This window comes from Pseudarthrobacter sp. NPDC058362, from assembly GCF_042723515.1.
Lineage (GTDB): Bacteria > Actinomycetota > Actinomycetes > Actinomycetales > Micrococcaceae > Arthrobacter.
Genome location: NZ_JBHXIW010000001.1, coordinates 341,262 through 396,356 on the forward strand (window position 1 = coordinate 341,262; position 55,095 = coordinate 396,356).

Consider the following 55,095-nt stretch of genomic DNA (forward strand, 5'->3'; position numbering starts at 1 on the left):
TGGATCCCACAGAAGTCCAACTGGGCGGCGGACGCGAACGTCACCGTGTTGATGGAGTTGTACAGACCCTCCAGCACTGACAGCGGCCGGTACCACTGCGGTTCGGCGTTCTGCAGGTCTTCCGCGGCGCCGAGGGCGGTCTCGTTGTCGTTGTAGGCGCCGGCCACCTGGCCGCAGGAGTTCCGCCACGGGAAGTCCAGAGGATAACGGCGCTTGGAACCGTCCACGACAGTCTTCATGGACTTGCCCTCGTTCAGCCATTCAGCGAAGGTAAACGGCTTCATGGTGGAGCCCGGCTGCGCACCGCCCATGCCGTTGAGGTCCGCGCCGTTCTTGTCCAGCTTGTCCACGTTGAAGTTCACCTGCGAGTCGAACCCGCCCTTGACCGGAAGGAACGTGGTGTTCTGTGCCATCGAGATGATCTTGCCGGAGTTGGGCTGCACCGAAACCATGGCCGCGCCCCACTTGTCGGGGTTCTTGCCGGCAGAGGCGTTGACCTGCTCCTGCGCCACCGCCTGGGCCTTGGGGTCCAGGGTGGTGGTGATGGTGAGGCCGCCGCCGTAGATCAGGCGCTTGCGGTCCTGGGGGTCTGCTCCGTATGCCGGGTTGTTTTCCAGCAGGTGCAGCACGTAATCACAGAAGTAGGGCGCCTTAGAGGCGTAGGCGCAGCCCTGGCGTGCGGGGGTGACCTTCGGCGCGACGGGTGTGGCCACCGCGGCGTCGTACTCAGCCTGGGTGATCTTCTTCTGATCAAGCATCAGGCCCAGCACCAGGTCGCGGCGGGCCTTCGAGTTCTCCGGGTTGGAGATCGGGTCGAACGCAGAGGGACTGTTGACCAGGCCGGCCAGCAGTGCGGCCTGCGGAAGCGTCAGGTCCTTCGCGGACGTGCTGAAGAAGAAGCGGGAGGCGGCCTCGATGCCGTACGCGTCCCGGTTGAAGAAGACGATGTTCAGGTAGCCCTCAAGGATCTCGTCCTTGCTGAATTCCTTCTCCAGGGCGATGGCCAGCTTCATCTCGCGAAGCTTGTCGCCCACGCCCTTGTTTACGCCGTTGAGCTTGATCTGGTCCTCGTTGCCTTCGGCCGCAAGGTTCGCGTTCAGGACGTTGTTGACGTACTGCTGCGTAATGGTGGAGGCGCCCTGCTTGTTGCCGCGCGCGGTGCTGACCAGCGCGCGGAGAATGCCGGTGGTGTCCACGCCGCCGTGTTCGTAGAAGCGGCTGTCCTCGACGGCGATGACGGCGTCCTTCATGAAGGGCGAAATGTTGTCCAGGGAAACCTTCGTGCGGTTCTCCATGAAGACGCTGGCGATCTCGCTGCCGTCCGCGGCCAGGATCCTGGTTGTCTGGCTGGGCGGGTCAACCTTCAGCTCGGCCGGGAGCTGCTCGAAGAACTCGATGGACCCACTTGCAGCGCTGCCGGAGACGGCCGCGGCAGGCACCAGGAGTCCCGCGACCAGGACACCACAAATCCCACTCACGCCAAGGAAAAGAAGGATCTTACCCAGTGTGGTGGCAGTGTCGAATAGAGGGTTCTTGCGAGTCGCCATGTTTTCCACTTTACCGGCAAGGACTAGTCTTTCTCTCATGACCAAATGGGAGTACGCGACGATTCCGCTCATTATTCACGCCACCAAACAGATTCTGGACCAGTGGGGAGAGGACGGCTGGGAGCTTGTCCAGGTTGTCCCCGGACCCGACGGAAACGGCCTGGTTGCCTACCTCAAGAGGGAGAAGCAGTAGCATGTCAACCCCCGCAGAATCCACGGCCGGCACGGCAACGGCGCCCGTCTCCGCCGTCGAACAGCGCCTCGCCGAACTCGGGCTGAAGCTCCCTGAGGTTGCCGCCCCCGTTGCCGCCTACGTTCCGGCCGTCATTTCCGGCAACCACGTTTACACCTCCGGCCAGCTGCCTTTTATTAATGGCAAACTCCCAGCTACGGGCAAGGTTTCCACCGGCACGGAGGGCCACGCAGACGAGCCCACGGTATCGCCGGAAGACGCGCAGCAGCTCGCTGCCGTCTGTGCCGTCAACGCCCTCGCTGCCGTCAAGAGCGTCATCGGCGACCTGGATCGGATCACCCGCATCGTCAAGGTGGTGGGCTTCGTGTCCTCCGACCCGTCGTTCACCGGCCAGCCGGGCGTCATCAACGGCGCCTCCGAACTCCTGGGACGCGTCCTGGGCGACGCGGGGCAGCACGCCCGTTCCGCCGTCGGCGTTGCCGTCCTTCCGCTGGATGCTCCGGTAGAGGTCGAACTGATCGCCGAATTCAGCTAGGACAGTTTTGCCGCATTTAGCCAGACGCCTGTTCGCTCTGCCACCGGATCTTGAAGGGGCCGCGCAAAGCTGGCTCGAACACGGCGAACGCACCCCCCGCGCTGCGCGGTTCGCGTCGTCCGTGGTTCTCCTGCGGGATTCCCCCACCGGCCTGGAAACCTGGCTGGCCTACCGGCCAGGGTCCTCGCCGCTGGGGGTCCTCGCATTCCCGGGCGGTTCCATCGATGCGGCCGACGACGACCCCGTCGGCTGGCTGGGCCCCTCACCCAATCAATGGGCTGAGCAAATGGGAACGGACGACGTCGGGCTGGCGCGGCGTCACGTGGTGGGCGCCATTCGGGAACTGTTCGAGGAGACCGGAGTCCTGCTCGCCGGGCCGGACATGTCCAGCGTGGTGGAGGCGACCTCAACCCCGGAATGGATGCGCGCGCGCCAGGCCGTGGCGGAGCAGGAGAAAACGCTCGGGCAGATACTCGAGAAGCGCGGCCTGTCGCTCCGGACGGACCTCCTGAAATCCCTGGTTAACTGGCGGAGCCCGGACTTTGCGCACCGCCGCTTCGATACCCGCTACTTTGCCACCACCGTCCCCGTGAACCAGCAGCCGGTGATGCTGGAGGGCAAAGGCGTGTGGGGCCGCTGGGTCAATGCGGCCCAGGTGATTGCGGAGCGCCACACCACGGCACTCGGTGATGAAGCGGGTCAAGAGAACACTGTGGGCCGCACCCTCAGTGAGCTGCTGGTGCCGGGCTCGGAGATCATGCTGGAGAAGATGGCGGCCGCCAATGGGTGCATCGCGTACCTTAGCTACAAGCGCAAGGCGCATGTCTACCAGCCGGTCCTCGTCGAAGAGGACGGCAAGCTGATGCTGGAAGTCGAAGCGGCCAAGACCACCCCCGACGATCCCCAGCGCGACCGCTGAACCCCCTCCCGACGCTCTCTCACTTATCGCCGATTAAACGGAAACGCTCGCTCACTCTCAAGAGAAAGTGAGCGAGCGTTCGACGTCTTAGCGGGAGCGCTGGCGGAGGCGCTGCATGTCGAGGATGACCACGGCGCGGGCCTCGAGGCGGAGCCAGCCGCGCTGAACAAACTCGGCAAGGGCCTTGTTGACCGTCTCACGGGAAGCGCCCACCAGCTGGGCCAGTTCTTCCTGGGTGAGCTCGTGCGCCACCAGGACGCCGTCGGTGGCCGGGCGGCCGAAGCGGTCGGCCAGGTCCAGCAGTGCCTTGGCCACGCGGCCGGGGACGTCGGAGAAGACCAGGTCGGACAGGGAGTCGTTGGTGCGGCGCAGGCGGCGGGCCAGAGCCTGCAGGAGCTGGGCCGACACTTCCGGGCGCGTGCGCAGGAGGTTGTTCAGGCTTTCGTTCTTGAGGCCGGCGAGGCGGGTCTCGGAAACAGCAGTGGCCGTGGCGGTGCGGGGGCTGGGGTCGAACAGGGCCATCTCGCCGAACAGCTCGCCCGGGCCGAGGATGGCCAGCAGGGACTCGCGGCCGTCCGGGGACGTGCGGCCGAGCTTCACCTTGCCGGAGACGATGAAGTAGAGCTGGTCGCCCTGGTCGCCTTCACGGAACACCGATGCTCCGCGGGAAAGGTCCACCTCGGTGAGCTCGTCCGTCAGCAGACGGAATGCGTCGTCGTCGAGCGTGGCGAAAAGGGGTGCTCGGCGCAGTACCTCGATGTCCATAAAATCTCCTGAGTAAAAGTATCGGCTGTGGCGCTTGTGCCATTGTTTCAGAATTTTCAAGGTTCTGTGACGAACTTGGCAGGCGAAACGCACCGTGGCAGGAGCCGGGCATCACATTCGCGTCCCCGGCGATTGTCAGCCGGCACCACTAGAATAGGGTTTCACCTGTTGATTAAGGAGCCTGCGTGCCCGGCCTGACTGTCCTCGACCTGGTCCTGGTCCTGGTCCTGTTGTCCTATCTTGTTTACGGGCTCCGCAACGGCTTCCTGGTCACCGCCGGCGGGATCGCCGGCTTCGCGGCCGGCGCCGTGGCCGCCGTCGTCGCCGTTCCGCTGGTCAGCGGCTTTGTCCCCGACCCGCAATGGAGGCTGACCGCCACCATTGCCGCCGCCGTCGTGCTCGTGGTCATGGGGCATGGGCTGGGCACCATGGCGGGCCGCGCCATCCGGGGCGCCGTGCGGATCAGCCCCCTGCGCGCCGTGGACCGGCTGGTGGGCGGCGCCGTTAATGTGGTGGTCTCGGCCTTGGTGATGTCCATGCTGGCGTTCAGCGTCAGCTCGCTGGGTGTGCCGTTTATTTCACAGCAGCTGGCCGACTCGAAGGTGATCCGTTTCATCGACGGGCTGACACCCACGCCCGTGAAAGCCACCCTGGCGCAGCTGCGGTCCACCGTGATCGGCAACGGGATTCCCACGCTCATCCAGGGCCTGGAGAACGGCAAGACCGTTCCGGTGCCCAACGCCAGCACGGACACGCCCGCGCTCAACCGTGCTGCGGCCTCCGTGCTGAAGATCGCCGGTACTGCCTATGAATGCGGACAGAACCAGACCGGCACCGGTTTCGTGGTTTCCGCGGACCGGGTGGTCACCAACGCGCACGTCGTGGCGGGAGTGTCGCAGCCGGTGGTGGAGATGCCCGACGGCGGCGCTTACCCCGGGCGGGTCGTCTACTTCGATACCCGGCACGACCTCGCGGTGCTCGCCGTTGACGGCCTGCCCGCCCAGCCGCTTCCGCTTAGCGCCGACCTGCCGGACGGCAGCCCGGCCGCGTTCGCCGGGTATCCGCACGGCGGTCCGTTCCAGTCGAAGCCCGCTACCGTGCAGGACATTGCGACCGTGCTGGTTCCGGACATCTACGGGTCGGACCCTGCGCCGGAGGAGATCTACCGGCTGGCGGGGGACGTGCAGCCGGGCAACTCCGGCGGGCCGCTGCTCACTACCGAGGGCCAGGTGGCCGGTGTGATTTTCGCGAAGGCAACCGCGGACACTGCCATGGGCTTTGCCATCACCATGGACGACCTGAACCCGGTGGCATCCCAGGCGCCAGCGATGTCATCGCCCGTTTCCTCCGGGCAGTGCATCCAGAAGTAAGGCCTCGCTAGAGAACCTCGGCCAGGTAGTCGATGGCCAGCCGGTAACCGGTGACGCCGGCGCCCACGATCACCGCTGAGCACACGGGTGACAGGTATGAGTGGTGCCGGAATTCCTCGCGCTGGTGCACGTTGGTGATGTGCACCTCGACGGCCGGAAGCTGCACGGCGGCGAGGGCGTCGCGAAGCGCCACGGATGTGTGCGTGAAGGCGCCGGCGTTGATGACGATGCCCGCCACTGCGCCTCTCGCTGCGTGAATGGTGTCAAGCAGCACGCCCTCGTGGTTGGACTGCACGAACTCCACTTCGAAACCGTGGCCCTTGCCAGCGTCCGCGGCCAGCTGCTCGACGTCCGCCAGGGTGGATGTCCCGTACTTCTCCGGCTCGCGGGTGCCCAGCAGGTTGAGGTTGGGTCCATTGATCACCAGGATGGTGCCGCGGCCGGCGGCGGTAGCTTCAGTCATGCGAGCCAATCTATCGCCCGCCGGGGACGGGACGTGCATTCTTACGTCCAATGAGGGCCATTCCTAGCCCTTGTAGCCGTTGGGGTTGTTTTTCTGCCAGCGCCAGTGGTCCTGGCACATTTGGTCCACGGTTTTGGTGGTTGCCCAGCCGAGGTCGGCCAGGGCTGAGGATGCGTCTGCCCAGAAGGCGGGGAGGTCGCCGGCGCGGCGGTCGGTGATTTCGTAGGGGATGGGCCGGCCGACTGCTTTTTCGAAGGAGCTGAGGACTTCCAGGACGGAGGAGCCTTTGCCGGAGCCGAGGTTCCAGCGGAAGACGCCGGTGCGTTCTGCGATGTGGTTCAGGGCTGCGACGTGCCCGTCGGCGAGGTCCACGACGTGGATGTAGTCCCGCTGGCAGGTCCCGTCCGGGGTGTCGTAGTCGCCGCCGAAGACCATGAGTTTTTCGCGGCGGCCGACGGCGACCTGGGCGATGAACGGGACGAGGTTGTTGGGGATGCCCTGGGGGTCTTCGCCGATCCGTCCGGAGGGGTGGGCGCCGACGGGGTTGAAGTAGCGCAGCAGGGCGATGTGCCAGCGGCTGTCCGCTGCCCCGAGGTCGGAGAGGATGTCCTCGATCTGTTCTTTGGTGCGGCCGTAGGGGTTGTTGGCGCCGATTTCCATTTTTTCGACGTAGGGGATGGGGTTGTGTTCGCCGTAGACGGTAGCGGAGGAGCTGAAGACGATGGAGCGGACCTCGTGCCGGTCCATGACGCGGATCAGGTTCAGGGTGCTGACCAGGTTGTTGTGGTAGTACTTCAGTGGTTCCTGGACTGATTCCCCGACGGCTTTGAGTCCGGCGAAGTGGATGACGGCGTCGATCCCGGCACCGGCGAAGACCTTATCCACTGCTGCTTCGTCGACCAGGTCGACGTGGTGGAACTCCGCAGCCTTGCCGCTGAGTTCGGCCACGCGGCGCAGGGACTCCTCGCTCGAGTTGGCCAGGTTGTCGATGACCACCACCTCGTGGCCGGCTTCCTGCAGGGAAAGAACAGTGTGGGAACCGATATAACCGGTGCCCCCGGTAACCAGAATCTTCATGGACTTCCTTTGGTTGAACGGAGACTCCCCGCCGGTCCCATGATTAGTGGTACGGACCGGCGGGGCAGCCGCGGAGGATGCGGAGGCTAGAGTGCCGTGAACTTCAGCAGCAGCGCGTGTTCCGGGTTGAGGATGGGCATGGGGAGTCCTACCTCGGCCAGGAACTTACCGCCGGCGGTTGCGCCCTCGGCAAGCCAGGCCGGCGGCTGGGTCTGCGTGAAGGTGTGGCTGTAGTCGGTGTCGCCAGCGGTGGGGAAGACGGCCTCCACCCGGTAGTGCCGGTCCGGTTCCAGGCCGGGAATGCCAATCCGCCCCGGTTCCTCGGCTGCCGACGTGCGCGTGCTCACCAGGGCGAACAGCGCCGCCGTCGTCCCGGCCGCGGCAGGGGCGCCGGCCACCACGCCGTGCAGCAGCAGCGAGTCGTCGGACACGTCCGCGTGCACCCGGCGGCCGCTGTGGATGAGGTCCCGGTGCTCCTTGTACAGGGCCACCAGGCGCCGGAGTTCCTCGCGGTCCCTGCCCTGCACCTTCCGGACGTCCCATTCCATGCCGAAGTGACCGAACATCGCTGTGATGCCGCGGAAGGACAGGTCGTGGGTGCGGGCGGTGGTGTGGGAGGTGGTGGGCCCGATGTGGCTGCCCACGAGCTCGGGCGGTACCACGGCACCGGTCCAACGCTGGATGGTCTGCCGTTCCAGGGCGTCGTTGCAGTCCGACCCCCAGATCCGGTCCGTCCGTTCCAGGATGCCCAGGTCCACGCGTGCCCCGCCGGAGGAGCAGCTCTCAATTTCGACGCCGGGATGCGCCTTGCGGAGCTCGTCGAACAGCCGGTAGGCGGCCAGGGTCTGCTCATGCACGGAGGACCGGCCCCCGTGGCCGTGCTCCAGCAGGTCGCGGTTCTGGTCCCATTTCAGGTAGCTGATGTTGTTGCCGGCCAGGAGCGCGTCGACGCGGTCGTAGATGTACTGCCAGGCTTCAGGGTTCACCAGGTCGATGACGTGCTGGTTGCGCCACTCCAGGGGCAGCCGGCCGCCGTCTTTGTGCGCCACGGCGGACGGGCCCACAATCCATTCAGGATGCGCCCGGGCGATGTCCGAATCCAGGTTGACCATCTCCGGTTCCACCCACAGGCCAAACTCCATCCCGCGGGACGTGACGGCTTCGATGAGTGGGGTCAAACCGCCGGGCCACAGGGCCTCGTCCACGTACCAGTCGCCCAGGCCGGCATTGTCGCTCCGGCGGCCGCGGAACCAGCCGTCGTCGAGCACGAAGCGCTCCACGCCCAGGTCAGCCGCGGAATCAGCCAGCTCGATCAGGGTGTCCAGGTTGTGGTCGAAATACACGGCCTCCCAGGTGTTGAGCACCACTGGACGCGCCTTGCCGGCGGGCAGGCCGGTGGCGGTGGCAGGCAGCACATGGTGCGGCCTGGACCGGAACCAGCTGTAGAACGCTTCGGTGATGCCGTCCAGGCCGCGGTCCGAGTAAGCCGCGAACAGGGCGGGGGTGGTGTAGCTGCAGCCGGGCGCGAGGATGACCTCTGCGGGACCCAGGAGCTCGGAGCCGCCGATCATGGTGCGGCCGTCGCCGAGGGTGTCGGCGAACTGTTCGTGGTTGCCGCTCCAGGCCAGGTGCGTGGCCCAGACCCTGCCGTGCCGGTTGCCAAAACCGGCGGTTCCGGCGGCAAACAGGAGGGAGGAATCGTGTCCGGTCCGGCCGTGCCGGCCGGTACGGACCCAGGTGCCCTGCTGGATGGGCCGTCGCTGCGGATGGCGTTCCCGGCACCAGCGGCCGGTCAGGTCCAGGAGTTCGACGGCGTCCGGCGCCACCGGCAGGACGGTTGCCAGTTCGTCCACCTGGAAGGGGGCAGTGCCGTCGTTGGTGATGGTGTGGCGCAGTTCCAGCAGGCCGCCGTCGTGAAGCGTCAGCGAGGATTCGACGCTGATGCCGGTGTCGCCGTCGGCCTGGACGATCGTGGCGGTGGTGCCGTCAGCCGTCACGGACGTGGTGCGGAGGCGGGAGGAGAAGTCGAGCCCGGCGGCACCGTCGGTGATCCGGTGGCCGCGCAGCCCCGGCCGGCCGCGCCAGGAGGAGGAAGCCTGCGGCAGCAGGCCGGCGGGGACGCGGGCGTCGATGGCCGAGTGCGGGACGGGTGCGGTGAGGATGGCCAGGTCCGGCAGCGTGGCGCCCAGGTCCGCGCCCCAGTGGATGACCTCAGCCTCCCCGCTGTCGAAGCTGATCACCAGGCTGGTGCCGGCGGAACGGAGGTGCAGGGGATCCATAGCTACTCCTACGAGGATGCCGAATGTGACGGCGGTTTTACCGGAAACAAGGTCACCATCCCCGCACCCGGCGGGGACGGTGACCTTTTTGGTGAGGGAGATAATCCCTTGTGGAGGTTCCCTTTAGTTATTCCTTGACGGGGATCGACTGCGACTTGAGGGAGTCGATGGTCTTCTTTTCACCGTTCTTGAGGGCGTCCAGGAGTGTGCCCTCGCCTCCGGAGGCCTTGCCGAATCCGTCCGAAACATCGGTGTAGGTCTGCGTCATGGTGGGACCCCAGGTGAAGTGCGGGTCGACGTTGGCTGATGCTTCGGCGAATACCTCATAGATCTTCTGGCCGCCGAAGTAGTCAACCCCGCCGGTGAATGCCTCAAGTTCCGTGGCCGACTTGGCTGCCGGGTAAAGCCCGCCCAACTTGTTGGCCAGAGCCAGGGCCTCAGGATCGGTATTCAGCCACAGCGCGAACTTCGCGGCTTCATAGGGGTGCTTGGACCCCTTCAGCACTGCAGTGGAAGAACCACCCCAGTTGCCTGCCGTCTTGCCGCCGTCTTCCCACTGCGGCATGGGTGCCACGGCCCATTTTCCGGCGGTGTCGGGAGCGCCGCTGGCCAGGGTGGAAGCACCCCACACCGCGGAGACCCAGGTCCACTGCTGGCCCTTGTTGAAGGAAGCGTTCCATTCATCGGAGAAGGAAGGCAGCGTCGAGACCTGCTTCTTGTCCAGAAGGTCCTGCCAGTAATTGGCCACCTTTTCGGACTCCCCGCCTGCGAGATTCACTTCCCATTGATCGTTCTCGCTTGAGAACCACTGCCCGCCCGCCTGCCAGACGTTGCCGGCGAACCAGTTGACATCGCTGCGCGGGAAGTTCGTGATGTAGGAACCGCGGGCCTTGATCTGCTCTGCGGCTGCGGCGTATTCATCCCAGGTGGTGGGGACTTTGATGCCTGCTTCCTTGAAGAGGTCCGCGCGGTAGAACATTGCCATGGGTCCGCTGTCCTGGGGAATGGCGTAAACGGCGTCTTCCTCCCCAAAGGTGACCTGGCCCCAGGTCCAGTCAACGAACTTATCCTTGCCGTCAGCCACGCCTTCGCAGGCGGCGATGTTTTCGAGGCCGTCCTGTACCCGGAAGTTGGGGAGCGCGTCGTACTCGATCTGTCCGAGGTCCGGGGCATTGCCGGCCTGCAACTGGTTAAAGAAGTTCTGGTAGGTGCCCGAGTTACCGTTGGGGCCTGTCTGAACCTTCACCTGGATGTTTTCGTTTTCCTTATTCCAGAGATCCACTACCTTGTCCATGCCCGGAACCCAGGTGGTGAAGGTCAGCTCGACCGGACCGGAGGACGGTTCACAGGTTGAGGTGGCTTCTGCTTCTGCGGTTCCGCCTCCGCTTGAGCATCCCGCGAGGGCCAGCGCTGAAGCGATGGCAAAGGCTGCAGTGGCTTTTCCGTAATGCGCGCGCATTTCTGTTCCTATCAAATGGGGTGGTGTCCCGGGCGGGTGCCGCGGAACGGTGAGTGAGGCAGCGGAAGAGGCTATTTGACGCTTCCGGCGCCCAACCCGCTGCTCCAGAAGCGCTGAAGTGCCAGGAACGTTCCGATGAGCGGGAGGATTGAGACGAGCGCTCCGACAATCACCAGGATGCGGAGTTCGGGGATTTGGCTGATCTGGCTGTTCCAGGCATACAGCCCGAGGGTTACGGGGAAGAGCACCTGATCGCGAAGCATGATGAGGGGCAGGAAGAAGTTGTTCCAGATCGCCACAAACTGGAACAGGAAGATTGTCACGAGCGCAGGTGCCATGAGCCGGGTGGAAACAGTAAAGAACGTCCGGACTTCCGAGGAACCGTCGAGCCGGGCGGCCTCCAGCAGTTCCGTCGGCACGCTTGCCGCAGCGTAAATACGTGCCAGATAGACGCCGAAGGGGCTGACCAGGCTGGGCAGGAAGACGGCCCATAGTGTGTTGGTCAGCTTAACTTCGCTGAAAATCAGGAACAGGGGGAGGGCAAGGGCTGTAGCGGGGACCAGTACGCCGCTCAGCACGACATTGAAGATTGCTTCCCGGCCGCGGAACTCGTACTTGGCCAAGGCGTAGCCGCACATGGCTGCTATGACGGTACCCAGCAGGGCGCCGAGCCCGGCGTAGAGCGCACTGTTCGCCAGCCATCGTCCAAAGACGCCATCGTTGTAGGTGAAGAGGTTTCCCAGGTTGGCGAAGAACGTGGAGACGGACTCCGCTGTGAACCACAGCGGGGCCGTGCCTGTGATCTGTCCGCCGGTCTTGGTGGAGGACACCAGGAGCCACCAGATGGGGGTGAGGAAGTACAGCGTAAAGACACCCATGACGAGCATGGCAGCTCCGCGGGACATGATGCTGTGCCGGGGTCCGCGGGAAGTGGCCTGTTCGAAACTCTGTGTCTTTGAAGTAGTCATTGCCGTGCTCATTGGGTGACCTTCCGCTGGGTTGCCTTGAGGAAGACAAAGGACAGGACGAACGTTGCCAGCGCCAGCACCACGGAGAACGCAGCGGCAAGGTTGTAGTTGGGGACAGACGCGGTGGTGTACACCGCCAGATTGGGCGTAAACGTGCTGCTGATGGCGGAGCTGAAGCTGCGCAGGGTCTGCGGTTCAGCCAGGAGCTGGAGCGTTCCGATAATCGAAAACACGCCGGTGAGGATGATGGCAGGAGTGACGAGTGGAATCTTGATGCGCCACGCGATCTGGAAGTTGCTGGCCCCGTCCAACCGGGCCGCTTCATAGATTTCAGTGGGGATCGCCAGGAGGGATGAATAGATGATCAGCATGTTGTAGCCCACGTAGACCCAAGTGACGATGTTGGCCACAGCCCAGAGGACCAGTTCTGCCGAGAGGAAGTTGACTCCTGAGGTGACGGCCTCAAACGGGGAGAGCGTCGGCGAGTACAGGAACCCCCACATGATCGCGGCGATGACGCCGGGCACGGCATAGGGGGCGAAGAATGCGAGCCTGAAAAATTTCTTGCCTTTCAGCAGCGGGGAATCGAGCAGAAGGGCGAAGAGGAGGGCGAGGCCCAGCATGATGGGGACCTGGACCACACCGAAGAGGAGGACGCGGCCCACGGATTCCCAGAATTCTGTGTTCTGGAATACCTGTTGGTACTGCGCCAGCCCGCCGAAGACCTGCTGCGGGCGCCCGAAAGTTCCCTTGCGTTCCACGGTCAGCAGCGACTGCACCACGGCGAAGATGATGGGGACTGCATAGAAAGCCAGGAAGAGAATGGCGAAAGGCGCGATAAAAAGGAAAACCGAGCGGCGCTGCGCGCCGGTTGTCTTCGGTTTCCGGCTTCGGGGCAACCCCGGCGCCGGGGCCGGAGCAATGGTTGGTTTAGTCACTTTCATCATCCTTTTGACCGGTGCGAAGGCCATGGGTTGGGGATTCGGGATTGGCAGTGCGGACAACCCGTACGGCGCCCGCAGGGATGGCGACGACGTGGGAGACGTCCTCGCCCGTAATGAGCTCGTGGCCGTGCACCGCGTACTTGTGCTCCTCATCAGAATGGTTGATGAGGAAGACATAGCCCTCGTCCGTGCTGGAGCGGACAACAACCTCGAGCCCTTGCGGAGAGTCCAATACTGAGATTCCCGACTCACCCACGGCCTCGGCGACAACCTCGCGCATGCCGGCCGGGTCGAGGGCGGTACCGATGTACCAGGCGGTTCCGGCACCATAGCGGTTGCGGGTAACAGCCGGCGTCCCTGCCAGGTGGCCCTCGCGGAACGACGCCCTGGCTTCCGCGCCCTCGAGGCGGGTGGCTTCTGTCCAAAGGGATGCGGTGGATCCGTTGTCCAGGGCCAGCGTCTGGCCTGGTGGCAGCGGATAGAACTCATCGGACCGGATGCCCAGCAGGTTCCGGAACGCGCCCGGATATCCGCCAGTAAGGACCTTCTCGTTCTCGTCCACGATGCCGCTGAAGTACGTGACGACGGCGTGCCCGCCACCCCGCACGTACATCTCCAGCGCTGAAGCCTCGTCCTCGCGGACAAGATAGAGGCCCGGGACGACTGCGAGCTTGTATCCGGAGAGATCAGCACCGGGAGCGACGATGTCGACGGTGACCCCGGTCTCCCAGAGGGCCTTGTACAGGGCATGGACCTGGTCCAGATAGCGCACGTCCGAGGACGGGTGTGATTCCTGGTCGTAGGCCCACCATGCCTCCCAGCTGAAGATCAGGGCGGCCTCTGATTGCACTTTGGTGCCAGCGACTTCCTTGAGCTTCGCCAGGATGCTGCCCAGTTCCAAGACCTCCCGCCAGATCCTTGAATCGGTTCCGGTGTGGGGCAACATGGCCGAGTGGAACTTTTCGCTGCCCTGGACGGAAGCGCGCCATTGGAAGAAACAGAGCCCGTCGGCCCCGCGGGCAAGGTGTGCAAGGGAGTTCCGGAGCATCTCGCCCGGGACTTTGGCGATGTTGCGGGGCTGCCAGTTCACGGCCGAGGTGGAATGTTCCATCAGCAGCCACGGCTGGCCCTGGGCAAGTCCGCGGGTGGCATCGGCGGCGAAGGCCAGCTCCACTATGGGGGAGTCGAGACGGTGGTCAAGGTAGTGATCGTTGGCAATGACATCCATGTGGGGCGCCCAGGACCAGTAGTCCAGGTTGCGGATGTGCGCCGTCACCATGAAGTTCGTGGTGACCGGAACCGTGCTGTGCTCTCTCAGGATCTCCGCCTCAGACCGGTAGTAGCCAAGGAGCTCATCAGAACTAAACCGGTGAAAGTCGAGCACCTGCGTGGGGTTGTTGGTGGAGACCGTGGTTCTCGGAGGCAGGATCTGGTCCCAGGCGGAGTAGCGCTGGGACCAGAACGCTGTGCCCCAAGCACTGTTGAGTGCATCCAGGGTGCCGTAACGGGCGGCCAGCCAGTCGCGGAAAGCAGCGGCGGAGACGTCGCAGTAGCAGAGGGCGTTGTGGCATCCCAATTCGTTTGAAACATGCCATAGCCGCACTGCAGGATGCGAGCCATACCGCCGTACTATTTCGCCCACCAGCCGGAGGGCGTGTTCCCGGTACCGCGGTGAGCTGGGGCACCACGCCTGGCGCCCGCCGGGCCATGCCCGTACCCCTGCGGCCGACTCCGGGAGGATTTCCGGATGAAGGGTAGTCAGCCACGCAGGGGTGGACGAGGTGCCGGTGCCAAGGTTGACGCCGATTCCGTGTGCGTGGAGCAAATCCAGTACCTGGTCAAGACGCTCAAAGGAGTAGGTCCCGGGTGAGGACTCCAGTTCGGCCCAACCAAAAATGTTTACCGCAACGAGGTTAACTCCTGCCTCTTTCATGAGGCGGACGTCCTCCTGCCACACGGCGGGATCCCACTGTTCAGGGTTGTAGTCGCAGCCGTAAACGAGCTGCCCGTTCCCGGAAAGCTCGGCAACTGACGTGTTGGTGGGGTTCAACCCTGCTCCTTCGGCTTGCGACAGACGCGCAAGACGGGGAAGCCCTGGTCTTGGACGCTGTTGTCTCAACGAACTCTGTGAACGTTCCCAGACCGAGGCTGAAGTTGTGATGTGCATCATCTGGGAACGTTCCCAGAGTACGGGGCGACCTGCGACCGTGTCAATGCCTGCGGGCGGACATTCACCGTCCGGACTCCGCTACAGTACAAATATGTCGCTGACACGCACCCGTGCCCGCCGCGCCACCATCAACGATGTCGCGGACGCCGCCGGTCTTTCCAGGGGGACCGTTTCACGGGTCATGAACGGGGAGAAGTACGTCTCCGATGAAGCCAAGCAGGCCGTGGAAGAAGCTATTGCCCGGGTTGGATATGTCCGCAATAGCGCCGCACGCAATCTGGTTACCCAGGAGTCCCGGGCCATTGGGCTGATTATTCACGAACCCCACTTGCTGCTGTTCGAAGACCCCAACATCGGCTCCATCCTGCTGGGCGCCAATGAGGTGCTGTCGAAGGCTGATTACCAGCTGGTTTCGCTCATTATTGATTCCGACCGGGACAGCCGGAGGGTGGCGGATTACCTGCGGGGCGGCCTGGTTGACGGTGCAGTCATCATCTCGGCGCGCGCTTCAGATCCCATTGCGGCAGCCATAGCGGAGATTGGTTTGCCCGCGGCATTTGTCGGCCACCCGGAGGGAACTCCCGCGCTGCCATACGCAGCCATTGACAACGTTGAGGCCGCCCGCAGCATCACCAACAGGCTGCTGGAAACAGGGCGGGAGCAGGTGGGCATGATCGCCAGTGCCTTGGACCGTGACTCGGGAAAGGACCGTCTTGCCGGCTTCCGGGTGGCGATGGGCGACCGCTTTGACCCGAACCTGGTGGTGGAATACCCCTTATACACCTATGCCGCCGGTCTGGAAGGAATGCAGGAGCTGCTGAGGCGGGCCCCCCGCCTCGATGGGGTTTTCGCGGCGTCAGATGCCGTAGCGGCCGGCGCCATGACGGCATTACAGGAGGCGGGGCGGCGGGTTCCGGAGGATATAGGAATTGTGGGTTTCGACGACAGCAGTTGGGCCCTTCGCTGCAGGCCTCAGCTGTCCACCGTCCGCCAGCCGGCTGACCTCCTGGGGAGTACTGCCGCTGAACTGGTCCTGGCGCAGCTTCATGGGTTGCCGGGGACGCCCCGCGTCCTGGAAACGACCATCATGTGGCGGGGATCAGCATAACCGCGCCTAAGCGGCCACCACACGCAGCTTCGCCCGTTCGCCAACGACGCGCCGGGCTTCGGCGGTGAGCCCGGCATCGCTGATCACCTCGTCCACGTCGTCCAGGGCCGCGATGGTGCTGATCCCCAGCATGCCCCACTTGGTGTGGTCGGCCAGGACCACGGTCCGCCGGGCAGCGGCCATGAAGGCGCGGTCCGTCTCCGCCTCGAGCAGGTTGGGCGTGGTGAAGCCGGCACCGGCATCCATGCCGTGGACACCCAGGAACAACAGGTCAAGGTGGAGCTGCCTTAGCGCACCCGTCGCGATGGGACCAACCAGGGCGTCCGACGGCGTGCGTTCGCCACCTATCAGGATCACGGCAGATCCGCCGGGCTGGAAGAGATCGGCGATCCTCATCGAGTTGGTGACCACCGTGATGCGCGGCCCGCCCACCAGTTCCCGGGCCAGCGCCCACGTAGTGGTGCCCGCGCTCAGGCCGACGGCCATCCCTTCCTGCACAAGGGCGGCTGCGGCCACCGCAATAGCCCGCTTTTCGGCGGTCAACCGGGTGGATTTCAGCTCAAACCCGGGCTCGTGCGCGCTGGCGTCCCCGGGAAGTTTCGCACCGCCGTGGATGCGCTCAAGCTTCCCGTCCTCTTCCAGCTGCTCAATGTCGCGCCGCACCGTCATCAGCGACACGCCCAGCTGGGCAGCCAGATCCGAGATCCGCACCACCCGCTCCCGCTGGACAGCATCCACAATGGCCTGATGTCGGGCTGCTGCAAGCATGTGACCGGGTTCCTTAGGGCAGAGGCAGGGGCTGGTCCCAGTCTAGGGTCATCCAAACGCGAAGGAGTGGCAGTTATCCGGAAGCGTGCGTCAAAGGCGAGGAACGAGCCAGCACGCGTAGGATGACTGCCACTCCGCAGCCCCTACTTCCGCAGGGACGCCGCTATCTGGGACATGATGGTCGGGTCCGAGAGGGTGGTGGCGTCGCCGGGGTCGCGGCCTTCGGCGACGTCCTTGAGGAGGCGGCGCATGATCTTGCCGGAGCGGGTCTTGGGAAGTTCCGGCACCACCAGGATGTTCTTGGGCTTGGCGATGGGGCCGATTTCCTTGCCGACGTGGTTGCGCAGTTCCTGGACGGTGGCGTCGCCGTTGTTGACGGCGTCACCGCGGAGGATAACGAACGCGACGACGGCCTGGCCGGTGGTTTCGTCCGCGGCACCGACCACGGCTGCCTCGGCCACGGACGGGTGCGAGACCAGCGCGGACTCGATTTCTGTGGTGGAGAGCCGGTGGCCGGAGACGTTCATGACGTCGTCCACCCGGCCGAGCAGCCAGATGTCGCCGTCTTCGTCCTTCTTGGCGCCGTCGCCGGCGAAGTACATGTTCTCGAACCGGGACCAGTAGGTGTCCTTGAACCGTTCCGGGTCGCCCCAGATGCCGCGGAGCATGGCCGGCCACGGTTCGCGGATCACCAGGAACCCGCCATGGCCGTTAGGTACGGACTCGCCGGTCTCGTCCACCACGTCCACGGCGATGCCGGGCAGCGGAACCTGCGCGGAGCCGGGCTTGGTGGCGGTGACACCGGGGAGCGGGGCGACCATCTGCGCACCGGTTTCGGTCTGCCACCAGGTGTCCACGATAGGGGTCCGGTCTGCGCCGATGACCTTGCGGTACCACATCCAGGCCTCGGGGTTGATGGATTCACCCACGGAGCCCAGGACGCGCAGGGAAGAGAGGTCGTACTTGTCCGGAATCTCCCGGCCCCACTTCATGAAGGTCCGGATGGCGGTGGGGGCGGTGTAGAGAATGGAGACCTTGTACTTCTCCACGATCTCCCACCAGCGGCCCTGGTGCGGGGAATCGGGGGTGCCCTCGTACATGACCTGGGTGGCGCCGTTGATGAGCGGCGCGTAGGCAACGTAGGAGTGGCCGGTGACCCAGCCGACGTCGGCCGTGCACCAGTAGACGTCCGTTTCGGGGTGGAGGTCGAAGACTGCCCTGTGGGTGTAGGCGCCCTGGGTGAGGTACCCGCCGGTGGTGTGCAGGATGCCCTTGGGCTTGCCGGTGGTGCCGGAGGTGTAAAGGATGAACAGCGGGTGCTCGGAGTCATGGCCAACGGCGGTGTGCTCGGTGGAGGCGGCCTCGACGGTGTCCGCCCACCAGTGGTCCCGGCCCTCGGTCCAGTCCACGTCCTGGCCGTTGCGCTTGACCACCACCACGTTCTGCACGGTGTGGCCGGCGGCGGCGAGGGCCTCGTCTACGGCCGGCTTCAGGGCGCTGGGCTTGCCGCGGCGGTAGGTGCCGTCCGCGGTGACCACGAGCTTCGCCTCGGCGTCGTCGATCCGGGAACGCAGGGCATCCGCGGAGAAGCCCCCGAACACCACGGAGTGCACGGCACCGATCCGGGCACAGGCCAGGAGCGTGATGACGGCCTCGGGGATCATGGGCAGGTAGACGGCCACGCGGTCGCCCTTGGCCACGCCAAGGGATTCGAAGGCGTTGGCTGCCTTCTTGACCTCTTCGGTGAGCTGCGCGTAGGTGTAGGTGCGGGTGTCGCCGGGCTCACCCTCGAAGTAGATGGCAACCCGGTCACCGCGGCCGTTTTCCACGTGCCGGTCCAGGGCGTTGTATGCGGCGTTGACCTCGCCGCCGACGAACCATTTGGCGAACGGCGGGTTGGACCAGTCCAGGGTCTGGTCGAAGTCCTTGCTCCAGGTCAGCAGCTCGCGGGCCTTCTTCGCCCAGAACGCGGGACGGTCCGCCGCCGCTTCCTCGTAGTCTGCGGCGGTGACGACGGCGTTCGCGGCGAACTCGGGGGACGGCGCAAAAGCCCTGGTCTCGTGCAGCAGGTTTTCGAAGGCGTCACCTTCCTGGCTGGACTGCGCCTGGACGGGAGCGGTAGCCGCGGAGCTGGTTGCGTGCTGGGACATGTGAACCTCATCATTCATCGATCTTTGCTGCGCGGACCTCCGCCATGGGCCGGGCTCCGCCGCTTGCATGGCAGGGGCCCGCCCGGCGGAATTTCCGCAAAGAGCTGTTCCGGGTTCAAGGGTAATGGCTGCAGCGGCCTGCGTGTGTGCCGTGTCACAAGGCAGCCCGTGAGCGGCGTTTATTAAGCGGTGAATGGTCCGCCGGGGGCTTCGGCGCAGCTTTCGGCCAGAGCAGCCGGGCGCCCGTTCAGCTAGTGATCATGCAGGCTGTTGGCTAGGGTGAAATGGAATTGTGACTTTACTTCGGACCGGCTGGGCCAGGAACCACGAATTCCTGGGACGGCCGGATCCGCTGTACGACGGCACAGTTTGACGGGGCCAAACGGCCCCGGTGCCGCCACGCTAAGGAGAGCAGAATGGACCAGCAGAGCCACGGCCGGACAACGGCCCCGGATACGGACGCAGTGTCTGATCCCGCAGCGTCGGATCCCGCCGCGTCGATCCCCGCAAAGTCCGGAGAGCCCGGAACGGCGACCCAGGGCGCGGCAGGCGCGCGCGGCAACAACTCCACAGCGGACGGTGTGCAGCAGGCTGTCGTCGGTCCCTTCACCGTCCGGGACCTGGCGGTTTTCGCCGCGACCCTCATCCTGTTCGCCGCCTCCCTGCTGCCCCTCTTCGGTGGCCGGTACAACCTGTGGAACCTTAACAACCAGTTCTTCCTGGGCCTCGGCATCATCCTGCCGCTGACGGTCTCCGCGCTGTTCGCGGCGCGCAGGCTGGCGCCGCAGACGAAGATCCGGATCGGTTCACTCTCAATCGACCAGTTCGCTTCCGTGACCGCATCGTTTGGGCTCGCCTTCTTCTTCCTGGCCACCGCAGCCGCGTTCAGCGCCAGCTTCCTGGTGGGCCTGATCGGTGCCGTGGTCCTCTTCGGCGCCACCGTCCTGGGCCGCTTCCTGCCCTACCTTTCCGCCGACTTCCAGGGCCGCGCCGAGGTGCCGGCCCATGTGGTGGCACGCGAAGCGGCGGTTCCGTTGCGTAAGCCGCGTGCTCCGAAGGCACCCCGGCCCGCCACAGCGGGTGCCGGTGCTGGCGCCGGGAAATCGCCGCTGGGCGGCCGGCTCCTGGGTGGTCATACCGCAGGGTCGTCTGCGGTGAAGCCGGGTGCCCCTGCCGCCGGAGGTGCCGCGACCGGAAGTGCTGCCGCAGGCGCGTCCGCAGCACCCGTCTCCACCGCGCCCGAAGTTTCCGAGTGGACCGCCCAAGGGGCGCAGCTCCCGGCAACCCAGGCCACCGCCGTCGTACGTCCTGCCAACGCACCGGCCGAGGAACAGACCCAACTGGGCGACGCCGTCGCCCCCGCCGCGGCACCCGAAGCAGCGCACGACGGCGGCGCGCAGCAGGGTGCCCCCGCCGCCCAGGCTGCCCCGCGCGCGGCGGAGCCTCCGACGGCCACTGCCGTCCATCCTCAGGTCAGGACAGAGCAGCAGATCGGCGCCACCGTGGACCCTGCCAGCCGCCCGGACGACTCCGGCGAGCAGCCCGTCCCCGAGGCGTTCTGGTTCGCCGTGGCGCAGCACCGCACCGCCGTCGACCCGGAGACCGGTGCCCCGGCGTTCGTGATCGAGCCAGGCGGCTGGGTCCTGGCGCTTGAGGACCGTGGCCACGAATTCCTGGTCCAGCACACCGACGGACGGCTTGGAGTCCTGCGGGACCTCAGCAACATCGAACGCGGCTAGCCTGCCATGGTGGCGGTGAGTTCGGAGTCGGCCCTTGCGCTGAAGCGGCGGGCGCGGCGCATCAACCGGATCCTGGCGGAGAAGTACCCGTACGCACATGCGGAGCTGGACTTCACCAACCCGTACGAGCTGCTGGTTGCCACCGTTCTGTCCGCGCAGACCACGGACGTCACGGTCAATCTGATCTCACCGCTGCTCTTCCGCACCTACCCTGACCCGCGCGCGCTGGCAGAGGCCGAGCCCGCGCGGCTTGAGGAAATCATCAAGCCCACCGGCTTCTTCCGCGCCAAGGCCCGGAATCTCATCGCCCTCGCCACGCGCCTCGTGGATGAGTACGACGGCGTGGTCCCCGGACGGCTGGAGGACCTCGTCACGCTCCCGGGAGTGGGACGAAAAACGGCGAACGTGGTGCTGGGCAACGCTTTCGGCGTGCCTGGCATCACCGTGGACACCCACTTCGGCCGGCTGGCCCGGCGTTTCGGCTGGACCCTGTCCGAGGACCCCGTGCAGATTGAGTCCGATGTGGCCGAGCTGTTCGAACCGCGCGACTGGACCATGCTTTCCCACCGGGTGGTTTTCCACGGCCGGAGGGTGTGCCATTCACGGAAGCCGGCCTGCGGGGCGTGCCCGGTGGCCAACCTCTGCCCGAGCTATGGCCTGGGCGAGACGGACCCGGCCAAGGCGGCCAAACTGCTCAAGTACGAGCTCGCGCCCGGCAGCGAGGAACTGCTGGCCCGGCTGCTGGCGGAGACGCACCGGGCCGCGGAAATCAGGATGGAATCCCGGCGGGCTGCCCCGTGAGCGCGCGGGGTGACCTGCAGGAGTTGGTCCGCAGGAACCAGGAGGGGATGGCGGGCGAGCCTGATCCGCTGTGGGCCGCACTTACCGTGGATGCCGCCACCGCCCGCAAGGCTGCAGTGTTGATGCTGTTCGGGGCGCTGGACCATGTTCCAGCGGCGTCGGAGAAGCCGCTCGCACCTGCTGACCTGGACGTGCTGCTGCTGGAGCGGGCGCATACGCTCGGCTCGCATCCGGGCCAGGTGGCGTTTCCGGGCGGACGGATCGACCCCGGCGAAACCGCGGTGGAGGCGGCGCTACGGGAGGCCGAGGAGGAGACCGGGCTGGATGCCGGTGGAGTGGAGGTGCTGGGCACGCTCCAGGAACTCGGGTTGGCCCACAGCAATTTCCTGGTGACGCCGGTGCTGGGATGGTGGCAGTCGCCGTCGCCCGTCCGGGTGGTGGACTACGGGGAATCCGCGCAGGTCTTCCGGGTGCCCGTGCGGGACCTGCTGGATCCGGACAACCGGGTCATGGCCACGGTGCGGCGCGTAGGGCGCACTTTCGACAGTCCCGCGTTCACCGTAAACGGCGTGCTGGTGTGGGGTTTTACCGGGATCGTGCTGAACGGGCTGTTCGAGCAGCTCGGCTGGGCCGTCCCCTGGGACCGGACCCGGAAACATAAAGTGGGGGTGTAGGGCCTGGTTTATCAGGCCGGCCCTGTCAGGCCTGCTGTTGACGCAGGTCCACCACGATCCCCGTGGCGGCGTTTTCGCGCACTGCCTTCACGCCTTCGCGCAGCGTGTGCAGGGACTTGAATCTCGGTGAGACGGCCACCGTGTTGCCGTCGGAGTCGGTGAGGCGGAGCCGATAGTCCTCGTCCCCCACCCGGTGAATCTCAAATCTGCCCGCCATACGGACCTCCCCTGAAATGCGTCGTTGCATCAAGTCATTATGGACCGGTCTGCATCAGTCGCAGTTATGACTGTAACGGCCATCACAGAAGCCCGTCGAGCTACCGTCGGGTAGGTTACTTTCCTTGAAGTAGCAGGCTTATTTGGCGTTGTCGTAGGAATCCACGACGGCGACGCTCACCGGGAACTCCACCGGAATCGGGCCGAACAGGAGCTCCTTCGCCGCATTGGCTGCCTCTTCAATGGCGCTGACGCAGGCGCCCACGGCATCGGCCGGGGCATGGACCATCACTTCGTCGTGGAGGAAGAAGACCAGCTCGGCAGGGGTGCCTGCGGCACGCAGGGTGCGGAGCCGCCGTCGTAATTCCGCCAGCCAGCACGCTGCCCAGTCCGCCGCGGAACCCTGCACCACGAAGTTCCGCGTAAAGCGCCCCCGCGCGCGTGCGATGGATTCGGCGCGGCGCTGTTCCTCAGCAGTCGCCGAGCGCTGACTCTGGTACCACCGGTCCGACGGCGGCGGGCTGCTGCGGCCCAGCCTGGTGGTGACTGTTCCGCCCTTCTCCCCGGCCCGCGCCGCCTGCTCCACGAAGTCCACCGCGCGGGGGTAGGTGCGTGCCAGCTGGGGCATCAGCCGCCCGGCCTCCCCGGAGGTGGCTCCATACATCGCTCCGAGGAGGGCCATCTTCGCCTTGGCGCGGTCGCCGCCGAACCCCTTCGCCGCGATGCCCGCGTACAGGTCCTGGTCCCGGGCTGCCTCGGCCATGACGGTGTCCTGCGCCAGGGCCACCAGGACCCGGGGTTCGAGCTGCGACGCGTCCGCCACAATGAGTTTGTTGCCCGGAACCGCGTGCACAGCCCCGCGGACCTGCCGGGGAATCTGCAGCGCGCCGCCGCCCCGAGAGGCCCAGCGCCCGGACACCACGCCGCCCACCACGTATTCCGGCCGGAACCGGCCGCCGGCCACCCAGGCATCCAGCCAGGCCCAGCCGTTCGCGGTATGCAGCCGGGAGAGCCTTTTGTACTCCAGCAGGGGCACAATGGCCGGGTGACTGGATTCCCGCAGCTCCCACTTGCGGGTGCTTTTGACTTCGATGCCGTTCCGGTGGAGGGCGCGCATGAGTTCCTGGGGCGAGTCCGGATTCAGCCCTGGGGTATTCAGGAGGAGGCGCAGTTCGGCGGCCAGCGCCTCGAGTTTTTCGGGGCGCCGGCCGGCCGGAGGGCGGGGACCGAGGTGGTCGGCAAGGATCCGTTGGTGCAGGTCTTCGCGCCATGGGACGCCGGTGTGCTGCATCTCCGCCGCGACCATGGCGGCCGCCGACTCGGCCGCCAGCAGTAGCTGCAGGCGGCCGCGCCGGTTCCCGCCGGGCTCCACCGCGGCCAGCGCAGCCTGTTGCGCGGCGAACTCGGCGCGGAGCTCCTCGGGTGTGAACCGCGGCGCGGGCCCGGAGGCATCAAACAGGGCCGCTTGCTCCGCCGGGGGAGCAGGCGGAAGGAGCGCCTTGGGAGGCAGGAGGTCTTCGTCGCTGGCCGTGACCACGGCGCTTTTGGCGTAGTCCGTTTGGGCCGAGAACTGTGAGTTCGCCAGGATGGTGCCGCACAGCGAGAGGTCATAGCAGCGTTCCAGCTCCACCCCCGCTGCCAGCAGGTCCGGGTACCAGTCGCGGGTGCGGTGCCAGATCCAGCGCGGCGCCTGGCCTTCGGTGCGGCCGGCTTCCAAGCGGCGCACGACGGCGGGAAGTTCCGCTGCGCTGGCCAGCCGCGGTTCCGGGTTTTCGGGGAAGGGCTGGCCCGACTGGGTCAGCTGCTGCAACACCGCACCGTCAGGGTGGGCGGCCAGCAGCAGGTACATGGTTCAATTGTGCCTTCTTTCCACAGCCGGACTTTTCCACATAGGGAAGGCCGCCCCTTACCGGCGGTCACTGCCGCCGCAAGAGTTGGGCCATGAGCAGGCATGAGCTGACCCCGTCCCCGCCGACCGGCACGGCACCTCCGGCGAGGGAGGGCGGGGCATGGCTGCCGGACATGACACCTCCGGGTGCGCCGGCTTCCGGTGCATCACCTCGCGGTGCGCCGCGGGGCGAAGGGGGTGCCGGCGACGTGCTGCTGGTGACCGCCTCGACGGTCCTGCGCGGTGAGGTGGAACGGATCGTCGCTGCTGCAGGAGCCGGTCTTGTGGTAGCGGGCGACGCCGGAACAGCGGCCGGCTACTGGGACGAAGCCGCCGCGGTGCTCGTGGGCAGTGATGTGCGGGAGCTGCCGCCGCGCCGTCGGGCGCCCGCCGTGGTGGTGGGGCTGGACGGGGAGGGCGACAGTCTCTGGCATCTGGCCGCCGTTCTGGGAGCTGAACGGGTGGCCGTGCTGCCTGATGCGGCCGCGTGGCTGGCCGACCATCTAAGCCGCTCGCGGTCGCCCGACCCGGGGGGACTCGTCCTTGGTGTCACCGGCGGCTGCGGGGGAGCGGGTGCCACCACCGCGGCCGTGTGGATCGCCCAGGCGGCGGCCGGCCTCGGCGTACGGGTGCTGCTGGTGGACGGCGATCCATGGGGCGGCGGGCTGGAATTGGCGCTCGCCGCCGAGGAGGATCCCGGACTGCGGTGGCCGGACCTGTCCGGGGCAAGCGGCAGCGTCGACCCCCTGCAGCTGGCTGACTCCCTGCCTGTGGCCGGCGGTTTCTCCTTCCTGTCCTGGCCGGCCAGCCGTGACCAGCCCGTCTCCGTCCCCGCGGTGGCCACGGCGGCAGTGCTGGATGCTGCCCGACGCGGTTATGAGCTGGTGGTGGTGGATATCGGCAGGAGCGCCGAACAGCTGGCCACCCTCGGCTGGGACTGCGACCGGGTCCTGGTGGTTGTCCCTGCTCAGCTGAAGGCGGCCGTGGCCGCGGCCCGGCTCCTGAAGGAATTCCCGCCCGTGGAAGCGGGGCTCCTGGTGCGAGGAGGGACCGGAGCCGCCCTGGACGGGCCGCTGATCGCGGAAGCGGTCGGACTTCCCATAGAGGGACGAATGCCGGAACTGCGGAGCGTGGCAGCAGCCATGGAGGCCGGGCGCCTCCTGGAGCTTGGCAAGCGGCGGGCCGTGCGGCATTTCGCGGCGTCGGTACTGGATGCGTTGGGTGACGTGATGGCCGGCGGAGAGGTCGCATGAGCGGGGCGGGCGGACGCATGAGCGGGCCGGGCGGTTGGACGGCTGGATGGCAGGGCCGGACCGCCGAAGGCGTACCCGGCGCGGATGACGCAGATGGCGGCGCTCTCAAGCGCCGGGATCTGCGTGCGGGGCAGCCAACCATGCCGCGTGGTGGCGGACAGCGAAGGACCGGGGCGCGCGGCGCCATGGACGCTGGACTCCTCGAATCAGTGCGCGAATCGGTGCTGGCGGACGCAGGAAAGGTGACGCCGTCCAGGGTTGCGGCAGCCGTCCAGGCGACCGGCAGGCTGCTGGGGACCGCCGGCTCACTTGCCGCCGTGGAGCGGATCAGCGCAGAACTGAACGGGCTTGGTCCGCTTCAGGAACTGACCAAGGACCCGGCCGTGACGGACATCTTCGTCAATGCCCCGGGCTCGGTGTGGCTGGACCGCGGGCGGGGGATCGAGCCCGCCCCAGTGGAGTTCGACGACGAACCCCAGCTCCGTTCCCTTGCCTGCCGGTTGATCGCCGCTGGCGGGCGGCGGCTGGACGATGGATCACCCTGCGTGGACGTCCGGCTTCCCGGCGGTTACCGGGTTCACGCGGTGCTGCCGCCGGTGTCCACCGCCGGGACGCTGCTGAGCATCAGAATCCGGCGCGAGGGCGTGTTCACGATGTCCGAGCTGGAAGAGAGCGGAATGTTCGGGCCCGACATCCGGCAGGTCCTGGAGCGGCTGATGGCGGGACGCCTGAGTTTCCTGGTCAGCGGCGCAACCGGCTCGGGAAAGACCACTTTGCTGTCCACGCTGCTGGGTCTTTGTGCCGAACAGGAGCGGCTGGTCCTCATCGAGGATGCGTCCGAACTCAACCCGGTCCATCCGCACATCGTGTCGCTCGAGTCGCGGCACGGAAACCTTGAAGGCGGCGGGGCGGTGGACCTCGGCGAGCTCGTGCGGCAGGCGCTGCGCATGCGGCCGGACCGGCTGGTGGTGGGCGAGTGCCGCGGCGCTGAGGTGCGGGAACTGTTGACAGCGCTGAACACCGGACACAGCGGCGGTGGCGGCACCATCCACGCCAACACCGCGGCCGCAGTTCCCGCCCGCCTTGCCGCCCTGGGTGCCCTTGCGGGAATGGGGCCGGAAGCCATCAGGCTGCAGGCCGCCAGCGCCCTCGACGCCGTCGTCCACGTTGAACGCACTCCCCACGGGCGACGGGTCACCTGTATTGGCACGATGGTAGACGCCGGGCATGGGCTCGCGGTGCGCCCGGCAATCGAATCCGGTCCGGCCGGCGTGCTCCGGCGCGGACCCGGTTGGGCGGCTCTGGCCGGTCGGCTCGGGCTGGAAACGGGCAGCACAGGATGACCGCCTTGACTGCTTTCCTCCTAGGCTTGGCCGCAGTCCTGGCTTTCGGCCATGCCCCGGGTGCCGCGGCGAGGCTCCGCAGGGCCGGTTTCAGGGCGGCAGCTGCTGCCGGACGGCCCCAGCAGAACGGGCCGCCCGGACCGTTTCCACGCCGCGGTGCGGGAGCTGCCGGTCTGGTGCGTTCCGGCCTGTCATGGACAAAGAGGGCGGGCCGGGACGGGAACGAAGGTGTCTCCCTCACCCTCGTGGCGCAGCAGCTGGCGGCACTTTTGAAGGGTGGTCGTTCCCCCGGGCGGCTGTGGGAGGAGTTGTGGCTCCTGTACGGCAGGCCTGTCGTCGGACACGGAGCAGAGCCGGTCGCGGGGAGCCTCCACCCGGCGTCCGTGGAGGTTCTCGCCGCCGCCCGGGCTGCGGCCGCCAACGGCATTCCCGTGTCGGCTGCGATCCGAAGGGTACTGTCCGGCGGGGGAGCAGGCAGGGCTTCGTGGCGGCACCGCGACTCGCGGGTCTGGGCCGACCTTGCGGCGTGTTTCGATATCGCAGAGGCCAGCGGCTGCCCGCTCGCAGACGTTCTCACCCGCTTCGCCGCCCAGCTCGAAGTCGAAGACGACGCCGACGCCGCCCGACAGACAGCGCTCGCGGGCCCCAAAGCCACAGTTGCGCTGCTCACCTGGCTCCCGGTCCTGGGGCTGGGCCTCGGGGCTGTCCTTGGCGTTGACCCCCTCGCTGTCCTGCTCGGAACGCCGCTGGGCCTGGCCGCGCTCGCCGCAGGGGCCGGACTCACGGTGGCAGGGCGCATCTGGTCCGCGAAGCTCGTGGCAGCGGCGGCCGCCGCCGGCATGCCATGACGGAAGTATGGCCAAGTCCGGCCGTGGTGTCCGCGGTGCTGCTGTTTGCCCTGCTTGCTGCGGCCGTGGTTCTCGCCCTGGCCGGCCTCTCCAACTCTGCCAAGAGACTCCGGTCCCTGGTACGGCAGGCGCCCGGAAACGAACAGAAGACTTCGGACCCTGCCGGGGTCGCCCCGGGACTGCGGGACACCGCCATGATGCTCGAACTGGTGGCAGCCATGCTGAACGCCGGCGCGGGAATCGGCCGTTCCCTTGAACTGGTGGCGGCCGCTTCCTCGCCGCGGTACCGGGATACCCTGACGCCAGTGGTTTCGGCCTTAGCCATGGGTGCCGACTGGGAAACTGCCTGGCGCAGCTCGGCCGTGCGGCATCCCGGGATCCTGGAACTGCGCGACGCGCTGGCTTTCGCTGCGCTGACGGGCGCCCCCTCGTCCGCGATTCTCTACGCCCAGGCTGCCCGGCTCCGCCGGGAGCGGTTCAGGGCGGCGGAGAAGAGGGCAGCATCGCTGGGTGTGAAGCTTGTGGTGCCCTTGGGTCTTTGCTCGCTTCCCGCCTTCATTTGCCTGGGCGTAGTGCCCGTCCTGCTGGCACTGGTACCGGGGTAAGCCTGGACAGTGCCTTCCGGGACAGCTGGACACGTCATGTCGCGGCGTCCGGGCAGCTGTCTTGTCCTCCACAGCTGCCCGGTCTGGGTGGGTTGTCCACTTACACGCACAGCTGGCTTACCGCTGGGTGTTCTGGCCGGAAGAGTCAAGTCAGCCGGCAATCCAGGCCGGTCCAACGAAAGGAACCAGCACATGTACGCCCGTCATTACAGCCACCGCATTAGGGGCGCCGGAGCGCCGGCCGCCCCTCCGCATGCGGCCCGCACACAGGGTGCTCTCAACCCTGAGCGTTCAACGGATGCCGCCTGTCCTCCCATCCTCCGGCTGGTGCCGCCCCTCGAAGAGGCACCAACTGGTGCCCCGTCCCCTGCGGCCGGACCGGTGACCGCTCTTCCGGTCCGGCGCGTGGAGAGGCATCCCGCAGCGGAAGCCGGTATGGCCACCGCAGAATATGCCATCGCGACTCTGGCCGCCGTAGGGTTCGCCGGGCTGCTGGTATTCATCCTCCGGAGTGATGAAGTCCGTGGCTTCCTCCTGACGCTGATCCGTACGGCGCTGGCACTCCCATGAGCAGGCCGGCCGTGACTCCTTCCCCGGCTACGGGTGCCGTGACGGCGGAATTTGTCGTGACGCTCCCCGCCGTTCTGCTGCTCCTGGCCATGCTGCTTTCTGCTGCGGCCGCCGGTATCACGCAGGTACGGCTCGAAGAAGGAGCACGTGCCGGCGCCCGCGCCCTGGCCCGCGGCGAGGATCCCGCCGCTGTCCAGGACATCGTTGCCCGCCTCTCCGGCAGTACGGCAGCCGCGGTGATCTCGGCCGATGGGGGCTGGCTGGACGTGACGGTCACCGACAGAGTTGGTGGGCCGCTGGGGGCATCCATTCCGTGGACGCTTACCGCCCGGGCTTCCACGCGGAGCGAGGCATCCGAATGAGCCCCTCCGATATGCCGCGGGGTTCCGGAATTCAGCGCTCCAGCCATGGAGAGCGGGGCGCCGGAACATTCCTGGCGGTGGGGTTGGCGCTGACGGTCCTGATGCTTATGGCCGGGGCGCTCCTGTTCGCGCAGGCCGCCGTCTTTGCGGGCAGGGCAGCGTCAGCACCGGACCTGGCGGCGCTGGCAGCAGCGGACGCCTTGCGGGGACTCACTGAAGGGGACCCGTGCACCCTGGCCCTCGAGGTGGCCACCCGGCATGGAGCAACCGTGGTCAGCTGTGTCGAAGGCGCCGGCCAGACGGTGGAAGTCCGGACGGAACTCGTGGAGCGGACAGTGGCGGGTCCGGCCCGAGGCCATGCCCGTGCCGGACCACCGCCATAGCCTGCTACAGCCCGGCCGAAGAGCCAGTCGGAGTGGGGGCCGGGGCTGTGGCTGCGGCCGGGCTGTCAGTTGCGTGCCGCAGCAGGACATCCAGGAGTGTGACCGCCGCTGCTTTGTCCAAGGGGTTGTTCTTGTTGCCGCACTTGGGGGACTGGACGCAGGAGGGGCAGCCTGAGTCGCATTCGCAGGCCTTGATGGCGTCCCGCGTGGCCGCGAGCCAGACCTTGGCCTTATCGAACCCGCGCTCGGCAAAACCGGCCCCTCCGGGATGCCCGTCGTAGACAAAGATCGTCGGCACTCCGGTGTCCGCGTGGAGGGCAGTGGAAACGCCGCCGATGTCCCACCGGTCGCTGGAGGCCACCAGCGGAAGCAAGCCGATGGCGGCATGTTCGGCCGCGTGCAGGGCACCGGGGAACTGGGCTTCGATGAGCCCGGCTCCCGTCAGGGAACGGTTGTCCACCACGAACCACACGGCTTTGGTGAACAGGTCCCGCGCACCAAGGTCCAGCGGTTCTTCCCCCAGAACCTCGTTGGAAATCAGCGCTTTCCGTTGAAAGGAGACAACTTGTGTGGTCACTTTGACATCGCCGAAGTGCACGGTGACGCCGCCCCACTGCATGGTGCGCTGGGTTTCGAGCACCTCGATCTGGGTCACGTCCCGGGCCGTCGTGTAGTAGTCGGGATTCGCCCGGCGCACCATCACGCAGTGATCGTCCTCGTTCAGGTCCTCCACCACATAGGTGTCGCCCTGATGGACATACACTGCACCGGTGTGTGCCTGGTAATGCGTCTGCGGCGAATCCATCGTCCCCAACAGGGAACCGGTCTCGGCGTCCACGATGCTTACCGGACCGCCGCCGTCCGCCCGCAGGTTCACCATCCCCGCCGCGCTCTGCGAATGCGTCCAGAACCACCCCGCGGGCCGGCGCCTCAGGTATCCCTGCGCCACCAGCCGGTCCAGCAGACTCTCCGCCGTGGAACCGAACAGGTCCAGTTCCGCAGGTCCCAGCGGGAGTTCCGCCGCGGCCGCACAAAGATGCGGGCCCAGCACATAAGGGTTCGCCGGGTCGAAGACCGTGGCTTCCACCGAGACGTCGAAGATGGCTTCCGGATGGTTGACCAGGTAGGTGTCCAGTGGGTCGTCGCTGGCCACGAAGGCGGCCACGGCGTCCTGGCCCGCCCGGCCCGCCCGGCCTATTTGCTGGAATAGGGATGCCCTGGTCCCGGGCCAGCCCGCAACGAGCACCGCGTCCAGGCCCGAGATGTCGATCCCCAGTTCCAGTGCCGAGGTGCTGGAGACCCCCAGAAGCTCCCCCGCACGCAGCGACCGTTCCACCTGGCGCCGTTCTTCGGGAAGATAACCTGAGCGGTAGGCAGCCACGCGCTGGGGCAGGCTGGGATCCACTTCGTCCAGCAGGCGCTTGGTTATCGAGGAGATTGTCTCCGCGCCCCGCCTGGACTTGATGAACGCGATGGTGCGGATCCGGGCGGAGACCAGGTTCGCGAGCAGGTCTGCGGTTTCCGCGACTGCCGTCCGGCGCTGTGGGGCGCCATTCTCTCCCCGGGCTTCCGTCAGGGCGGGCTCCCAAAAGGCGACGGTGGTGGAGCCGTGCGGCGAGCAGTCATGCGAAACGGCGGTGACCGGAGCGCCGATGAGGCGGGAGAAGGAGACATCGGGCTCGGATGCGGTGGCGGAAGCGGCGATGAAGACCGGCTCGGGGAACGTCCGACCCGCCCCGTAATACGCGCAGATCCGGCGCAGCCGGCGCATCAGGTTGGCCACGTGCGATCCGAACACGCCCCGGTAGCTGTGCGCTTCATCGACGATGACGTACCGCAACCGGCGGAAAAACGACGCCCACCAGGCATGGTTGGGGAGGATGCCGAAGTGGAGCATGTCCGGGTTGGCCAGGATGAAGTTGGCATGGTCACGGATCCAGCGGCGCGCCGCGGGGTCGGTGTCGCCGTCGTACGTTTCCGCACGGACGGTGGGGAGCTGCAGCGCCCGAATGGCGTTGAGCTGGTCGGCAGCCAGCGCCTTGGTGGGGGAAAGATAGAGAGTGACGGCCCCGTCGTCGTGGATCTTGCCCGGTTCGGCGAGGACACGAAGTTCAGAGCGGTGGATAGCGTCAAGTGCAGGCAGCTGGTACGCGAGCGATTTTCCGGAGGCCGTGCCGGTGGCCACGACGGTATGGATACCGCGGTGGGCAAGATCCGCGGCGTCGACCTGGTGCCGGAAAGGCTCATGGATGCCGAGCGACCCGTAAGCGGCGACCAGATCCGGGTGCACCCAGTCAGGCCACGGGCTGTGGACCGCCTGGCGTGCCGGGATGGTGTGGACATGACGGAGCTGTTCCGGATCCGGACCGCGGCCCAGCAGGGAAATCAGGGAGTCATGGGGGTTCACCCCAATATTGTTTCACCCGGCGAAGACAGGCGCGGCCCGGTTCGCCGTGGGGATAACCGTCTCCGGCCAGGCAACCCGGTTCGGGCAGGGAGCGGTTCAGCTCAGGGAGAGGTCGGCGCCGTCCTGCGAGGACGAAAGCATCAGCACACGCGAGACCGTGTTCCAGCCGAGGTGGGAATACAGTTTCTGGCCGTCCACCGAAGCCAGGAGCAGGCCGCTCTGGACATCGTGCTCAAAAGCCTGCGCCGCCAGGGCCCGCATGATGAAACTGCCCAGGCCACGGCGCTGGAAGGCCGGTTCGGTGATGATCTTGTCGAAAACCGCGGTCTCGCCCACCACGAACACGCGTCCGCTGGCGGCCAGGGTGTCTCCGGAACGGACCTCCGCGAAGTGGACGCCGTTCTCGGTGGTGGCGGTCAGCGCGAGGTCATCATCCGAAAGCCATGGGTCCTCGGCGTCCTGCGTTTCCATGTCGACAATCATCATGGTCTGGGTGTCCGAGGTGACGTTCAGGCCGTGGCGGGCGGCGAGCGCCGCATACCGCGCGGGGTCGTTCGTGAGGATCGTCAAGCCACGGGCTGGTACCTCTGCGGTCTTGGCTGCCAGCGCCGCGAACTCGTCATCGGCAGGGTCCGAGGCGAAGTATTCCCACTCGCCGGTGGTATCCGACCGGAGCGCGGAAGGGAACCGCCCTTCCTTGGCCGTCTGGTACCCGCGACAGCCTGCCCAGCCGGCCACCCATACTTCGAGAAGGCCAGTGATGTCTTCAACCATGGTTTCCGGACTCATGGATTGAGACTATTCCAGCGCGCGCATCAGGAACAGGGCCCGGAAGAGAGCTTATGCAATTGTGATCCGGTCTCAGGGGTGCCGGTACCCTTAAACACGTGGCTTTGAACCGAATCGTGCTCTTTTACGGCTTTACCCCCATCGCGGATCCCGAAGCGATCCGCCTCTGGCAGCGTGCCCTGTGCGAGAAGCTGGGCCTGACCGGGCGCATCCTGATCTCCAAGGACGGCATCAACGCCACCGTGGGCGGCGAAATCGGCGCCGTGAAGCAGTACGTGAAGACCACCCGCGAATACAAGGGCTTCCACGGCATCGACGTTAAGTGGTCCGACGGCGGCGCAGACGACTTCCCGCGGCTCAGCGTCAAGGTGCGTGACGAGATCGTTTCCTTCGGCGCCCCGGGCGAGCTCAAAGTGGACGGCAATGGCGTGGTGGGCGGCGGAACCCACCTCAAGCCGGAGGAACTCCACGAACTGGTGGATGCCAAGAAGAAGAACGGCGAGGACGTGGTGTTCTTCGACGGCCGCAACGCGTTTGAGGCCCAGATCGGCAAGTTCAAGGACGCCGTGGTGCCGGACGTTGCCACCACCCATGACTTCATCAAGGAACTTGAGTCAGGCAAGTACGACGGGCTCAAGGACAAACCCGTTGTCACCTACTGCACCGGCGGCATCCGTTGCGAGGTGCTCTCCAGCCTCATGGTGAACCGCGGGTTCAAAGAGGTCTACCAGCTGGACGGCGGGATCGTCCGCTATGGCGAAACATTCAAGGACCAGGGACTTTGGGAAGGCTCCCTCTACGTCTTCGACAAGCGGATGCACCTGGAGTTCAGTGACGAAGCCAAGACCATCGGCCAATGCACCCGCTGCTCTGCGCCCACCAGCAAATTCGAGAACTGCTCCAACCCCAGCTGCCGGACCCTCACGCTCTATTGCGCCGATTGCGCCGCCAGTCCGGAAACGCTCCGCTGCCCCGACGGGTGTGCAGCCTGACGTTCCAAATCCCTGGAGTGAGAGCTTCCGTACCCGGTAGGCGTAGTTTGCTTCCGCCGACGCCTCCACCCGGACTTCCAGCGCGGTGTCTGCCGGCAGGTAGATGACGTTCTCGCGCGTGATGCCGCACCGCAGGCCCAGGTCCACCAACGCCAACGTGTCGCTGCGGACAGTGAAATTCACCGGTTCCGTGCTCCGGCAGGCCAGCGAGAGCACATAGGAGCCGGGCGATAATGCCGGTGTGGTAGCCGTAGCAGTCTCCCCCGCCGCCAGCAACCCGGCGTCTACCTGCAACGCGGGCGGATCCGTTCCGGGCAGGGCCTCCACCACCCAGGCCCCCAGTGACTCCGCCGGGACCGCTTCCAGCGGCGGGTTCCGCGTGAACGCCGGACCCGGCGCGGCGGTGGCGTCTGGGCTGCTCCAGCCCCGGCCGTCGTCGTACGTATATTCGCAGCCGGCCACGGCGGCGGCCGCAATGAAGGCACTAAGAGCGACGACGGCACCCGCCTTGGTTCCCCGGCCGGCCTTGCGGGACCGTCGCCCGGGCGGTGGGAGCTCCGGACCGCTGCGGTCCGTGGCGCCCGGGGAGGCGGCCATACTTCGACTCTAGGCCTGGCGGCCGCACGGGGCCAGCGCCCGCGCGCCACAGTTGTGGCTATCCTGCGGGCACTATGTGGTAGGCGTACAGGACGGGCGCGTCCACGCTGGAAATGCTGAATTCCAGAGGCCCGTCCGTGGCAAGGGTGACTTTCGCGCGCTCGGGCGTGCCGTAGCAGGCAGCTCCGAGGTCGGCCACATCCTTCCCGCCTGACCTGACGGCCAGGAAGGCCTTGCCGCCGCCCTCGCAGACCAGTGTCACGGCGTAGGCACCGGCCGGCAGCTCCTCCGTGCGGTCAACCGGCTCGGCGGAGAGAAGCTTGCCTGACTCTTCGGCCACCACACCGGCGGCGGATGGCATCGCCGTGGCCTGCCAGGCCGGAACGTCGGCGTCCTCCACGGAGAGCCGGGGCGCGCATCCAGTGCCGGCCAGAACGGCGGCGACTGCGGCGGCGGCCAGGGCGCGCGGGAATGAGGTGAAGGGTAGGGCCATGCCTCCAATTTACCGGGGCCAGTGGGGCCTCCTGTGCCCACCCTAGACTTGAGCCGTGCCTACCTCCTACGAATTCACCGCCGGCAACACCCCCGACGCCCCCCGCAGCGACCTTCCCCAGCAGCTTGCCGCCCTTGCCGCGGACCTGCGCGCGGTGGACTACACGCTGGACGGCGTGGCCGGCCTCCTCGGTGAGTCCGCCTACACTGCGCTCAACCGCGACCAGACGATCCCCGCCCTGCTGGCTACCGAAAGTGCAGCCCGCGGCGAGGGGCCCGCAGCGGCGCTTGCCGCCGTCGTGCGCCTGTGGCTGCTGGCCGAACCGCAGGAAGGTGAAACGCTCGACGCCGCCCTCCCGGGCATCCGTACCGAAGGCCTGGTGGAGCTGGGGCTGCTGCAGCCCGTGCCCGGCACCGGGAAATTCACGGCGCGGGCGGACCTGCGGCCTTACGGCTGGGACAAGAACGAGGACGGCAGCGGCGGGGCCGAATTGTGGGTCGCCAGCGACCTCGCCGCGCACCAGCAGGCCGGGATCCTGCGGCATGACCACGTGCTGGGCATCGGGCAGGCCTCCACTACGCTGGTCCAGGCCACCGTCCGCCGCCACACGGAACGGGCGCTGGACCTGGGCACCGGCTGCGGCATCCAGACTTTCCATCTGCTGCACCATTGCCAGCACGTCATTGCGACGGACATTTCCGAACGCGCCCTGGCCTTCACGCGGTTCAACATCCTGCTTAACGCAGAGGCCCTGTCCGTGGACCCGGAACGGCTCTCGGAGCGGGTGAGCCTGCGGTGTGGGTCCTTGCTGGAGCCCGTGGCAGGCGAGGAGTTCGGGCTGGTTGTCTCCAACCCGCCGTTCGTGATCACCCCGCGCACCGCCGGGGAGGACGCGGCGGGACAGTTCACGTACCGCGACGGCGGGCTGCCGGGGGACCAGATCGTGTCGTCGCTGATCCAGGACCTGCCGTCCGTGCTGGAACCGGCCGGAACAGCCCAGCTGTTGGGCAACTGGGAGGTGACTGCGGGGATGGAATGGCAGGAGGGGCCGCAGAAGTGGGCCAGTCCGGACACGGATGCCTGGTTCATCCAGCGCGAGCAGGTCACCCCGGAGCAGTACGCGGAGACGTGGCTGCGCGACGCTTCCGAAGGCCGCGACCGGGAACATTACCGGGACGCCTACGCCGCCTACCTCGCCGATTTCGCCTCCCGCAAGGTGGAAGGGATCGGCTTCGGGATGGTGTGGCTGCGGCGGCCGGCGGAACGGGGCGGGACACGCATCCGGCGGTTCGAGGAGATCACCTACCCCATCGAACAGCCCATCGGCCCCCATCTGGGCGCCCTGGTGGAGCGCGCCGACTGGCTTGCCGCGCACAGCATCGAGGACGCACACCTGCTCGTGGCCGGGGACGTCACCGAGGAAAGGCACCAGCGGCCCGGCGCGGAACATCCAGGGGTGATCCTGCTGCGGCAGGGCGCAGGGCTGCGCCGGACCAACCTGCTCAGCACGGAGCTGGCCGGCTTTGTGTCCGCATGCGACGGCGACCTGACCGCCGGGCAGATCGCCGGAGCCCTGGAAGCGCTGCTCGGCGGGGGAGAGGACTTCAACGCGGCGACGTTCCGGACGGGGCTGCTGGCTGAGGTGGAAAACCTGGTCCGTGACGGGTTCCTCATCCCCGCCGCCTGAGCGCCGGGAGGCCTTTCCACAAGCCCGCGCTTTTCCACAGGAATGCGCACAATCGGCCAAAATATGGTGAACTAGGCAAATATGGGCTCATCTGCCCGAGCAACCCTTTTCTGTAGGAGCACCGTGCCAAGCAAGGCCAAAACCGGCAAGAAACTCGTGATCGTGGAGTCTCCGGCCAAGAGCAAGACCATCGCCAAGTACCTCGGCGAGGGTTTCATTGTGGAGGCCTCCATCGGTCACATCCGTGACCTGCCCCAGCCGTCCGAGCTGCCTGCGGAACTGAAGAAGACCCCGGTGGGCAAGTTCGCCGTCGACATTGAAAACGGCTTCAAGCCCTACTACGTGGTCTCGCCGGACAAGAAGAAAAAGGTCACCGAACTCAAAGCGGCGCTCAAGGACGCCGACGAACTCTACCTCGCAACCGATGGGGACCGCGAGGGCGAGGCCATCGCGTGGCACCTGCTCGAAGTGCTCAAGCCCAAGGTCCCGGTGTACCGGATGACGTTCGGTGAAATCACCAAGGAAGCCATCCAGCGCGCCATGGGCAACCTGCGCGACGTCGATTCAGCCCTGGTGGATGCGCAGGAGACCCGCCGTGTGCTGGACCGTCTTTACGGTTACGAAATTTCGCCGGTCCTGTGGCGCAAGGTCGCCCGTGGCCTCTCCGCCGGCCGCGTGCAGTCCGTGGTCACCCGCATGGTGGTGGACCGCGAACGCGAGCGCATGGCGTTCAAGGCGGCGTCTTACTGGGACCTGACCGGGCAGTTCGGCGCGGGTTCGGCCTCGTTCAAGGCCAAACTTGCCGCGGTGGACGGCGCCAAGGTCGCCACCGGCCGCGATTTCAACGACGACGGCGAACTGACCTCGCGCAACGTGGCGCACCTTGATGAGGAACTCGCTGCGTCGCTGGCGGCAGGGCTGCAGGAGGCCTCCTTCGCGGTCCGCTCCGTTGATACCAAGCCGTACACCCGCCGGCCGGCTGCACCGTTCACCACGTCCACGCTGCAGCAGGAAGCCGGCCGCAAGCTGAGGTTCTCCTCGAAGAGCACCATGCAGATCGCCCAGCGGCTGTATGAAAACGGCTACATCACCTATATGCGTACGGACTCTTCGGCACTGAGCGATGAGGCCCTGACCGCTGCCCGCCGGCAGGCTTCGGAACTGTACGGCCCCGAGTACGTCCCGGGGTCGCCCCGGGTCTATTCCAACAAGGCCGCGAACGCGCAGGAAGCCCACGAGGCCATCCGTCCCGCCGGTGACTCCTTCCGCACTCCGGCCCAGGTGGCGTCGCAGCTGTCGGGCGATGAGTTCCGCCTCTACGAACTGATTTGGAAGCGCACGGTCGCGTCCCAGATGGCGGATGCCAAGGGCTCGACGGCCACCATCCGCCTGGGCGCCGTTGCCGCCGACGGCCGGGACGCCGAGTTCTCCGCGTCCGGCACCGTGATCACCTTCCCCGGCTTCCTGGCCGCCTATGAAGAGGGCAAGGACGAGACCCGCGGCGACGACGACTCGGATGAGGCCCGCCGTTTGCCCAATGTTGCCAAGGGTGACGCCCTGACGGCTTCGGATATTGTCGCCGTCGGGCATGAGACCTCCCCGCCGCCGCGGTACACGGAAGCGTCGCTGACCGCCGAACTGGAAAAGAAGGGCATTGGGCGCCCGTCCACTTACGCGTCCACCATTTCCACCATCCAGGACCGCGGCTACGTCCGGAAGCAGGGTTCCGCGCTGGTGCCCAGCTGGATCGCTTTCTCCGTGGTCCGCCTGCTGGAACAGCACTTCCACGACTACGTGGACTACGCGTTCACGGCTGACATGGAAGGCGACCTGGACAAGATCGCCAACGGCCAGGAGGTGGGCGCCGCCTGGCTGAAGCACTTCTACTTCGGTGAAGACTCTGACCCCGGCCTGCTGAGCATCGTGAACAACCTTGGTGAGATCGACGCGCGGGAGATCAACTCGGTGCCGATCACGGACGGTATCACGCTCCGCGTGGGCAAGTTCGGCCCCTACCTGGAGAGCACGGTGCCCACCGTTGACGCCAAGACCGGCGAGGTGGTGGAGAACGCCCGGGCCAACGTACCCGAGGACCTGGCTCCGGATGAGCTCACTGCCGAGAAAGCCGTCGAGCTGATGGAGACGGCGGCGCCGGACGAACGCGTGCTGGGCGCCGATCCGCACACCGGCCACACGGTGGTGGCCAAGAACGGCCGGTACGGCGCTTACGTCACCGAGGTCATTGCCGAGATGACCGAGGAAGAGATCGCCAACCAGCCGGTGGAGTACTACAAGAACGGCAAGCCCAAGCCGCCGAAGAAACCGGTGAAGGCCAAGCCCCGCACAGGCTCGCTGTTCAAGTCCATGACCGTGGACTCGGTCACCCTGGACGAGGCGCTGCAGCTGATGAGCCTGCCACGCGCGCTGGGTGAGGACGCCGAAGGCAACCTCATCACGGTGCAGAACGGCCGGTTCGGTCCGTACCTGAAGAAGGGGACGGACTCCCGGTCCATCGGCTCCGAAGAGGAGATCTTCACCATCACCCTGGAGCAGGCGCTGGAGATCTATTCCCAGCCGAAGCAGCGCGGTGCGCGCGCAGCTGTGCCTCCGCTGGCCGAGTTCGGCCCGGATCCGGTGTCGGAGAAGAACATCGTGGTGAAGGAAGGCCGGTTCGGGCCGTATATTACCGACGGGATCACCAACATCACTGTGCCGAGGTCCACGTCCCTGGAGGAACTCACCCGCGAACAGGCAGTGGAGCTCCTCGCGGAGAAGCGCGCCAAGGGCCCGGTCAAGCGGACCGCCACCCGCAAGGCTCCGGCCAAGAAGAAGGCAGCCGCGAAGAAGTAGGGCGTTTGCGGTGCCGGGCGGTGCATGATCAGGTAGGTATATGACTGAACAGCCCGGCATTGCCGACACCACTCCGCTGAACGACCTCGAGGAGAAGCTCGCCAAGGGCGGACAGCCCGATGCCAGCCCTGTGGATGTGATCCTCTCGTTCCTGAACAACGAGGTTTACATCGTCAGCCCGGACGGGATCGAGGGCGAGGACTCCCAGGTGGAGCCCCTGGTTCTTGCCAACGCCGACGGCGACCCCGTCCTTGCCGTCTTCTCCCACCCCAGTCGCGTGGACGCCCAGTACCTCGAGGCGGCCCCGAACGTGCTGGGCACCCAGGGCGCCGCCATCATCGCCAACATCGGCGACGAACTGGGCATGGTGATCAACCCGGGCGCGGCCTACGGCTTCGAAATCAATCCCGAAGGCGTTGCCAACATCAAGCGCGACTTCAAGCGGGCCGACGAGCAATAATGGCTCCATGCGGCTAGGCGTCCTCGATATCGGGTCCAATACTGTCCATCTCCTGCTGGTGGACGCCCACCCGGGCGCGCGCCCGGTGCCGTTCGCCTCGCACAAACGGCCGCTGTCCCTGGTCCAGTACCTGGAGCCGGACGGCAGCATCAACGACGCCGGCCAGCACGAACTCACCGAATTCGTGCTGGAGGCGTGGGAATTCGCGGCGAGGCACAAGGCAGAAGACCTGCTGGCGTTCTGTACGTCCGCGATCCGGGAGGCCACCAACGGTCCGGAGGTCCTGGCCCGGGTGAAACATGAAACCACGGTCACCCTCCAGGAACTGACCGGCAGCGAAGAGGCGTCCATGACCTTCTTTGCGGTCCGGCGCTGGCACGGCTGGGGCGCCGGACCTATCCTGAACCTGGATATCGGCGGCGGGTCTTTCGAAATGGCCTTCGGCCAGGACGAGTTGCCGGAGGTGGCCACGTCCGTGCCGCTGGGAGCCAGCCGCCTGACACGGGATTGGCTGGCCGAGGACCCGCCCACGGCCAAGAGCGTCAAGGACCTGCGGCGCTATATCCGCGACACGCTCAAGCCCGCCGTCCGTGAGTTTGACGGGCTGGGCCGGGCCAATGTGGTGGCAGGGACCTCGAAGACCTTCCGCTCGCTGGCACGGATCGCCGGGGCGGCTCCCAGCGCGGCCGGGCCTTACGTCAAGCGCGAGCTACGGGCTACGGACCTGGGGGTGTGGGCACAGCGCATCTCCGCCATGAAATCTGAGGACCGGCTGCACCTTCCCGGCGTTTCGGAGGCCCGGGCCCGCCAACTGCTGGCCGGTGCGCTCGTAGCGGAGGCCGCGCTGGAGCTTTTCGAGTTCAAGAAGCTGAGGATCTGCCCCTGGGCGCTGCGGGAGGGCCTGATCCTGCGCCGCCTGGACCAGCTGGTATTTGCCGGGCCGCTGGAGCCGGCGCCGCACGTGGTTGCCCGCGTCTAGCTGGCGCATCGTGCACCGTGGGTTAAATGCGGGAGCACCGGGGTCCGGAGCCGGGAAAATGGGGGAAAACCCGGCAGGGGACCTCCGGTGCCCCGGCAGACATCCCCATGCCTGCCGCATCACTCGCACCCTCAATGAGGTAGTTACTACGCTAGGACCCCAACTTGTGAGCAGCCTGCGTCCAACATGGGAGCGACCTGTGAATCGCTTTGTCGCCTGTAAGACCTGCACCGTTAACGCCGAACTGCAATGATGGAGCCATGAGCAACCGAATCGCATTCCTTGGCTGTGGGTCCATGAACGAAGCCATCCTGGCGGGGCTGGTGGAAGCCGGCACGGACCCGGCGGACATTGTGGCCACCGTCCGGCGGGCCGAGCGCGCCGCGGAACTGGCCGAGCGCCACCACGGAATCACCGCCATCGCCGGTGAGGAGGAACCCGACAACAACAGGCAGGCCACCAAGGGATCCGCCGTCGTCGTGCTTGGTGTCAAACCCGTGGGAATCGTAGACCTGGCCCGCGAGATCAGTAGCTCCCTCTCCCCGGACACCGTGGTGGTCAGCGTCGCCGCCGCCGTCTCCATTGCGCAGCTTGAGGCGGCGCTGCCCGCCGGCCAGCCTGTGATCCGCTCGATGCCCAACACGCCCGCGAAGCTGGGCCGCGGCGTGGTGTCGGTATCACCGGGAACCAATTGCAGCCCCGAGCAGCTGCAGACGGTGAAGGAGATCCTCAAGGGGGCAGGCACCGTGGTGGAGGTACCCGAAGAGCAGGTGGATGCGCTGTCGGCCATCAGCGGCTCCGGCCCGGCCTACGCGTTCTACCTGGCGGAAGCCATGGCCGCCGCGGGCGTCGAACTGGGGCTTGACGCCGAACTTTCCCTGCTGCTGGCCCGCGAAACCGTGGCCGGCGCAGGCTTCATGCTGGCCGAGCCCGGCGCGGACCCGGCGGCGCTCCGCAAGGCCGTAACCAGCCCCAACGGAACCACCGAACGGGCCATCGCCACGTTCGACGAGCAGGGCATCCCCGCCATCATCGCCGCCGGTGCGCGGGCCGCGGCGGACCGGGCGGCGCAGATCACCCGCCAACTGGGCTGATTTTGGGAACCACGGGTGCGCTGAGGGACTAGGGGCGGGCGGCGAAACGCTCCAGCAGGTCCACGTGGCCGGAGACGATCAGCATGTCGCGCGAGGACACCTTGGTCTCCGGCCGGGCGTAGGTGAAGTCCTCGCCCGGGGACTTCACGCCAACAATCGTCACGCCGTACTTGGAGCGCACCTTGGATTCGTCCAGCGTGAAGCCCACGGTCTCGCGCGGCGGGTACATCTTGACGATCGCAAAGTCGTCGTCGAACTCGATGAAGTCCAGCATTCGGCCGGATACCAGGTGGGCCGCGCGCACGCCGGCGTCCGCCTCCGGGTAAATGACGTGGTTGGCACCGATTCGGGTGAGGATCTTGCCATGCGAGGGGGTGATCGCTTTCACCCACAGGTGCTCGATGCCCAGGTCCACCAGGTTGACGGTGATCAGCACCGAGGATTCGATGGACGTCCCAACGCCCACGACGGCGGAGCTGAACTCCTGCGCCCCGAGCTGGCGGAGGGCGTCGATATTCGTGGCATCGGCTTCCACCACGTGCGTCAGCAAGGGCGCCCATTTCTGGACCAGGGACCGGTCGCGTTCGATGGCCAGGACCTCTCGGCCCTGCTTGACCAGCTGTTCCGCGGTGGAGGAACCGAACCGGCCCAGCCCGATGACCAGTACCGGGGCGTTATGGGCAGGGCGCCGGGGAGCGTCTGAGGAACTAGCCAATGATGGGCCTCTCTTCGGGGTAGTGGTACAGCTGGCTGCGCTGGCGCAGGGCCAGCGCGGCGGCGAGGGTGACGGTACCGACGCGGCCGGCGAACATCAGGGCCGTCAGGACATACTTGCCCGCAGGCGCCACCTCGGCGCTCAGGTTGGTGCTGAGGCCGCAGGTGGCGAAGGCGGAAATTGTTTCAAAGAGTACCCGGTCCAGTGATTCCCCGCTGATGTGGAGCAGGAGGAAAGCTCCCAGGGAAACGAGTGTTGCGCCGGCCACGATCACCGAGATGGCAACGCGCATGGCGCCCTCCGGGATGGTCCTGCCGTAGATCTTGACGTCGGTGTCGCCCCGGGCCTCCGCCATGATGGCCAGGAACATGATGGCGATGGTGGTTACCTTGATGCCGCCGGCCGTCGACGCCGAGCCGCCGCCGGCGAACATGAGCGCGTCCGTCAGCAGCATGGTGGTGGATTCCATCTGGTTCTGGTCCACCAGGTTGAAGCCGCCGGACCGCATCTGGATGGACGCGAACAAGGAGTGCATGACTTTGTCGCCGGTTCCCATCCCGCCGATGGTGGAGCCGTTTTCCCACTCCATTGCCGCCCAGGACAGCGCGCCGGCCAGGAAGAGGATCAGCGAAACCTGGATGGTCAGCTTGGTGTGCAGGTTCCAGCGTTTCCAGTTCAGCCCGTTCTGCTGCAGGACCATGACCACGGGAAAGCCCAGGCTGCCCACGAACACGCCCACCATGATGGGGACCAGGATCCACAGGTCATTCTCGAACGGGATGATGCCATCCGCGTGGGCAGTAAAACCGGCGTTATTGAACGAGGAGATGGCATAAAAGACCCCGTGCCAGAGCGCCTGGCCGGGGCTCTCGCCGATCATGAGAAATCGGGGCACCAAGATCACGGCCAGAGTCGCTTCGATGACAACCGAGGTGGTGATGACGATCCGCAGCAGCGTGCCCACCTCGCCCAGGCGGCCGGCGTTGTTCATGGACTGGGCCGCGATCAGCTTGCCGCGCACACCCAGCCTCTTGCTGACCATCAGCGCCAGCAGGGAGGCAAGGGTCAGGGTGCCCAGGCCGCCCACGAAAATCGCGATCAGGATGATCAGCTGCCCGAAGAAGGACCAGTGCGTGGCGGTGGTGACCACGGTCAACCCGGTCACGCACACCGCCGAAACTGCGGTGAACATTGCATCGTGCAGAGGGGTGGACTGGCCGTTGGCTGCGGCGGCGGGCAGGGACAGCAGGCCCGTGAACAGCAGAACCACCAAGCCGAACGCGGTCAAGGCCAAGCGTGCCGGTGAAGTGTTGGCCACCGTATCGATGAAGTCGCGGAGCCGCGTCAGGACCCAGAGCCCCGTGTGCTCGCCGGAGCCCTGCTGCCAGTCTGCCTGGGTGGCGGGCCTCGACTCGCGCTGCGTCATGTGGCTTTCCTCGGTTGAAACGGCTTCCTTCAGTAGTAAACCACTAATGCCGCGTAATGGCCGGGCAGTGCGATGGCCGTGCTCGGGTAGCCTGTGATTGATGACATACCTCCCCGGCCTCGCCCAGCCCGCGCCGCCGACCCTGGTGGTGTGGAGCCCGGACATGACGGCCTACAACTTCGGGCCAGGCCATCCGATGGCACCGGAACGCATGGACCTCACCGCCCGGCTGGCCCGCAGCCTGGGCCTCTTCGACCTGGCGCACGTCACGGTGGAGGCTCCGGACGTCGCTTCGGACCCCGAACTGGAAACGGTCCACTCGGCCGACTTCGTGGCCGCGGTCCGCCGTGTCAGCGCCGACCCGGAAGAACCTGACCTGGAACGGGGCCTGGGCACCGAGGACGACCCCGCCTTCGCCGGCATGCACGAGGCCGCTGCCCGGCTTGCCGGCGGTTCGCTTCTGGCGGCCACCAGCATCCTGGCCGGGTCGGCAGTCCACGCAGTCAATTTCGGCGGCGGCATGCACCACGCCTCCCGTGAACGCGCCAGCGGTTTCTGCATCTACAACGACGCTGCCCTGGCCATCCAGCGGCTGCTCGATGGCGGTATCCAGCGCGTGGCGTATATCGACGTCGATGCGCACCACGGCGACGGGACGGAAAGCATCTTCTGGGACGACCCCCGGGTCCTCACCATTTCGCTGCACGAGAGCGGCCTGACCCTCTTTCCCGGCACCGGATTCGCCAATGAGATCGGCGGTGGGCAGGCGGAGGGGACAGCGGTCAACGTCGCCCTTCCCGCGGGAACGGGCGACGCCGGCTGGCTGCGCGCGTTTTACGCGGTGGTGCCGCAGCTGGTCGCCGCCTTTGCTCCCGAGGTGATCGTCAGCCAGCACGGCTGCGACTCGCACCGTGATGATCCGCTCACACACCTTAACCTGAGCGTGGACGGCCAGCGGGAGGCCGCCACCGCCGTGAAGAACCTCGCGGAACGCCATTGCGGCGGCAGGTGGATCGCGACCGGCGGGGGCGGATACAGCGTGCTGGACGTGGTGCCCAGGTCCTGGAGCCATCTGGTGGCGATCGCTGCGGCGCGGCCGGTGCCGGTGCGCACCCCAGTCCCGCAGGACTGGCGGCAGTACGTCGGGGAGAAGTTCGGGACCGCCGCGCCTGCCCTGATGGGCGACGACGTGGAGCTATGGTGGCGGTCCTGGGAGGTGGGTTTCGACCCGAACGATGCCGTGGACCGCACCGTGATGGCCACCCGCAAGGCTGTCTTCCCGCTGCGCGGACTGGATCCCTGGTTCGACTGACCGGGGCCGCTTGTTTCACCGCCTGCACCCCGCGAAATAGTTGATGCCTTTCGGCGTATATGTCGCTAGGGTGGAGGCATGGTGACAGACGACGTATTTGCCGTCATTGCGGAATCGACCCGGCGGGACATCCTGGTGGCCCTGCGCGCGGGGGACAAGGCTGTTGGCGAGCTGGTGGAGGAGCTTGCGGCAAGCCAGCCCACGATTTCGAAGCACCTGAAAGTGCTCCGCGAGGCGCAGCTGGTGAGCATGCGCGCGCAGGGCCAGAAGCGCTACTACGCGCTGAACCGGGAACCGCTGGAGGGCATTTCGCACTGGCTGGAGACGTTCGACGTCGGCAGCGCAGCCGCCGCCCGCACCGCGCCGGCCGCACGGGAAACCCACGCGAAGCCCGGTGCAGGCCGCCCGTCGTCGGGAACCGCCGCCCGTTCCACTGCTGAATCGTCGGCCGGTGCGCCGGACGAGGTTGCTGCCGAGGCCGTTTCTGCTGGCGTCCTGGCGAGGGACGGTGCGGAACTGAGTCCCGCCGTCGTGATTCCCGGCGGAACTGCTGCCGCGCTGAGTGACGACACCGTGCCCCAGCAGATTGGCCGCAGCGTAGGCCGCGCCGCCACGAAGGCCGCGGACCTGCTGGCGAACCTCCCCAAGTTCGGCCGGAAGAAGTAGCCCGCGAGCCTATTTACCTAGCAGGCGCACGTGATCCGGGGTGAGCTCGGAGATCCGGCTGGTGCCCAGCAGCGCCATGGTGCGGGCCATGTCCTTTTCGAGGATCTGCAGGGTGCGGTCCACGCCGGCCCTGCCACCGGCCATCAGCCCGTACAGATACGCCCGGCCGATCAGCGTGAAGTCCGCGCCGAGCGCCAGTGCGGCCACGATGTCAGCACCGCTCATGATGCCGGTGTCGAGCATGATCGCCGCGTCCGCGTTGTCCCTGGTAAAGGCTTCCTTGACCTCCGGAAGCAGGTGGAACGGAATCGGCGCGCGGTCCAGCTGGCGGCCGCCATGGTTCGACAGGATTACGCCGTCCGCGCCATGGTCAACAACCCGGCGGGCATCCTCGACGGTCTGGATGCCCTTGACCACGAGCTTGCCCTTCCACGTTTCACGGAGCCAGTCGAGGTCCTCGAAGGTGAGCGTGGGGTCGAACATCGAGTTGATCAGGTCCGCCACCGTGCCCGTGTAGCGGGACAGGGAAGCGAAGGTCAGCGGCTCGTGGGTCAGGAAGTTGAACCACCAGGCCGGGCGGTAGGACGCGTCCAGGACGGTCTTGAGGGTCAGTGCCGGCGGGATGGTCATGCCGTTGCGGACGTCGCGGAGCCGGGCGCCGGCCACCGCGGTATCTACCGTGACCATGAGCGTGTCGTTGCCGGCCTTGGCGGCCCGTTCGATCAGTTCCAGGGAACGGTCACGGTCTGTCCAGAGGTACAGCTGGAACCAGTTACGGCCGTTCGGCGCGGCCGCGGCGACATCCTCGATCGAGGCAGTGCCCATCGTGGAGAGGGTGTAGGGGATGCCGGCGGCCTCCGCAGCCTGCGACCCCGCGTACTCGCCCTCAGACTGCATCATCCGGGTGAATCCGGTGGGCGCGATGCCTACGGGAAGGCGCGACGGCTTGCCGAGGATTTCCGTGCTGAGGTCGATGGTCGACACGTTCCGGAGGATCCCGGGACGGAATTCGATGTCCAGGAAGGCTTCGCGGGCGCGGCGGAGCGTGATTTCGCCTTCCGCGGCGCCGTCCGTGTAGTCGAACGGTGCCTGCGGCGTGCGGCGCTTGGCGATGTCCCGGAGTTCCCAGATGGTGCTGGCGCGCTTGAGCCTGGCGTCCTTGCTGAACTCCGGCTTCTTGAACTGCATCAGCGGCGCGAGGTCCGAGTACTTGGGGATCCGGCGCTTGAGGGCGGCGGGAACCCTGGCGGCGGGAACTTTGGAGCCGGAAGCAGCGGACGACGCCGGCGCGCCAGCAGGTGCCGGCGCTGCGGGAATGTCCGTGGTTTCCGGAGCGGGGGTCGCCTCGGGGCTGCTGGGCTGGAGCGTGTGCGTCATGGCGTCCTTCGTTGGGCGTGCTGGCGTGGTCTGCCTCACACTGTACGTGATGTGGTCGGACCACATCAACCCCCGAATGTTACGGCGTGATTTTTGCCGATGGCGTGGGCCGCGGTTATCGTCTTTCCATGACTAACCGTTGGTATGCGTATTTTTCGTTGGCTCTGGAGGGGCCCGCGTCTAACTGACACGCATCCAACTACCTTCAGAGCCAACAGGGCAGAGATCACTCTCTGCCCTTCGCCGTTTCTCCGGCGGGTTCTGAATTCCGGGCCCGCTTCCCATCTGGAACAGGACCCCATCACATGAACACCGCAACAGCCCAGAACTCCACGTCAAACCTGCGAGTCAGCGAATTCACCGCCCTCCCCACGCCCCAGGACCTCATCGCGGAGCTGCCCCTGGACGAAAAGGCGGCAGGCGTCGTCGAACGCGGACGTGACGAAGTCCGCGCCATCATGGACGGCGTGGACGACCGCCTCCTGGTCATCGTCGGCCCCTGCTCCATCCACGATCCCCAGGCCGGGTTGGAATACGCCCGCCGGCTGGTGAGCCAGGCCGAGAAGCACAAGGAAGACCTCCTGGTGGTCATGCGCACGTACTTCGAAAAGCCGCGCACCACCGTGGGCTGGAAGGGCCTGATCAACGATCCCCGCCTGGACGGCAGCCACGACATGGTCACTGGCCTGCGCACCGCCCGGCACTTCCTGCAGCAGGTCACCGCCCTGGGCCTGCCCACCGCCACCGAATTCCTGGAGCCGATCAGCCCGCAGTACATGGCAGATTTGATCGCGTGGGGCGCCATCGGGGCCCGGACCACCGAAAGCCAGATCCACCGCCAGCTTGCCTCCGGGCTGTCCATGCCGATCGGCTTCAAGAACGGCACCGACGGCGACCTCCAGGTGGCGATCGACGCCTGCGGTGCCGCCGCGGCAGCCCAGTCGTTCCTGGGGATCGACGGCGACGGCCGGGCCGCCCTGGTGGCCACCGCCGGAAATCCGGACACCCACGTGATCCTCCGCGGCGGCCGCAAAGGACCGAACTACTCGGCAGCCGACGTCGAACGTGCTTCCGAAAAGCTCGCCGCCAAGCACCTGAACCCCCGCCTGATCGTGGACGCAAGCCACGCCAACAGCGGCAAGAGCCACCACCGCCAGGCCGAGGTGGCCCTGGAGATCGGGGCGCAGCTGGAGGACGGCGGAACGGCGGCCCAGGCGGTGGCCGGCGTCATGCTGGAGAGCTTCCTGGTAGGCGGCGCGCAGAACCTGGACGTGGCGGAGAACGCGGCGGGGCAGGCTGACCTTGTGTACGGCCAGAGCGTGACGGACGCCTGCATGGAATGGGACGTTACGGTTTCCGTCCTGGACCAGCTGGCGGCGTCGGCCCGGAAGCGCCGGACCGCATAGAGAAAGTGCCCGCCGGTACTTTCACTTCTGCCACAGGAACAACTAGAGTGTCCAAATAGGTGGTTGGTGGATGGCTCAGCATCAGAACACCGCATTGGCATTACATGGGGTCACTGTGTCCATCCGTCAGCAAAGGAATTCAAGGAAATGTCGGCAGAGCAGAACTTCTCCAACGCGAAGTTCCTGACCGTGGCTGAGGTAGCCCAGGTCATGCGGGTCTCCAAGATGACGGTCTACCGTCTGGTCCACGCCGGTGAACTGCCGGCCGTCCGCTTCGGCCGCTCTTACCGGGTACCGGAAACCGCCGTCGAACAGTACCTGCAGGGTGCCGTGGTGGAAGGGCACACGGAGACCGCCTGAGCAGGACTGTCAGGAGCCGCTCCGGATAAGCGGTACCCTGTTAAGGAACGTTTTACGTCATTGTAAGAATCTGTCAGTTGTCAGTTCGTTGCTCAGTCCGCGAACCATTTCCATCAGACAGGTACTGCATCTAGTTTGGTAAGGAACTTTCGTGGGTTCAGTTATTAAGAAGCGTCGCAAGCGTATGGCCAAGAAGAAGCACCGCAAGCTGCTTCGCAAGACCCGTCACCAGCGCCGCAACAAGAAGTAAATACTTCGCACAGCGTGGAACTGCCCGTCGCCTTCATGGCGGCGGGCTTTTCTTTTGCCGCAGTCCTGGGCTTGTTCGCGGAACCGGGCCTTGAAGGGCCGGATCCGCGAAGAAGCTTAGGACGGAAGAGGGACCAACCCTAGATGCGGGGGCCGCGCATGCGGGCGAAGCCTTTCCAGAGTCCGTACACCGCGCCGCAGACGGTGGCGGCCTTGAGCCCGAGCGTTGCGGCACGCCGTCCGGCCCGGAAATCGTAGACGGGCCAGTTGTTGTCGCGGGCATGCCTGCGCAGCCGGGAGTCCGGGTTGATTGCCACCGGGTGGCCCACCAGAGTCAGTAGTGGAATGTCGTTATAGGAATCGCTGTAGGCCCAGCAGCGCTTCAGGTCCAGGCCTTGGGCGTGCGCAAGTTCCTGGACAGCCACGGCCTTGGCGGAGCCGTGAAGGATGTCGCCTACCAGCCGGCCGGTGTACAAGCCTTCCGAAATCTCCCCCTCCGTGCCCAGCGCTCCGGTCAGGTCCAGCCGCGTGGCGATCACCGTCGCCACCTCGATGGGGGTGGCGGTCACCAGCCATACCCGGCGTCCGACGCGCAGATGCTGTTCGGCGAGGGCCTTGGCGCCCGGCCAGATCCGCGAGGCGATCATCTCGTCGTAGACCTCCTCGCCCAGGATCCTGACGTCATCGACGCTGATGCCCACCGCCAGGCTGAGAGCCGAATCGCGGACGGCATGCACGTCATCCATGTTTTCCCCGCGGGCCATGAACATGAACTGCTTCCACGCCATCCCGGCCGCCTGCCGCAGCGTGAAGGCCCCGCGCTGGTGCATCTTGCGGGCCACGTGGAACAGGCTGGCCCCGCGCATCAGGGTGTTGTCCACATCGAAGAACGCCGCCTCGCCGGGCTGCGGCGCCGCAACCGGCTTGGTGACTACGGCGACGTATTTCTCCTCGGGCATGGTGTCGAGTCTAGTTGTTATGTCCGCCGACGTTAGGGAGGCCCGGAAGCTGGCGGCCCGCCGCTTCCCGGACCTACACTGGGTGGAGGCAAAGGAGCGGCGGCGATGGATGCTGAAGGTCGTCATTCAGGGAGTCAATCCCGCGCGCGGCGGTCCGGGAAGCGGTCCCTGACGGCCGTGCTCGTGTTCCTCGCGCTCCTCCTGGCTTCCGTCCCCGGCACGCCTTCGGCGCAGGCTGCATCGCTCAGTGGCCACGATATTTCGTGGCCACAATGCCCGACGGCGGTGGGCGGCTATGGCCTGCCCCTACCGCCCGCGTCGTCCCAGTTCGTTATTATCGGCCTCACGAAGGGGCTCCCCTTCACCGAGAACCCGTGCCTGGCGAGCCAGGTGGACTGGGCCAGGACCAACGGCAAGCCGGCGCACGCGTACACCATGGCGGCTTTCCCCACGCCTGCCCAGCTCGCCACCTACGGGACGCGGGGGCCCTGGTCCGCCGCCACCCGCGCTGGCCAGCTCTCCAACGTGGGTTACGCCGAAGCACGGTTCGCGATCGACAGCCTGGCCCGGGTGGGCTTTACGCCGCCTGTGGTGTGGATCGACGTGGAACCCCGGCCGGCACAGCCTTGGCCCACGGCCACCGCAGCCCAGCAGCGCGAAAACCGTTACATCATCGAAGGCATCATGCGCGCCCTGCGGGATGCGAAATTCTCGTACGGCCTCTACTCCTACGAGTCCGGGTGGGCAGGCATCACAGGCTCGTGGCGCCTGCCGGGCGTTCCGGTGTGGGCAACGGCCGGCAGGCTGGACTATCCAGGCGAGGCCCTGGACCGCTGCCGCCAGCCGAGTTTCTCCGGAGGGCGCGTCTATATTTCGCAGTGGTACGACGACACCCGGGACTATGACCTGACCTGTGATCCGTACGCGTTCACGCCGTTGCCCGTTCCGGCATCGAGCCTCTCGGGATCGACCGGGGACTTCAACGGCGACTGGAACACGGACATCCTTGCCCGCCTGCCCGCCACGGGCGAGCTGCGCATGTACCCCGGGAACGGCCGGGGAGGCCGGCTACCCGGCGTGGTGATCGGCAAGGGCTGGAACATCTTTAATTCCCTCGAGACACCGGGCGACTTCGACGGAGACGGCGCGCTGGACGTCATGGCCCGGGAGACTTCCACCGGCTACCTGTGGCTCTACCGTGGCAACGGTACCGGCGGCTTCCTGCCCCGAGTCCGCATCGGCAACGGCTGGAACATCTTCAGCGCCATCGTGGGCCCAGGCGATTTCAACGGCGACCAACGGGTGGATGTCCTCGCCAGGGAAACAAACGGGAACCTGTGGCTGTACCGCGGAAACGGTACCGGTGGCTTCCTTCCCCGGGTGCTCGTCGGCAGCGGGTGGAACATCTTCAGCGCCATCGTCGGCCCGGGGGACATGAACGGCGACGGCGCCGCCGATGTCCTGGCGCGGGAAAGTGCCACGGGTTACCTGTGGCTGTACCGGGGCAACGGCGCAGGAGGCTGGCTGCCCCGCGCCCGGGTGGGCAGCGGATGGAACGGAATGACCGCCGTCGTAAGCCCCGGCGACTTCGACGGCGACCGCCGCCCCGACCTGCTGGCCCGCGACGGCGCCGGTTACCTGTGGCTCTACCCCGGCAGCGGCGCCGGCGGCTTCCTGGCACGGATCCAGGTGGGGCCGGGCTGGAACGGGCTCTCGCCGCTCTTTTGACGGCATTCCGTCGGGCGGGGCCTGGGACGCGCCCGTCCGTCACCGCGTCCCCGCGAACGGGGCTACCGTTAATGCATGGTTACCCCGCGCGTCGTACTGATCACCAAATCCGAGTGTCACCTTTGCGAAGAGGCACGCGACGCCGTCGGACGCGTTACTGCCTCGCTAGGCCTGGACTGGACGGAAGAATCCGTGGACCAGCGCCCGGAACTGCGGGACCGCTACGCCGAGGAGATTCCGGTCGTGCTGGTGGACGGTGTCCAGCGCGACTTCTGGAAGATCGACGAAAACCGCCTGCAGCGCGTGCTGGAGCGCGCCATGGCGCAGTAAGGGAGCCGGTTCACGTGATGGCGGCTGCTTTGTTGGCACCGGCGGAGGGGCCCTAGAGTGGAGTCACGACGCAGCACAAAGGAGGGGATGGCCGCGATGGACCACACTCCGCATCCGGTTGCGGACCTTCCGGGCGCGCCGGGGAAGGAAATTCCCCCAGCCGCCGTGGCGCGGCTGACCATCTACCTGCGCGCGCTGAACTCTTTAATGGCCGACGGCGTGGAGCGGGTTTCGTCTGAATCCCTCGCCGAAGTCTCCGGCGTGAGTTCGTCCACGCTGCGTAAGGACCTATCGCACGTTGGGTCCTACGGGACGAGGGGCGTCGGCTACGAGGTTCAGTACCTCAGCCGCAACATCGCCGCGGCCCTCGGCCTGACCCATGACTGGAAAGTGGCGATTGTGGGTGCCGGCAACCTGGGCAAGGCCCTGGCCCGGTATGGCGGGTTCGAATCCCGCGGTTTCGACGTAGTGGCCATCTTTGACGCCGACCAGATGGTGGTGGGCAATGAGGTGGGCTGGCTGCGGGTCAGCGACGTGGCGGATCTGGAGCCAGTCCTGCAAAGGACCGGAGCCAACATGGTGGTGCTTGCGCTGCCCGCGGCCGTCGCCCAGGACGTCTGCGACCGGGTGGTCGAGGCCGGAGTCCACAGCATCCTTAGCTTTGCCCCGGTCATCCTGCAGGTGCCCGACGGCGTCAACCTCCGCAAGGTGGACATGGCCACCGAACTTCAGATCCTGGCGTACCACGCGCAACGGGCGCAGGCTCCGGAACAGACCGCCTAGTTCCGGCTGTGTCCGGGGCTGCGCCCGTTGCTGTGCGCGGGTGACGCCGCGTGCAGATGCTGTGTGGTTACCGGCCGTACGGGTTGCCCATGCCGCCGCCGTATGGGTTGGCGAAAGGCTGCCGGCGGAAGTAGGGGGCGGTGGCAGGCAGGTAGAGCAGGATGATGGCCGCGATGCCCAGCAGCGTGCCGAGGGTTCCGATGGTGAGTCCCGCAAAGAGCCCGGGGACGGAGAACGCCGCGAGAACTGTTCCCAGGATGCGGGCCCAGTTCTTGCCCTTCCGGACAAAGACAGCGACCAGCAAGTACAGCGCCGCCCCAATGATGCCCAACACCACCATGGTGCCGGCGATGATGCCCTTGATGTCGTTGTAGCTGACCTGGTTGCCACTGCCCTCGAGCTGCCGTTCAAATTCCTGGCGGAACACGGGGTTGTCCAGGTCCCCCAGGCCCATGAGCAGCGAAATGACAAAGATGGCGCCCGATGCAATCAGCAGCCAGAAGGACACGTTGACCAGCTGCGGCACCTCACCCTTGCCGCCGCCAGGCTGCTCGGACGGGTACTGGGTGTAGGGGGACTGGCCGTACGGCTGCTGGCCGTAGGGGGACTGGCCATAGGGCGGCTGGCCGTACTGTGGCGGGTTCTGGCCGTACGGTACCGGGTCGCCCGGCTGCTGACCGTAGCCAGGAGCCGGGGGCGGGTTCTGGCCGTATTGCGGCGCATTCTGTCCATACTGGGGCGGGTTCTGGCCGTATTGCGGCGCATTCTCACCGTAGCGGGGCGGCTGATTCGCTGAACCGCCCGGGTTCCCCGCACTGTTTCCCTGCTGGGGATCGTTCGGTCCGGGCGGCGGGGGGACAGGGGGAGTGCTCATGGGCGGTCCTTTTCCAGAAGTGCTTCCAACGGTACTGCCGGGATCGGTCCTGCCCTTCCCCCGGCATGGCTTAGCTCAACCGTACCCCCGCGCGGGCGCGTTGTGGGGACAACGGGGCTTAAAACAGCACCCCGGCGCCGGGCTGCCGGAGCCGGGTGCCGGGGTGCGGGTGTTGGTGGAAGCTAATGCCTATGCTGCTGGGGCAATGAAGGCCAGTTCCAGGTTGATGGCAACCTTGTCGCTGACCAGCACCCCGCCGGTCTCCAGGACAGCGTTCCAGGTCAGGCCGAAGTCCTTGCGGCTGATGGTGGTCTCAGCGGAGACGCCGGCGCGGGTGTTGCCGAACGGGTCCACTGCAACGCCGTTGAATTCGGTTTCCAGGACCACCGGACGGGTAACGCCCTTGATGGTCAGGTCTCCGGCGAGCTCGTAGCTGTTGCCCTTTGCCACGAGGCCATTGGACACGAAGGTCATCTCGGGGAACTTCTCCACGTCGAAGAAATCTTCGCCCTTGACGTGGCCGTCGCGGTTGACGTCTCCGGAGTCGAAGCTGGCGGTCTGGATGGTGGCGTTGACCTTGGAATCGGCAACGTTCTCGGCGACCTCAAGGGTGGCCGCTGCCTCGGTGAACTGGCCGCGGACCTTGCTGATGCCTGCGTGACGGACAGTGAAACCGATCTCGCTGTGGGAGTTGTCCAGTGTCCAGGTGCCGGTGGTGACGTCTGCGGGAAGTGCCATGTTGATGCTCCTTATATGGAAGTGCTGTGCGGTTGTGCGGTGCGTTCAGGTCGTTGACGCTTCATCTGTTGAAGTCTCAACTAAATGCTGCAACTAGTATAAACATGCGTTTGCATGTTTTGTTCCCTCCGGCGGGAACTTTTTTCGAAAATCTCCGGTTCTACCGGATGTAGAAGATTTCGGATCGCACGCCATCTTTGAGAAACTGGTAAACATGCCCCAATCCACTGTCCATTTGCTCCGCCATGGCGAGGTCCATAATCCTGACGGCGTGCTGTATGGCAGGCTGCCCGAATTCCACCTCTCGGAGCTGGGCCGCCGGATGGCTGAGATGCTCGCGGAGCACTTCGTCCGGCGCGCGGCCGCAGGGGCCCGGATCACCTACCTGGCCGCGTCCCCGCTGGACCGGGCGCAGGAGACCGCCCGC

The 55,095-nt window shown here is 66.5% G+C and carries 52 protein-coding genes (2 of these 52 running past the window's edge); 30 read left to right on the forward strand and 22 right to left on the reverse strand.

Features of this window, described 5'->3' with window-relative positions; translation table 11 throughout:
* On the reverse strand, nt 1-1,547 hold the 5' portion of the coding sequence (locus ACFWIX_RS01535; protein ID WP_377214347.1) for a transglycosylase domain-containing protein. 730 nt of this gene lie to the left of the window's left edge; 1,547 of the gene's 2,277 nt are visible here — the first part of the coding sequence; it begins with the start codon at nt 1,545-1,547; its stop codon lies off the left edge, out of view.
* 37 nt (nt 1,548-1,584) lie between these two features.
* Here ACFWIX_RS01535 and ACFWIX_RS01540 point away from each other — a divergent pair, with 37 nt between their 5' ends.
* The 3 genes from ACFWIX_RS01540 to ACFWIX_RS01550 are packed head-to-tail and all read left to right on the forward strand — an operon-like array spanning nt 1,585 to nt 3,194.
* Complete coding sequence (locus tag ACFWIX_RS01540; RefSeq protein ID WP_009359196.1) at nt 1,585-1,740, forward strand: DUF4177 domain-containing protein; 156 nt, start codon at nt 1,585-1,587, stop codon at nt 1,738-1,740.
* A gap of 1 nt (nt 1,741) precedes the next feature.
* Nucleotides 1,742-2,275, forward strand: a complete 534-nt coding sequence (locus tag ACFWIX_RS01545) for a RidA family protein (protein WP_377214348.1) — start codon at nt 1,742-1,744, stop codon at nt 2,273-2,275.
* 7 nt (nt 2,276-2,282) lie between these two features.
* Nucleotides 2,283-3,194 carry an NUDIX hydrolase gene (locus ACFWIX_RS01550; protein WP_377214349.1) on the forward strand — a complete coding sequence of 304 codons (912 nt, stop codon included), beginning with the start codon at nt 2,283-2,285 and terminating at the stop codon, nt 3,192-3,194.
* An 87-nt stretch (nt 3,195-3,281) separates the two neighbouring features.
* Here ACFWIX_RS01550 and ACFWIX_RS01555 read toward each other — a convergent pair whose 3' ends face one another.
* Nucleotides 3,282-3,959, reverse strand: coding sequence for a Crp/Fnr family transcriptional regulator (locus ACFWIX_RS01555; protein ID WP_009359192.1), 678 nt, complete (start codon nt 3,957-3,959; stop codon nt 3,282-3,284).
* A 185-nt stretch (nt 3,960-4,144) separates the two neighbouring features.
* Here ACFWIX_RS01555 and ACFWIX_RS01560 point away from each other — a divergent pair, with 185 nt between their 5' ends.
* The gene (locus ACFWIX_RS01560; RefSeq protein ID WP_377214350.1) at nt 4,145-5,329 is read left to right on the forward strand and encodes a MarP family serine protease; all 1,185 of its coding nucleotides are present in this window, start codon (nt 4,145-4,147) and stop codon (nt 5,327-5,329) included.
* Between the two features lie 7 nt (nt 5,330-5,336).
* Here the strand turns inward: ACFWIX_RS01560 and aroQ are convergent, their stop codons facing one another.
* The 7 genes from aroQ to ACFWIX_RS01595 form a co-directional block, all read right to left on the reverse strand.
* A complete protein-coding gene (gene aroQ, locus ACFWIX_RS01565) occupies nt 5,337-5,792 on the reverse strand; it encodes a type II 3-dehydroquinate dehydratase (RefSeq protein ID WP_377214351.1) in 456 nt (151 codons plus the stop codon).
* A gap of 63 nt (nt 5,793-5,855) precedes the next feature.
* Entirely contained in the window at nt 5,856-6,869 is a 1,014-nt protein-coding gene (galE, locus tag ACFWIX_RS01570; RefSeq protein WP_377214352.1) for a UDP-glucose 4-epimerase GalE, read from the reverse strand.
* An 86-nt stretch (nt 6,870-6,955) separates the two neighbouring features.
* Nucleotides 6,956-9,148, reverse strand: coding sequence for an alpha-galactosidase (locus ACFWIX_RS01575; protein WP_377214353.1), 2,193 nt, complete (start codon nt 9,146-9,148; stop codon nt 6,956-6,958).
* 127 nt (nt 9,149-9,275) lie between these two features.
* Nucleotides 9,276-10,607 (reverse strand): ABC transporter substrate-binding protein, encoded by a 1,332-nt coding sequence (locus tag ACFWIX_RS01580; protein ID WP_377214354.1) that lies wholly within the window; start codon nt 10,605-10,607, stop codon nt 9,276-9,278.
* Nucleotides 10,608-10,678: 71 nt separating this feature from the next.
* Complete coding sequence (locus tag ACFWIX_RS01585) at nt 10,679-11,512, reverse strand: carbohydrate ABC transporter permease (RefSeq protein ID WP_377214912.1); 834 nt, start codon at nt 11,510-11,512, stop codon at nt 10,679-10,681.
* A gap of 71 nt (nt 11,513-11,583) precedes the next feature.
* Nucleotides 11,584-12,519 (reverse strand): carbohydrate ABC transporter permease, encoded by a 936-nt coding sequence (locus ACFWIX_RS01590; RefSeq protein ID WP_377214355.1) that lies wholly within the window; start codon nt 12,517-12,519, stop codon nt 11,584-11,586.
* A complete protein-coding gene (locus ACFWIX_RS01595; RefSeq protein ID WP_377214356.1) occupies nt 12,506-14,569 on the reverse strand; it encodes a beta-galactosidase in 2,064 nt (687 codons plus the stop codon). The genes ACFWIX_RS01590 and ACFWIX_RS01595 overlap by 14 nt, the downstream gene beginning before the upstream one ends.
* Before the next feature lie 211 nt (nt 14,570-14,780).
* Between ACFWIX_RS01595 and ACFWIX_RS01600 the strand changes: the two genes are divergently transcribed.
* Nucleotides 14,781-15,797 carry a LacI family DNA-binding transcriptional regulator gene (locus ACFWIX_RS01600; protein ID WP_377214357.1) on the forward strand — a complete coding sequence of 339 codons (1,017 nt, stop codon included), beginning with the start codon at nt 14,781-14,783 and terminating at the stop codon, nt 15,795-15,797.
* Between the two features lie 6 nt (nt 15,798-15,803).
* Here ACFWIX_RS01600 and ACFWIX_RS01605 read toward each other — a convergent pair whose 3' ends face one another.
* Both ACFWIX_RS01605 and acs read right to left on the reverse strand, forming a co-directional pair.
* Complete coding sequence (locus ACFWIX_RS01605) at nt 15,804-16,565, reverse strand: DeoR/GlpR family DNA-binding transcription regulator (RefSeq protein ID WP_377214358.1); 762 nt, start codon at nt 16,563-16,565, stop codon at nt 15,804-15,806.
* A gap of 143 nt (nt 16,566-16,708) precedes the next feature.
* Nucleotides 16,709-18,715: an acetate--CoA ligase gene (gene acs, locus ACFWIX_RS01610; RefSeq protein WP_377214359.1), complete on the reverse strand. Its 2,007-nt coding sequence runs from the start codon at nt 18,713-18,715 to the stop codon at nt 16,709-16,711.
* A 416-nt stretch (nt 18,716-19,131) separates the two neighbouring features.
* Between acs and ACFWIX_RS01615 the strand changes: the two genes are divergently transcribed.
* From ACFWIX_RS01615 to ACFWIX_RS01625, 3 genes are read left to right on the forward strand one after another with little or no spacing between them, the layout of a single operon-like run.
* Nucleotides 19,132-20,454, forward strand: a complete 1,323-nt coding sequence (locus tag ACFWIX_RS01615; protein WP_377214360.1) for a hypothetical protein — start codon at nt 19,132-19,134, stop codon at nt 20,452-20,454.
* A gap of 6 nt (nt 20,455-20,460) precedes the next feature.
* Nucleotides 20,461-21,255, forward strand: coding sequence for an endonuclease III (gene nth, locus ACFWIX_RS01620; protein ID WP_377214361.1), 795 nt, complete (start codon nt 20,461-20,463; stop codon nt 21,253-21,255).
* A complete protein-coding gene (locus ACFWIX_RS01625; RefSeq protein WP_377214362.1) occupies nt 21,252-21,929 on the forward strand; it encodes an NUDIX hydrolase in 678 nt (225 codons plus the stop codon). The genes nth and ACFWIX_RS01625 overlap by 4 nt, the downstream gene beginning before the upstream one ends.
* A 25-nt stretch (nt 21,930-21,954) precedes the next feature.
* Here the strand turns inward: ACFWIX_RS01625 and ACFWIX_RS01630 are convergent, their stop codons facing one another.
* A complete protein-coding gene (locus tag ACFWIX_RS01630) occupies nt 21,955-22,146 on the reverse strand; it encodes a YegP family protein (RefSeq protein WP_377214913.1) in 192 nt (63 codons plus the stop codon).
* Nucleotides 22,147-22,284: 138 nt separating this feature from the next.
* Nucleotides 22,285-23,994, reverse strand: coding sequence for a bifunctional 3'-5' exonuclease/DNA polymerase (locus ACFWIX_RS01635; RefSeq protein ID WP_377214363.1), 1,710 nt, complete (start codon nt 23,992-23,994; stop codon nt 22,285-22,287).
* Between the two features lie 92 nt (nt 23,995-24,086).
* Between ACFWIX_RS01635 and ssd the strand changes: the two genes are divergently transcribed.
* The 7 genes from ssd (at nt 24,087) to ACFWIX_RS01670 (ending at nt 29,397) form a co-directional block, all read left to right on the forward strand.
* Nucleotides 24,087-25,286: a septum site-determining protein Ssd gene (gene ssd, locus ACFWIX_RS01640; RefSeq protein ID WP_377214364.1), complete on the forward strand. Its 1,200-nt coding sequence runs from the start codon at nt 24,087-24,089 to the stop codon at nt 25,284-25,286.
* Between the two features lie 185 nt (nt 25,287-25,471).
* Entirely contained in the window at nt 25,472-26,629 is a 1,158-nt protein-coding gene (locus ACFWIX_RS01645; protein ID WP_377214365.1) for a TadA family conjugal transfer-associated ATPase, read from the forward strand.
* Nucleotides 26,626-27,477 carry a hypothetical protein gene (locus tag ACFWIX_RS01650; RefSeq protein WP_377214366.1) on the forward strand — a complete coding sequence of 284 codons (852 nt, stop codon included), beginning with the start codon at nt 26,626-26,628 and terminating at the stop codon, nt 27,475-27,477. The genes ACFWIX_RS01645 and ACFWIX_RS01650 overlap by 4 nt, the downstream gene beginning before the upstream one ends.
* Nucleotides 27,474-28,082: a type II secretion system F family protein gene (locus ACFWIX_RS01655; RefSeq protein ID WP_377214367.1), complete on the forward strand. Its 609-nt coding sequence runs from the start codon at nt 27,474-27,476 to the stop codon at nt 28,080-28,082. The genes ACFWIX_RS01650 and ACFWIX_RS01655 overlap by 4 nt, the downstream gene beginning before the upstream one ends.
* Nucleotides 28,083-28,274: 192 nt before the next feature.
* The gene (locus ACFWIX_RS01660) at nt 28,275-28,652 is read left to right on the forward strand and encodes a DUF4244 domain-containing protein (protein ID WP_377214368.1); all 378 of its coding nucleotides are present in this window, start codon (nt 28,275-28,277) and stop codon (nt 28,650-28,652) included.
* Nucleotides 28,649-29,014, forward strand: coding sequence for a TadE family type IV pilus minor pilin (locus ACFWIX_RS01665; RefSeq protein WP_377214369.1), 366 nt, complete (start codon nt 28,649-28,651; stop codon nt 29,012-29,014). Before ACFWIX_RS01660 ends, ACFWIX_RS01665 begins: the two co-directional genes overlap by 4 nt.
* A complete protein-coding gene (locus tag ACFWIX_RS01670; RefSeq protein ID WP_377214370.1) occupies nt 29,011-29,397 on the forward strand; it encodes an Rv3654c family TadE-like protein in 387 nt (128 codons plus the stop codon). Before ACFWIX_RS01665 ends, ACFWIX_RS01670 begins: the two co-directional genes overlap by 4 nt.
* Before the next feature lie 4 nt (nt 29,398-29,401).
* Here ACFWIX_RS01670 and ACFWIX_RS01675 read toward each other — a convergent pair whose 3' ends face one another.
* Both ACFWIX_RS01675 and ACFWIX_RS01680 read right to left on the reverse strand, forming a co-directional pair.
* A complete protein-coding gene (locus ACFWIX_RS01675; protein ID WP_377214371.1) occupies nt 29,402-31,804 on the reverse strand; it encodes a DEAD/DEAH box helicase in 2,403 nt (800 codons plus the stop codon).
* A gap of 96 nt (nt 31,805-31,900) precedes the next feature.
* A complete protein-coding gene (locus tag ACFWIX_RS01680) occupies nt 31,901-32,593 on the reverse strand; it encodes a GNAT family N-acetyltransferase (RefSeq protein WP_377214372.1) in 693 nt (230 codons plus the stop codon).
* 98 nt (nt 32,594-32,691) lie between these two features.
* On the opposite strand from ACFWIX_RS01680, the gene ACFWIX_RS01685 reads away from it, so the two are divergent.
* Nucleotides 32,692-33,585 (forward strand): rhodanese-related sulfurtransferase, encoded by an 894-nt coding sequence (locus ACFWIX_RS01685; RefSeq protein ID WP_377214373.1) that lies wholly within the window; start codon nt 32,692-32,694, stop codon nt 33,583-33,585.
* Nucleotides 33,586-34,240: 655 nt separating this feature from the next.
* Here ACFWIX_RS01685 and ACFWIX_RS01690 read toward each other — a convergent pair.
* Complete coding sequence (locus ACFWIX_RS01690; protein WP_377214374.1) at nt 34,241-34,675, reverse strand: hypothetical protein; 435 nt, start codon at nt 34,673-34,675, stop codon at nt 34,241-34,243.
* A gap of 55 nt (nt 34,676-34,730) precedes the next feature.
* Between ACFWIX_RS01690 and ACFWIX_RS01695 the strand changes: the two genes are divergently transcribed.
* From ACFWIX_RS01695 to proC, 5 genes are all read left to right on the forward strand, one after another.
* Nucleotides 34,731-36,362 carry a methyltransferase gene (locus ACFWIX_RS01695; protein ID WP_377214375.1) on the forward strand — a complete coding sequence of 544 codons (1,632 nt, stop codon included), beginning with the start codon at nt 34,731-34,733 and terminating at the stop codon, nt 36,360-36,362.
* Between the two features lie 123 nt (nt 36,363-36,485).
* The gene (topA, locus tag ACFWIX_RS01700; protein ID WP_377214376.1) at nt 36,486-39,212 is read left to right on the forward strand and encodes a type I DNA topoisomerase; all 2,727 of its coding nucleotides are present in this window, start codon (nt 36,486-36,488) and stop codon (nt 39,210-39,212) included.
* A 40-nt stretch (nt 39,213-39,252) separates the two neighbouring features.
* A complete protein-coding gene (locus ACFWIX_RS01705) occupies nt 39,253-39,672 on the forward strand; it encodes an SseB family protein (protein WP_377214377.1) in 420 nt (139 codons plus the stop codon).
* A gap of 7 nt (nt 39,673-39,679) precedes the next feature.
* Nucleotides 39,680-40,651 carry a Ppx/GppA phosphatase family protein gene (locus ACFWIX_RS01710; RefSeq protein ID WP_377214378.1) on the forward strand — a complete coding sequence of 324 codons (972 nt, stop codon included), beginning with the start codon at nt 39,680-39,682 and terminating at the stop codon, nt 40,649-40,651.
* A gap of 260 nt (nt 40,652-40,911) precedes the next feature.
* Nucleotides 40,912-41,745 carry a pyrroline-5-carboxylate reductase gene (gene proC, locus ACFWIX_RS01715; protein ID WP_377214379.1) on the forward strand — a complete coding sequence of 278 codons (834 nt, stop codon included), beginning with the start codon at nt 40,912-40,914 and terminating at the stop codon, nt 41,743-41,745.
* Between the two features lie 28 nt (nt 41,746-41,773).
* Here proC and ACFWIX_RS01720 read toward each other — a convergent pair whose 3' ends face one another.
* Complete coding sequence (locus tag ACFWIX_RS01720) at nt 41,774-42,460, reverse strand: potassium channel family protein (protein WP_377214380.1); 687 nt, start codon at nt 42,458-42,460, stop codon at nt 41,774-41,776.
* Complete coding sequence (locus tag ACFWIX_RS01725; protein WP_377214381.1) at nt 42,453-43,886, reverse strand: TrkH family potassium uptake protein; 1,434 nt, start codon at nt 43,884-43,886, stop codon at nt 42,453-42,455. The genes ACFWIX_RS01720 and ACFWIX_RS01725 overlap by 8 nt, the downstream gene beginning before the upstream one ends.
* Nucleotides 43,887-43,986: 100 nt before the next feature.
* On the opposite strand from ACFWIX_RS01725, the gene ACFWIX_RS01730 reads away from it, so the two are divergent.
* Nucleotides 43,987-45,198, forward strand: a complete 1,212-nt coding sequence (locus ACFWIX_RS01730; RefSeq protein ID WP_377214382.1) for an acetoin utilization protein AcuC — start codon at nt 43,987-43,989, stop codon at nt 45,196-45,198.
* A 78-nt stretch (nt 45,199-45,276) separates the two neighbouring features.
* Nucleotides 45,277-45,864, forward strand: coding sequence for an ArsR/SmtB family transcription factor (locus ACFWIX_RS01735; RefSeq protein ID WP_377214383.1), 588 nt, complete (start codon nt 45,277-45,279; stop codon nt 45,862-45,864).
* A gap of 9 nt (nt 45,865-45,873) precedes the next feature.
* Here ACFWIX_RS01735 and ACFWIX_RS01740 read toward each other — a convergent pair whose 3' ends face one another.
* The gene (locus ACFWIX_RS01740; protein WP_377214384.1) at nt 45,874-47,241 is read right to left on the reverse strand and encodes an alpha-hydroxy-acid oxidizing protein; all 1,368 of its coding nucleotides are present in this window, start codon (nt 47,239-47,241) and stop codon (nt 45,874-45,876) included.
* A gap of 305 nt (nt 47,242-47,546) precedes the next feature.
* Here ACFWIX_RS01740 and ACFWIX_RS01745 point away from each other — a divergent pair, with 305 nt between their 5' ends.
* From ACFWIX_RS01745 to ACFWIX_RS01755, 3 genes are all read left to right on the forward strand, one after another.
* Nucleotides 47,547-48,647 (forward strand): 3-deoxy-7-phosphoheptulonate synthase, encoded by a 1,101-nt coding sequence (locus tag ACFWIX_RS01745; protein ID WP_377214385.1) that lies wholly within the window; start codon nt 47,547-47,549, stop codon nt 48,645-48,647.
* Between the two features lie 147 nt (nt 48,648-48,794).
* Nucleotides 48,795-49,007, forward strand: a complete 213-nt coding sequence (locus ACFWIX_RS01750; RefSeq protein WP_377214386.1) for a helix-turn-helix domain-containing protein — start codon at nt 48,795-48,797, stop codon at nt 49,005-49,007.
* A gap of 151 nt (nt 49,008-49,158) precedes the next feature.
* Entirely contained in the window at nt 49,159-49,257 is a 99-nt protein-coding gene (locus ACFWIX_RS01755; RefSeq protein ID WP_003792170.1) for a 30S ribosomal protein bS22, read from the forward strand.
* Nucleotides 49,258-49,396: 139 nt separating this feature from the next.
* On the opposite strand, the gene ACFWIX_RS01760 is transcribed toward ACFWIX_RS01755, so the two are convergent.
* Nucleotides 49,397-50,215 (reverse strand): HAD family hydrolase, encoded by an 819-nt coding sequence (locus ACFWIX_RS01760; RefSeq protein ID WP_377214387.1) that lies wholly within the window; start codon nt 50,213-50,215, stop codon nt 49,397-49,399.
* 105 nt (nt 50,216-50,320) lie between these two features.
* On the opposite strand from ACFWIX_RS01760, the gene ACFWIX_RS01765 reads away from it, so the two are divergent.
* From ACFWIX_RS01765 to ACFWIX_RS01775, 3 genes are all read left to right on the forward strand, one after another.
* Nucleotides 50,321-51,943, forward strand: coding sequence for an FG-GAP-like repeat-containing protein (locus ACFWIX_RS01765; RefSeq protein WP_377214388.1), 1,623 nt, complete (start codon nt 50,321-50,323; stop codon nt 51,941-51,943).
* Between the two features lie 75 nt (nt 51,944-52,018).
* Entirely contained in the window at nt 52,019-52,273 is a 255-nt protein-coding gene (locus ACFWIX_RS01770; protein WP_377214389.1) for a glutaredoxin family protein, read from the forward strand.
* Nucleotides 52,274-52,360: 87 nt separating this feature from the next.
* Complete coding sequence (locus tag ACFWIX_RS01775) at nt 52,361-53,056, forward strand: redox-sensing transcriptional repressor Rex (protein ID WP_377214390.1); 696 nt, start codon at nt 52,361-52,363, stop codon at nt 53,054-53,056.
* A gap of 67 nt (nt 53,057-53,123) precedes the next feature.
* Here the strand turns inward: ACFWIX_RS01775 and ACFWIX_RS01780 are convergent, their stop codons facing one another.
* Both ACFWIX_RS01780 and ACFWIX_RS01785 read right to left on the reverse strand, forming a co-directional pair.
* The gene (locus ACFWIX_RS01780; protein ID WP_377214391.1) at nt 53,124-53,930 is read right to left on the reverse strand and encodes a hypothetical protein; all 807 of its coding nucleotides are present in this window, start codon (nt 53,928-53,930) and stop codon (nt 53,124-53,126) included.
* A gap of 189 nt (nt 53,931-54,119) precedes the next feature.
* On the reverse strand, nt 54,120-54,668 hold the full coding sequence (locus ACFWIX_RS01785) for a YceI family protein (RefSeq protein ID WP_377214392.1): 549 nt from the start codon (nt 54,666-54,668) through the stop codon (nt 54,120-54,122).
* Nucleotides 54,669-54,882: 214 nt separating this feature from the next.
* On the opposite strand from ACFWIX_RS01785, the gene ACFWIX_RS01790 reads away from it, so the two are divergent.
* Nucleotides 54,883-55,095: the beginning of a histidine phosphatase family protein gene (locus tag ACFWIX_RS01790; RefSeq protein ID WP_377214393.1), read on the forward strand. Its footprint extends 468 nt past the window's final position; the window shows 213 of its 681 coding nt (coding positions 1-213); its start codon is at nt 54,883-54,885; the stop codon falls past the right edge of the window.

Excerpts from the sequence above, each read along its gene's own strand:
- ACFWIX_RS01540 (WP_009359196.1), top strand. The coding sequence starts at position 1,585 with ATGACCAAATGGGAGTACGCGACGATTCCGCTCATTATTCACGCCACC.
- ACFWIX_RS01545 (WP_377214348.1), top strand. The coding sequence starts at position 1,742 with ATGTCAACCCCCGCAGAATCCACGGCCGGCACGGCAACGGCGCCCGTC.
- ACFWIX_RS01555 (WP_009359192.1), bottom strand. The coding sequence starts at position 3,959 with ATGGACATCGAGGTACTGCGCCGAGCACCCCTTTTCGCCACGCTCGAC.
- aroQ (WP_377214351.1), bottom strand. The coding sequence starts at position 5,792 with ATGACTGAAGCTACCGCCGCCGGCCGCGGCACCATCCTGGTGATCAAT.
- galE (WP_377214352.1), bottom strand. The coding sequence starts at position 6,869 with ATGAAGATTCTGGTTACCGGGGGCACCGGTTATATCGGTTCCCACACT.
- ACFWIX_RS01575 (WP_377214353.1), bottom strand. The coding sequence starts at position 9,148 with ATGGATCCCCTGCACCTCCGTTCCGCCGGCACCAGCCTGGTGATCAGC.
- ACFWIX_RS01580 (WP_377214354.1), bottom strand. The coding sequence starts at position 10,607 with ATGCGCGCGCATTACGGAAAAGCCACTGCAGCCTTTGCCATCGCTTCA.
- ACFWIX_RS01585 (WP_377214912.1), bottom strand. The coding sequence starts at position 11,512 with ATGTCCCGCGGAGCTGCCATGCTCGTCATGGGTGTCTTTACGCTGTAC.
- ACFWIX_RS01590 (WP_377214355.1), bottom strand. The coding sequence starts at position 12,519 with ATGAAAGTGACTAAACCAACCATTGCTCCGGCCCCGGCGCCGGGGTTG.
- ACFWIX_RS01600 (WP_377214357.1), top strand. The coding sequence starts at position 14,781 with ATGTCGCTGACACGCACCCGTGCCCGCCGCGCCACCATCAACGATGTC.
- ACFWIX_RS01605 (WP_377214358.1), bottom strand. The coding sequence starts at position 16,565 with ATGCTTGCAGCAGCCCGACATCAGGCCATTGTGGATGCTGTCCAGCGG.
- acs (WP_377214359.1), bottom strand. The coding sequence starts at position 18,715 with ATGTCCCAGCACGCAACCAGCTCCGCGGCTACCGCTCCCGTCCAGGCG.
- ACFWIX_RS01615 (WP_377214360.1), top strand. The coding sequence starts at position 19,132 with ATGGACCAGCAGAGCCACGGCCGGACAACGGCCCCGGATACGGACGCA.
- nth (WP_377214361.1), top strand. The coding sequence starts at position 20,461 with ATGGTGGCGGTGAGTTCGGAGTCGGCCCTTGCGCTGAAGCGGCGGGCG.
- ACFWIX_RS01630 (WP_377214913.1), bottom strand. The coding sequence starts at position 22,146 with ATGGCGGGCAGATTTGAGATTCACCGGGTGGGGGACGAGGACTATCGG.
- ACFWIX_RS01635 (WP_377214363.1), bottom strand. The coding sequence starts at position 23,994 with ATGTACCTGCTGCTGGCCGCCCACCCTGACGGTGCGGTGTTGCAGCAG.
- ssd (WP_377214364.1), top strand. The coding sequence starts at position 24,087 with ATGAGCAGGCATGAGCTGACCCCGTCCCCGCCGACCGGCACGGCACCT.
- ACFWIX_RS01645 (WP_377214365.1), top strand. The coding sequence starts at position 25,472 with ATGGACGCTGGACTCCTCGAATCAGTGCGCGAATCGGTGCTGGCGGAC.
- ACFWIX_RS01650 (WP_377214366.1), top strand. The coding sequence starts at position 26,626 with ATGACCGCCTTGACTGCTTTCCTCCTAGGCTTGGCCGCAGTCCTGGCT.
- ACFWIX_RS01655 (WP_377214367.1), top strand. The coding sequence starts at position 27,474 with ATGACGGAAGTATGGCCAAGTCCGGCCGTGGTGTCCGCGGTGCTGCTG.
- ACFWIX_RS01660 (WP_377214368.1), top strand. The coding sequence starts at position 28,275 with ATGTACGCCCGTCATTACAGCCACCGCATTAGGGGCGCCGGAGCGCCG.
- ACFWIX_RS01665 (WP_377214369.1), top strand. The coding sequence starts at position 28,649 with ATGAGCAGGCCGGCCGTGACTCCTTCCCCGGCTACGGGTGCCGTGACG.
- ACFWIX_RS01670 (WP_377214370.1), top strand. The coding sequence starts at position 29,011 with ATGAGCCCCTCCGATATGCCGCGGGGTTCCGGAATTCAGCGCTCCAGC.
- ACFWIX_RS01680 (WP_377214372.1), bottom strand. The coding sequence starts at position 32,593 with ATGAGTCCGGAAACCATGGTTGAAGACATCACTGGCCTTCTCGAAGTA.
- ACFWIX_RS01690 (WP_377214374.1), bottom strand. The coding sequence starts at position 34,675 with ATGGCCCTACCCTTCACCTCATTCCCGCGCGCCCTGGCCGCCGCCGCA.
- ACFWIX_RS01705 (WP_377214377.1), top strand. The coding sequence starts at position 39,253 with ATGACTGAACAGCCCGGCATTGCCGACACCACTCCGCTGAACGACCTC.
- ACFWIX_RS01710 (WP_377214378.1), top strand. The coding sequence starts at position 39,680 with ATGCGGCTAGGCGTCCTCGATATCGGGTCCAATACTGTCCATCTCCTG.
- proC (WP_377214379.1), top strand. The coding sequence starts at position 40,912 with ATGAGCAACCGAATCGCATTCCTTGGCTGTGGGTCCATGAACGAAGCC.
- ACFWIX_RS01725 (WP_377214381.1), bottom strand. The coding sequence starts at position 43,886 with ATGACGCAGCGCGAGTCGAGGCCCGCCACCCAGGCAGACTGGCAGCAG.
- ACFWIX_RS01730 (WP_377214382.1), top strand. The coding sequence starts at position 43,987 with ATGACATACCTCCCCGGCCTCGCCCAGCCCGCGCCGCCGACCCTGGTG.
- ACFWIX_RS01735 (WP_377214383.1), top strand. The coding sequence starts at position 45,277 with ATGGTGACAGACGACGTATTTGCCGTCATTGCGGAATCGACCCGGCGG.
- ACFWIX_RS01740 (WP_377214384.1), bottom strand. The coding sequence starts at position 47,241 with ATGACGCACACGCTCCAGCCCAGCAGCCCCGAGGCGACCCCCGCTCCG.
- ACFWIX_RS01745 (WP_377214385.1), top strand. The coding sequence starts at position 47,547 with ATGAACACCGCAACAGCCCAGAACTCCACGTCAAACCTGCGAGTCAGC.
- ACFWIX_RS01750 (WP_377214386.1), top strand. The coding sequence starts at position 48,795 with ATGTCGGCAGAGCAGAACTTCTCCAACGCGAAGTTCCTGACCGTGGCT.
- ACFWIX_RS01760 (WP_377214387.1), bottom strand. The coding sequence starts at position 50,215 with ATGCCCGAGGAGAAATACGTCGCCGTAGTCACCAAGCCGGTTGCGGCG.
- ACFWIX_RS01765 (WP_377214388.1), top strand. The coding sequence starts at position 50,321 with ATGGATGCTGAAGGTCGTCATTCAGGGAGTCAATCCCGCGCGCGGCGG.
- ACFWIX_RS01770 (WP_377214389.1), top strand. The coding sequence starts at position 52,019 with ATGGTTACCCCGCGCGTCGTACTGATCACCAAATCCGAGTGTCACCTT.
- ACFWIX_RS01775 (WP_377214390.1), top strand. The coding sequence starts at position 52,361 with ATGGCCGCGATGGACCACACTCCGCATCCGGTTGCGGACCTTCCGGGC.
- ACFWIX_RS01780 (WP_377214391.1), bottom strand. The coding sequence starts at position 53,930 with ATGAGCACTCCCCCTGTCCCCCCGCCGCCCGGACCGAACGATCCCCAG.
- ACFWIX_RS01785 (WP_377214392.1), bottom strand. The coding sequence starts at position 54,668 with ATGGCACTTCCCGCAGACGTCACCACCGGCACCTGGACACTGGACAAC.